Origin of the sequence: Aeromonas sp. L_1B5_3 (genome assembly GCF_963866575.1) — a bacterium.
Taxonomy (GTDB): Bacteria; Pseudomonadota; Gammaproteobacteria; order Enterobacterales; family Aeromonadaceae; genus Aeromonas; species Aeromonas jandaei.
Genome location: NZ_CAWMDN010000003.1, coordinates 1 through 57,671, shown reverse-complemented (window position 1 = coordinate 57,671; position 57,671 = coordinate 1). Strand labels below are relative to the sequence as shown.

The following is a 57,671-nucleotide window of genomic DNA, read 5'->3' as shown; positions in this document are numbered from 1 at the left end:
ACCGTCTTCGGTGATAACGGCGGTTTGAAGAAGGTGTGGCACGCGGGTCGCAAGATCAAAGGGGTGCCTTGGGATATCCCGGTAGTCGGTTTTGGCGGCAGTACCGTCAACATCCTGCGTCTGTGGGAATCCCGAGCCTCCGAGTTTTTTGACTGGGACGTGTTCAACGCCGGTGGTTACATTGACTCCCAGGCAGAGAAAGCACAGGCCGAAACCATCTCCAAGGTGCTCTATCCGAACGATGAGACCGATGCCGGTAAAGAGCTGCGTCTGATCCAGCAGTACTTTTTCTGCGCCTGCTCCATCAAGGAAATCATGCGCCGCTATAAGCGGGTGCATGAGAGCGACTTCAGCAATTTCGCGGCCCAGATCGCTATCCAGCTCAACGATACTCACCCCACTATCGCCATTCCCGAACTGATGCGAGTGCTGGTGGATGAAGAGGGGTTGGACTGGGCGGCCGCTTGGGAGATCAGCTATCAGGTATTCTCCTACACCAACCACACCCTGCTGCCGGAAGCGCTGGAGAAGTGGTCGGTCAGCCTGTTCGAGAAGGTGTTGCCACGCCATCTCGAGATCATTTATGAGATCAACGCCCGTTTCCTGAACGAGCTGGTCGAACCCAAGTGGCCCAGTAACGATGCCATCAAAGCCAAACTCTCCATCATCGAAGAGGGGAGTGTACGCAAGGTGCGCATGGGCAACCTCTGCGTCATCGGCTCTTCCAAAGTGAACGGCGTTGCGGAGATCCACTCCAAGCTGGTCAAGGAAGATCTCTTCCCCGAGTATGCCGAGCTGTGGCCGGAGAAAATGTGCAACGTGACCAACGGGGTGACGCCGCGTCGCTGGCTGCTGGCGTGCAACCCGGAACTGGCTGCACTCTATAACGAGGTGGTGGGCAAGGAGTGGCCGCTGCAGCTGGACAAGCTGCGTGGTGTCGTGAAGTTTGCCGACGACAAAGCGTTCCAGAAGCAGTTTATGACCATCAAGCGTCACAACAAAGAGAAGCTGGTCAAGGTCATCAAGGCGGAAACCGGTATCGATGTGAGCGCCGAGGCGATCTTCGACGTCCAGATCAAGCGTCTGCACGAGTACAAGCGTCAGCAGCTGAACCTTATCCACATCATGGCGCTCTACCGTCGTTTGCTGGCCAACCCGGACTATGACATGCATCCGCGCGTGTTCATTTTCGGCTCCAAAGCGGCGCCCGGTTACAAGCTGGCCAAAGATATCATCTATGCTATCAACAAGTTGGCGGATCGGGTCAACAATGACGCCCGTATTCAGGGCAAGCTGAAAGTGGTGTTCATGCCGAACTACCGCGTGAGTCTGGCCGAGAAGCTGATCCCGGCAGCTGACGTCTCCGAGCAGATCTCCACTGCAGGCTATGAAGCGTCCGGTACCGGCAACATGAAGATGGCCCTCAACGGTGCCATCACCATCGGTACGCTGGACGGCGCCAACATCGAGATCGCGGAAGAGGCCGGTGCTGAAAACTGCGCCATCTTCGGTCTGAACGTGGATGAGGTGAAGGCCCTGAAAGGCCGCGGTTACAACCCGTATGACTTCTACTATGCGAACTCAGAGCTGAAGGCTGTGCTGGATTGGTTTGATACCGACTACTTCACTCCGGGGCGTCCGGGTGAGCTGGCCTCCATCAAGCGCTCCTTGCTGGAAGGGGGTGATCCTTACCTGACACTGGCGGACTTCCAGTCCTACTCCGATGCGCACAAGCTGATCGATACCTGGTATCGCGATCCGGCGCTGTGGGCGAAGAAGGCCATCATCAACTCGGCCACCATGGGCAAGTTCAACTCCGACCGCTCTATTCAGGACTATGTAGAGCGGATCTGGAACCTGAAACGCTGCTCCGTCAACTAACGGTTCACGGCAATAAAAAACCCCCGCAATGCGGGGGTTTTGTTTATCCGGGGGTTAGTGGATATCAGAGGATATCGCCGACAAAGAAGGCCAGCATAGCCAGCAGCACAGTGAAGACCAGATTCAATGACATACCGGCTTTCATCATCTCTTGCTGGCGGATATGGCCGCTGGCAAAGACGATGGCATTGGGCGGCGTTGCGACTGGCAGCATAAAGGCGCAAGAGGCACCGATAGCGATGAGAACCGCCATGACGACGGGAGAGACGCCCAGCGCTTCAGCCACACTGGCAAAGAGCGGGATCAGCAGCGCCGCGGTCGCGGTATTGGAGACCAGCTCGGTCAGGAAGACCACGAAAGCGGCGAGCAGCAGCAGGATCACGAAAATGTTGGCATGAGAGAGGACTGCCGACAGATGTTCCGCCAGAAAGGCGCTGGTACCGGTGGCCTTGAGGATGGCGCTCAGGGTCAGGCCGCCGCCAAACAGCATCAACACGCCCCAGTCGGTGTTCTTGTTCACGTCATCCCAGCTGGCGACGCGGCTCACTACGATGGCAACGATGGCCCCCATGGCGATCAGGGTATCGAGTTGAGGTATCCCGCCAAAGGCGTTGGAGATAGGTTGCGAACCGATCCACAGCACCACAGTGGTCAGGAAGATAGCAAGGGTAACTTTGCGCTCGCGGGTCCAGTTGATGGTGACATCCTGTAGTTCAACCTTGTGGTTGAGCTGCGGGCGAGTGACCAGATAGAGCAGGGCAATGCCGCAAGGCATCAGGATAAGGACGACCGGGATCCCGAACTTCATCCAGTCGGTGAAGCCGATCCCCATCTGGGCTGCTGCAATCGCGTTGGGTGGGCTGCCCACCAGGGTGCCGATACCGCCGATGCTGGCGCTATAGGCGATACCAAGCAGGACGAACACGAAGGTGGCACGATTTTTCTTGCTATCAAGGCGGGTCAGCATGCCGATCGCCAGTGGCAGCATCATAGCGGTGGTGGCGGTGTTGCTGATCCACATGGACATGGCGGCGGTAATGGTGAAGAGCAAAATGACGCCCCAGCCAAGGTGCCCGTTGGCCAGATGCATCACCTTGCCAGCCATCAGGGTGTCCAGTCCCTGTTTGGAGAGGGCGGCAGCCAGTGCGAAGCCACCGAAAAAGAGGAATAGGATCGGGTTGGCGAAGTCGGTGAGTGACTTGCTCATGTCAAAGACCCCGAGCACGGTTGCGAGCAAGGGCACCAGCAGTGCGGTGATGGTGACATGGAGAGCTTCAGTCAGCCAGAGGATGGCGATGAAGACCAGAATGCCCAGCCCCTTGTTGACCATGGGTTCAAACGGTAGCCAGGCGAGCATGGCGCAGAGCAGCAGGACATCCAGGATAACTATCCCTGATTTGACATCCAGCCAGCGAGATGAGGCTGAGGGTACAGCAGATGTGTGCATAATGTTCTCTCGGTTAATTTATGGTTGTTTTTGTGTTGCCGAGACTACATCTCTTCACCTGGATGAAACAGGCCTGTGTGCCGAAAATCAGTCACTACTCACAGAGTGATTGATTAATCGGCGCGAAATTAAACATGTGCGCAACATCCATCAAACGTTGACGAATTGCTCCAGCCACTGTTTGAACATGCTCTTGGGCAGTGAACCGTTGACTTGAGCCACCATCTTGCCCTGTTTGAAAACCATTAGCGTAGGGATACTGCGAATGGCGTAGCGTGCAGCGATGCTGGCTTGCTGCTCGGTATCTACTTTGACAAAGCGCATTTGTGGTTCCATTTCGTGAGCCACTTCGTGAAACACGGGGGCAAATTGTTGGCAAGGGCCGCACCAGCTGGCCCAGAAATCGACGACAACCGGAATGTCGGAGCTGATGAGAGTATCGAACTGGTTGTCACGACCGAGTGTTGGTGTCTGGCCAAAAAGCGCGGCTTTGCAGTGGCCGCACTTGGCTGAATGGTCGATATGGTCCAGAGGCAGGCGGTTTCTGGTAAAGCAGTGGCTACAATAAGTAGTGACAAATGACATAATTGGCTCCTGTAGATGTATTCTGATGGGGAGATTTGCTGCCCAATCAGCGCCGCGCCACGGTAACACAATGGCCGGCAGGAGTGGATCATGCTCCCGGGGTTCATTACCCTGCAGGATAATTCAGCGACCACAGTTGAGAGTCGAGACGGGATGAACAAAGGATCACGGAAAAACCGTGTGCTGCTTGGGCTGGTTGTGGCCTTGCTGCTCGCGTTTTCGGGATACTGCTGGCAGTTGCTCAGTCAGCAGCAGCAAGCTGAGGATATGAGTACCGCGGCAGAGGTTGTGCTGAACCGGATTAATTCGGACACCGTCTATCTGCTTGGACGGGAGCAGGCCAATGACACCAACGTCCAGCAGCGCCTCAGCCAGTTATCTGCAAATCTGGATAGCTTTGTGCGCATGGTTCGCAGTGATCCACTGCTTATCTCTTTTCCCCTTTCCCAGACTCTGTTGCAGGATATGGACTCCTATCTGATGGAGCTGGCCCAACTTCATGCCATGGAGATGGCGATAGAGTACATTCAGCAGCCATTCCAGCTGCAACTGCACAAGGTACTGGCACTGCCACAGGCAGACGACACCTTGCAGAGCAATCTCAAGGAGCTGGCACAGTTGGGGTCATTCCTGCAAAAAAGCTGGAGTAAAGAGGAGCAGGAGCAGCTGACCCTGCTGCAGCAACAATTGACAACCCGCTATCGCGATCAGCCAGACGTTATAGCTCTGGTTCAGTTGAGTGCGGATCTGAGCCGCCAGGTGGTTGCGTATCACACACTGCGTAACAGGCTGATCGACATGCATGTGGTTGATACTCTGGTGCGCTGGAAGCTCGATCGGCTTGAGTGTGCCGCCAAACTGATGAACCGCTTCTATCTGATGGTGCTCGGGGGGGCTTTGATTTGCTTTGGTCTGGTGGCCTATACGCTGTGGCGGAGAAATCAGAAGCTGAGTGAGCTTTCTCACCAGACCGGTCTGCTGGCGCAGGCCAAAAGCGATTTTCTGGCCAACATGAGCCACGAGATCCGCACGCCCATGAATGCCATCATCGGTTTCAGTTCGCTGGCCCTGCAAACCGAGCTGGATCAACAGCAAAGGGACTACCTTGGCAAGATCAAATCCTCTTCCGATACCTTGTTGCTGCTGATCAACGACATCCTCGATTTGACCAAGGTGGAATCAGGCAAACTGACGCTGGAAGAGATCGATTTCGATCTCAGCGAGCAGCTGGATTCGCTGGCGGGCATGTTTGCCGATCTGGCTGAACGCAAACATGTCGAGGTGATCATCTGCAAATCTTCCGATGTTCCGGTTTTCCTGCGTGGTGATCCCCTGCGTCTGGGGCAGGTGTTGGTCAATCTGGTCAATAACGCCATCAAGTTTACCGAACGTGGTGAGGTGGAAGTGTCGATTAGTTTGGCCAGCGCGCATCCCATGCGGATCCGCTTCAGTATCCGTGATACCGGTATCGGGATTGCGGAGGATAAGCAGGCTAATCTGTTTCAGGCGTTTACCCAGATTGATGCCAGCAATACCAGAAAATATGGCGGTTCCGGCCTTGGCCTAAATATCTCCCAGCGCCTGGTGGAACTGATGGGTGGGCGGATCTCGGTGCAGAGCAAACCCGGGGTCGGCTCGCTGTTCCAGTTTGATGTTCCCATGACTCAGGCTGTTTATGGCGTGGCTGGCCGTAAAGTGTTCTTCGAACATCAACCGCTGGTGCTGGTGATGGATGACAACGAGCTGGTGCTGGATCTGGCCAAAGATATCCTGACCCGCGCCGGTGTCAGAGTGCTTGCTGTCAATTCGCTTTCCCGTGCCCGTCAGGTGTTGCGGGAAGAGGGGCAGAGCCTGAAGCTGGCTATTCTCGACTGGCGGATGGGGCAGGAGGATGGGCTGGATCTGGCCCTCGAGATGTATCAGCACAGCCAGTGGCGCCGGATCCCCATTCTGATGATCAGTGCCTGGTCCAGAGATGGTCTGCACGGCAAGATGGAAAGCATCGGGCTGACCCATTTCCTGCCCAAGCCGATGACTGAAAACTCCCTGCTGGCCAAGGTGGATGAGCTGCTCAATGGCAGCTCTTATGAACACCACTTGCGACAGGCGGAAGCGCAAGGCGATCAGCAGCATTTCAAATCTCTGCTGCAGGGAACCCGGGTGTTGCTTGCCGAAGACAACCGGGTTAACCAGCAACTCATTATCGAATATCTGCGCCGGGTGGATGCTGTCGTGACCGTGGTCAACAATGGCCGCGAAGCTGTAGAGCGCGTTGCCGAGCAGCCGTTTGATGTCATCCTGATGGATCTGCAGATGCCGGTGCTCGATGGCCTCGATGCTACCCGCCAGATTCGCAAGATGGTCGACAAGCACGACGTCCCTATCATTGCGCTGACCGCCAGTGCCATGCCGGGCGACAAGGAGCGTTGTCTGGGGGTCGGGATGAATGGCTATGTCACCAAACCGGTCAGCAAGCTCGATCTTTACAACAACCTGCTGCAGTGGGTAAAACCACAAGAGCTGGAGCAGAGCGGTATGCTGGAGGTGAAACCGCCCGACATGATGGGGGTGCTAGACCTGCAGGATGCGCTCAAGCGGCTGGAACAGGACAAGGAGGCGCTGCAGATCCTCTTCAAGCTCTTCATGTCGGAGCACAAGGATGATCTATGGGAGATCCGCTCGGCCTTGCGCCGTCAGCAGCCGGATGTTGCCTGTAAATTGCTGCACACCCTCAAGGGGGTGTCGGCCAATATCTCCGCAGCCCGTTTGCAGGTGGTCGCCGGGGAGTTGGAGTGGCGGTTGCGGCAAAATGAGGTGCTGAGCGAAGCAGATCTTGAGCAACTGCAACAGGTATTCAGCCAGACCAGAGAGGAGGTATCCCACTTTCTTCTGACCGGTGAGCAGCATGAAAATACGTATAATCCCTATGCAACAGGTGATGATCGCCCCTCTCAGTGAATTAAATAGTAATTATTCTCATACCCCTTGGTTCGGGATATGATGACCCTTCGATTCAAATCGCCTCCAGCCGGAGGCGATTGTTTTCATTTCTGATGTCGACCCGTGAGAATGCTGTCTGCATCTGTGTGTTATGGCAGTTAAAAGGGCAAAGGTTGGTGGTGTGAGCGTATTTATACGATTGAGCTGGTTTTTCAGGGAGCAGTGGCGGCGGTATCTGATTGCCATCTCTCTGCTGATGGTGGTGGCCTTGTTGACCGTCATTCCGCCCAAAGTGGTCGGCTGGGTGGTGGACGGCATTACCAGGGGATCCCTCGATAGCGCAACGCTGACGGGCTATCTGGCCGGCCTGTTTGGCCTCGGTTTACTCATCTACATGCTGCGTTATGCCTGGCGAGTCATGCTGTTTGGCGCCTCGTACCGGCTAGCCTTTGTGCTGCGCAACCGTCTGTTCAGCCACTTCACCCGGATGAGCCCCGATTTCTACCAGCGCCACCGTACCGGCGATCTGATGGCCCACGCTACCAACGATATTCAGGCGGTGGAGATGACCGCCGGGGAAGGGGTCTTGACCCTGGTGGACTCCATCATGGTCGGGGTGCTGGTGCTCTCCATCATGTGCAGCCAGTACTCCTGGCAACTGACTCTGCTCTCCCTGTTGCCACTGCCGGTGATGGCTTTTTTCATGAACCGCTTTGGCAAGCAGATCTACAAGCAGTTCAAATCAGCGCAGGGGGCCTTTTCCAAACTCAACAACAAAACCCAGGAGGCGCTCTCCGGTGTGCGAGTGCTCAAGTCCTACGCCGTTGAATCCCTAGAAGATCAAGGTTTTGCCGAACTGACCCGGCAGGCCGGGGAACGCAACATGGCTGTGGCTCGCATCGATGCCAAGTTCGATCCCGTCATCTATCTCTGCATCGGTTGCTCCTATTTTCTGGCGGTAGCGGGTGGCAGTGCACTGGTACTCCGTGACGAGCTGACCCTGGGGGAGCTCACCAGCTTCACCATGTACCTCGGCCAGCTGATCTGGCCCATGTTCGCCATCGCCTGGCTGTTCAACATCATAGAGCGGGGCAGCGCCGCCTATTCGCGAATTGAAAGTCTGCTCGGCGAGCGCAGCGATATCGAAGAGCCGGCTCACCCGCTTGCGTTGGTCTCGCCCTTCCCGTTGCAAGCCCGCGATGTGGGGTACCAGCTTGAGCAGCGTACCCTGTTGCAGAGTGTGGATTTCACCCTGCAAGCTGGCGGTATGCTGGGGATTGTCGGGCGTACCGGTGCTGGTAAAAGTTCCCTGCTCAAACTGCTGATGCGGCTGGCCAATCCCACTGCGGGAGAGATCTGCATGGGGGATATTCCCATCTCGCAACTTGCGCTGGGTGAGCTGCGCAGCCAGTTTGCCTATGTGCCGCAGGAGCCATTTCTGTTTTCCACCACCATCGCTGCCAACATCGCCCTTGGTCGGCCTGATGCCAGCCGCGAGGAGGTCGAGCGGGTGGCGCGGATCGCCTGTGTCCATGACGACATCAGCCGTTTCCCCAAAGGCTACGAGACCGAAGTGGGGGAGAAGGGGGTGACCCTCTCTGGCGGCCAGAAGCAGCGGCTCGCCATCGCCCGTGCTCTGCTGCTGGAGGCGCCCATTCTGGTGCTCGATGATGCGCTCTCGGCAGTGGATGCCCACACCGAGCAGCAGATCCTGCACGCACTCAAGGCGCACAAGCGCACCCTCATTCTGGTCAGCCACCGGATGACGGCGGTGGAGCAGGCCGATGAAATTCTGGTACTGGAGCAGGGGGCAGTCAGTGAGCGTGGCCGCCACGGCGCCCTGATGGCTCACAACGGCTGGTATGCAGATATGGTGCGTTACCAGCGTCTCGAAGAAGCAGTGGAGGAGAGCCTGTGAACCCGACCATCAAACGGCTGCTCGCCTATTGTGCCCGTTATCCGCGCTGGCTGATCCAGGCTGGCCTCTGCTTGCTGTTGGCAACTGGTGCCGAAGTGGCTGGCCCCCTGCTCATCAAACTGTTCATCGATGACTATCTGACACCGCGCCAGCTGGTGTGGCCCGCCATTGCGGCCATTGCGGCCGGCTATCTCGGTTTGCAGGTGCTCTCTGCCGCGGGTTTCTACCTGCAATCCCTGCGCTTTAACCGCATCGCCCAGGCGGTAGTGCAAACCTTGCGCGAACAGGTATTTGCCACCGCGATCCGGTTGCCGGCCCGCTACTTTGACCAGCATCGCTCCGGCTCGCTGATTTCCCGTATCACCAACGACACCGAGGCGATCATGAACCTCTACGTGCAGGTGATTGGGCTGCTGGTGCAGAAGGTGGTGCTCTTGTGCGGCATTCTCATTTCCATGGCGCTGTTGGATCTGCGGCTGATGCTGGTGTGTGCCTGCCTGCTGCCGGCGGTGGGCGGAGTGATGTGGCTTTACCAGAAACTGAGCGTGCCCGTGGTACGGGCGACCCGCAGCCTGCTCTCCGACATCAACAGCCGTCTCAACGAGTCGCTACAGGGGATGCCGGTCATTCAGGCCATGGTGCAGGAGCGCCATTTTGCCAACGCCTTTGCCGAGGTGAACCAGCAGCACTGGGCGGCGCGCCTCAAGAGTCTCAAGATCAACGGCATCCTGCTGCGCCCGCTTATCGATCTCTTCTACATGATGGTGCTGATCGGCCTGCTGGCGCTGTTTGCCCACGAGGGGCTGAGTAGCGCGGGTGCCATTCAGGTGGGGGTGCTCTACGCCTTTATCAGCTATCTGGGGCGGATGATTGAGCCGCTTATCGAGATGACCAACCAGCTCAACCAGCTGCAGCAGGCGATGGTGGCGGGGGAGCGGGTCTTTGCCCTGCTCGATGAAACCCGCGAGAGCACCGACGGTGAGCTGCGCCCGCTGGAAGGAAGGGTCAGTTTCGAGCGGGTGGGATTCTCCTACGATGGCGAGCAGCAGGTGCTGTGCGACATAAGCTTTACCGCCACACCGGGCCAGATGCTGGCGCTGGTGGGCCACACCGGCAGTGGCAAGTCCACCATTATCAGCTTGCTGATGGGCTTCTATCCGCTGGATCAGGGGCAGATCCGCTTCGATGATCACCCGATGGCGAGACTGTCGCTCTCGGCGGTGCGCCGCAGCATCGGGCTGGTACAGCAAGATCCCTTTATCTTCGTCGGTACCCTGGCCGAGAACCTGCGGCTCGGTCGGGCCGGCATCGACGAGGCGCGGCTGTGGCAGGCGCTGACCGAGGTGCAGCTGGCCGAGTTTGTGCGCAGCCTGCCGGATGGCTTGAACACCCTGATGGAGGAGGGGGGCAAGAACCTCTCCGCCGGCCAGCGCCAGCTGCTCTCCTTTGCCCGCGCGCTGGTGGGAGATCCGCGCATCCTCATTCTGGACGAGGCGACCGCCAGCGTGGACTCCCAGACCGAGCTGGCCCTCTCTTCGGCGCTGGCTGCGGCGCGCCGCGGTCGCACCACCATCGCCATCGCCCACCGCCTCTCGACCATCGTCGATGCGGACGAGATCCTGCTGCTCTCTCGCGGTCAGGTGAACGAGCGGGGCAGCCATGGCGAGCTGATGGCCCTCGGCGGCCATTATGCCCAGCTGTTCGATATGCAGAGTCAGGGGGCCTGGCTCGAAGAGAAGCGGGCCTGATCGACCGGCAAATGCAAAAAGAGGGAACCGTTGTGGTTCCCTCTTTTTTTGGGCAATGAAATAGCGGCAAGCGTGATCCGCGTCCTTGTCCAATGATGGTCATGCTGGCAACATGTTGTTTACATCAACTCATCGGATCAGTTCGCATATGGATTTGCAACGTTTGAAGGCCAATCTGGCGCTGCGGCTCTTTGCCTGGCGTTACATTCCCGTCATCGGTTTTTGTGCCCCGATCATCGAAGAGATGAACGCCAAGGCGCTGCGCATTCGCATTCCTCTTGGCTGGCGTACCCGCAACCATCTGGGCAGCATGTATTTTGGCGCGCTGGCCACCGGCGCCGATCTGGTGGGCGGTCTGCTGGTGATGGAGAAGGGGCGACAGCGGCGCAAGAAGGTACACTTCGCCTTCAAGGATGTGCAGGGGGAGTTTTTGAAACGGCCCGAGGGGGATGTGCAGTTTGACTGCGCAGCGGGGGAGGAGATAGACGCCATGATCGATGAATCGCTCGCCACTGGGCAGCGCATCAATCGCCCCATCCAGGTGGTGGCCACCTGTCCCTCTCTAAACGGGGATGAGGCGATGGCGCGCTTCGTATTGACCCTCTCGATCAAGGCCAGCTGACGCGCTCAAGAGATACGCCCGTACAGGCAGCTCAAACGCTCCGCCAGCAGATCTGGCGGAGCGGTGGCAATCAGCCGTGACCGATCACTCGATCTCCGGGCTCATCCCCTCTTTGACCACGACCTTCATGCCGTTGAAGTTGACCACCTGCTCGGCCACGATCTTGCAGCGCTTGCGGGTCTCTACCTGACCGTCCACTTCGACCAGCCCTTCGGCGACGAGCGCCTTGGCCGCGCCGCCACAATCGGCCCAACCCTGATGCTTGATAAGGTCACACAAGGCAACGAAGGGGTGACCTTCGAGCAGAAACGTCTCCATGGGAATTCCTCTAACTGGATGAATGCCGGACGTGGCAGGGCGGCTATTTTAGGCAGTTCACCCCGGCAAGGAAAGGGAAGGGGGCCGATGGCCGTGAAAAATGGCCGGACACAAGCGGCCTTTTTGCGTGCCACCCCGCATTTGGCGGCTGGCTGGGACGCCTGATGACGCAGCGCGTCCCTCGCGCTGTCCCCTCGGTACCTCCCGGCTGTTAGCATGCTCCTTTTCCTGCTGATGCAACTGCAAGGAGCTTCCCATGACACTCTCCCGACTGCTGCTGGCCTGCGGCGCTCTCACGCTGTGCGGCGTAGCGCAAGCCAGTACGCCGGTACAGTTTTCCCTGCCCGGGGTCAATCTGCCCGCCTCCCATCAGGTGGAAGGGGCGCGCGCCTCTCTGCTTTACGGTCGTACCGATCAGGTGAAGGGGATCGATCTGCCGGTGTTTGCCCTCTCCGATGTGGATCGGTTCAGTGGCCTGCAGCTCGGGATCTTTCTCGGTGCCGGCCGGGTGCGCCACCAGTTTGGCGGGGTGGCCATCAATGCCGTCAACTGGCATGAGGGGCAGGATACCGGCGTCAATCTCGGGCTGGTCAACCTGACCAATAACGTACAGGGGCTCAACTGGGGGGCGGTCAATATCGCCAAAGGCAATGCGCTGGCCAACGTCGGGCTGGTCAACTATGCCGAGCGCACCACCTTCCAGATCGGTTTTATCAATGCCACCAAACACCTCGACGGCTTGCAGATCGGGTTGGCCAACTACGCCGCCAACGGCGTTTTCCCCATTTTGCCGCTGGCGAACTTCCAGAAATCGTTCTGAGTGGGCGGTTCGCTTTGCGTTAAGCCCGCAGGCTGATTACCCTGTGCCCCTTCTATCCGTGACACAGAGGTAACAGATGACGGCAGGGCTGATGAGTGCAATCGGAATTGGTTGGGATGTGCGGGGCTGGCAGGGCAGCGCCCAGGCGGTGGCCGTGGTGGGCTGGCAGGCCGACTCCAACCGTCTGCACTGGCTCGGGGTCTCGCCGTTGTTTCGCCTGAGTTCACGGGTTGCGCCGGATCTGGCCGCCTTGCTGCGTCCGGCCCTGCAGGACGGAGCCTTGCTTGCGCAGGTCGCGGCCTGCCCGCAACTGGCGCTCGGTATCGATGCGCCGCTCGCCTTTCCCCGCGCCTTGCGCGACCTGCTTAACGGCCGGCCGCTCTCCTGCGCCGTGCCCGAGCGGGAGATCGACAACCCCTACGCCTATCGCGACTGCGAGCGCTGGTTGTATCAGCAATATGGCAAGAAGCCGCTGTCGGCCACCTTCGACCGGCTCGGCAATAACGCCACCCTGGCGCTCTCCATGCTGCCCAATCTGGCTGATCTGCAACTGGTGCCGACCGTCGCCCCGCAGGCCAGTCGCGCCGTGCTGGAGGTCTATCCGGCGCTGGCCAAGGTCGCGGGCAAGGCATCCCCTGCCAGACCCGAGCTGGCGGCGCTGCTGCCTGCCGATGTGGTGCCGGATACGGATCGCTACGATGCGGCGCTGTGCGCCCTGATGGCGCTGCAATATGCCGCTGGCGGTCGGGTCGCCCGGCTGCCCGCCCTGTTGACTCCGCCAGCCGGGATGGCGCTGGATGAGGGGTGGGTCTACCACTTCGCCCGTCCATAGCGAGCAGAAAAAACGAACGCAAAGCAGTGCCGAATGGCATGGCTTCAGGCCAAAAGCCTGCGTTTAATCAGGAAAATGCCGGTTCGTGCCGTGACAGGGTGGCAATCCAATATCTTCATCCGATATATTGCCCCCTTTGCTGATCCTTTGTTGTGGTGATCCCGATGAAATCCGTTATCTCTATTCAGTCCCACGTGGTGTTCGGCTGTGCCGGCAACAGCGCCGCCGTTTTCCCCATGCGCCGTCTGGGTGTCGACGTGTGGCCTGTCAATACGGTGCAGTTTTCCAACCATACCCAGTACGCACAGGGCTGGCAGGGGATGGCGATGCCGGCGGGACACATCAGCGCGCTGGCCGAAGGGCTGGGCAATATCGGGGTGCTGGGCCAGTGTGATGCGGTACTGAGCGGCTACCTGGGTTCAGCCGAGCAGGGTGACGAGATCCTCAAGGTGGTCAACGCCGTCAAGGCGGCCAATCCCGATGCCATCTACTTCTGCGATCCTGTGATGGGCCATCCAGAGAAGGGGTGCATCGTCGCCCCCGGCGTCACCCGTTTTCTGACCGAGCAGGCACTGCCGGTGGCCGACATGATGGCCCCCAACCTGCTGGAGCTGGAGACCCTCTGCGATACCCATCTGGCGGATCTGGCGCAGACCCGCGCCGCCGCCCATCAGCTGCTGGCCCGTGGCGTCAAGCTGGTACTGGTCAAGCATCTGGGCCGCGCGGCGAAAGACCCGAGCCGCTTCGAGATGCTGCTGGCCACCCCGGATGGGGATTACCTGATTGCCCGCCCGCTCTATGACTTTGCTCGCCAGCCGGTCGGAGTCGGCGATCTTATCAGTGCCCTGATGCTGGCCAACCTGCTGACCGGGCACGATGCGGTGAGCGCCTTTGAGCGCACCAATGCGGCGGTGGACGCCGTGCTGCAAGAGACCTGGCGCCAGCAGGCCTACGAGCTGCAACTCATCGCCGCGCAAGAGGCCTTTGCCCTGCCAGAGGTTGACGTGCGGGCGGTGAAACTACCCTGAGTCAGCGCAGACGTTCGTCTATCCCGACAAGAGATGGATTGCAGATGAAAAAGGCTTGCCAATGGGCAAGCCTTTTTGCTGTTTGCCGCATTGGGTGCGGCAAATCAATCAGGCGCGGGGATGACGGAGGCGATAACGCTCTGCCATGGCATTGGCCGCTACCATGGCGGCGTAGACATCCTGTTCACTGACTGTCATCGGCATGTTACCCATGGTATCGAGGGGATCGCAGGCCAGCTGCGCCACCTTGTGCCACTCGCTTTCATCAAAGTGGGTGAGCCCAAGCTCTTGCAGCGTCATCGGCAGGCCTGCGCAGTCGATAATGCGCAATACCTCATCAAGTTCATGTTGCGGGGCGCGCTCAAGCACCAGCTGGGTCAGCAGGCCGAAGACCACCTTCTCGCCATGCTGGGCACGATGGAGCTCAGCGATCAGTGACATGCCATTGTTGACGGCATGGGCAGCGGCCAGCCCGCCGGCTTCTGCGCCGACCCCGCTGAGGTAGATGGTGGCTTCGATGACCTGCTCCAGCGCCGGAGTGGAGACATGGTGGCGTATCGCATCCATGGCCAGCTCGATGTTTTCCCCCAGCAGCTCATAACAGAGCTTTGCCAGACCCAACCCGGTACGTGAAGGACGCTTGCCAACCAGATTGAGCCCGTCGGCCCGATAGCAGGCGCGCGCTTCGAAATAGGTGGCCAGGGCATCGCCGACACCTGCGGAAAAGAAGCGGGGAGGGGCGGCAGCAATGAGGGCGGTGTCAGCCAGCACCACGTCCGGATTTTGCGGCAGGAACAGATAGCGCTCAAATTCGCCCGCCTGGTTGTAGATGACAGCCAATGCCGTACAGGGGGCATCTGTGGAGGCAATCGTCGGGAACAACACAACCGGACGACGCAGATAGAAGGCCACGGCCTTGGCGACATCCAGCGTCTTGCCGCCGCCGATCCCGACAATCACGTTCGCGCCATATTGCTCGGCAAGGTGGGTCAGACGCTGGATCTCCTGTTCGGTGCATTCGTAGCGAAACTTGTCGACCACTCCACTGAGGCCTGCCTGCAGGATCCCCGCCAGGGCCTCCTCTTGCACCCGCTCAAGAATGAACTCGTCGCTGATGAGCAGCGCATTGTCACCAAAATCTTTAACGTGCTCATGGAGTTGTGGGAGAAGGTGTTGGCCGATGATGAACTTTTTGGGGGAGGTGACAGTACGGGGCAAAGTAGGCATCCATTATTCCTCAAGGCAGTGAACAACATAGATTTGATTATCAAATGGGTCTCACACGATACGCCTGCTGAAGCAAGAGATGAACAAGAAATGGGGCTCGTATTATTCCTTAATTAATCAATTTATTGGTTTTGTTGTATTTTGGCGCGAGCGACGGCGGGGGGTGAGGGGGGCTGGGTCAATGGCTGTTCCGTTGCTGTCTGTCGCAAGCCTATTGCTGCAACAAAAAGTCACGCTGCCACAAGCAGGGCCGGTCAGTTCGGCCCTGCTGTTTTGATAAGAGAAGCGGGGGGAGTATTCAGAGCATCTTGTAGAAGATAACCGTCGCCGCCAGCTTGCCGTCGGCACCGAGGGCAAAATGGGGGATCTGGCCAGCCTCCTGATAGCCGAGTTGACGATAGAGGTGCGAGGCCACGTCACCGGCGTGAGTATCCAGCACCAGCAGCGAACGACCTGCGGCATGGGCGCCTTGCTCCATCGCCTGGATCAACGCACGGCCAATACCTTTGCCTCTCGCCGCTTGCAGTACCATCAGTTTTTCCACCTCGGCCCGGTGGCGGCCATTGGCCTTGCCACAGAGTGAGAGCTGCACGGCGCCCACAACGGCTTGCTGCTCAAGGGCAAGCCACAGTTTTCGGCCCCCTGATGCCAGCTCTGCCGCCACCTCTTGCCAGTATTTAGCCCCATCCTCAACACGGAGGGGCGGTACAAAACCGACCGAGGCACCGCTGTCGACACAATCCTGCAGCAGGGCGATGAGGGCGGGCAGCTGCTCCTCGATAGCGGGTACGTCAATAATCTCCATCCGACATCCTTTTCGTTGTGTGAGCGGCATCCTGTCTGCGGTTCAGCCACAGTGTGATCTGGCCGTGATGCAAGGAGGCTGCGGCCAGTTAGCGGATCAGCCCCTGCTCCTTGAGCCAGCCAAAGAGCAGGCGGGAGACGGGGGAGAGTTCGTCGAGATGGCTGCTGTCGAGCCAGCGCAGCTCGGCAATCTCGGCCGAGGCGACCGGGGTGCCGCTGGCTTGCCCGGTGTAGCAGCGCAGTCGTACCTCGACCCCGGCCGGTTTGCCATCGGCCTGGGCGCTGAACTCGCAGGCAAAGCGCAGGGTATCGGGTTGCAGGGTGACGGCCAGCTCCTCGTCAATCTCGCGGATCAGGGCCGCTTCGTCGCTCTCACCCGGCTCGCGCTTGCCGCCGGGAATATAGTAGATGGCTTTGCCGTGGGAGCGGGCGCAGAGCAGTTGCTGATCTTTAAAGGTGAGCCAGGCGAGTTTGTCGATCATCGGGTTGCATCCTCTGGGTGTGTGGTGGGTGTTGCCTGCATGTGCTGGCTGCACAGGGTGCGGTAGGAGTGCGGCTCCTCCATCTCGGAAGAGAGCCCCAGCCGCGTAGCCAACGCGAGCAGCTGCTGGCGAAATTCAGGCAGGCGTGCCTCGTCATCGGTCATGATGGCCAACTCGGCGAAGTCGCCAATCCCGGCCAGATGATCCAGGGTGACGTGAAACGGGCCAAGGAAGTAGATGCTGCGCTGTTTGGTGATCTCGAGGACCTGCCGGTAGTCCATGGTCAAAAGCATGCTGGCAGCCTTGTCGGCATCGCTGATATTGACCGCTTCACAGCGATCCGCCTCGGGCCCCTTGACGATCCAGAGCTGGATGCCGGAGGGCTCCATGGTGCGGATCGCCAGACTCTTGCCTGCGCGGGCAAGGGCATCGTCCGGGGTGTCGAAGTAGCGATCCCGCTCCAGATTGTCTTCCAGCATCACCTCTGGATTGATGGCGAGCAGCGCCTTGAGGAAGGCGGGGCGATCCGCCAGCCGATATTTGAACTCGACTTCGAAGCGGCCCTGAAAGTGTGCCTGTGACATCAAGAAGATCCCTCTGTGAGTCTGTTTGGCAGGCAGCCTAGCAAAGTTGGTGCGCAGGCCAAAGAGGAGAAAGGGCTAAAGAGAGAAAGAGATCGGAAGATGGCCGCAGGGGGCTTGGCGGGCAGCCTGCGGGGCAGAGAGGGGCCAAACTGATCACTATAAGTAGAATTTATGCCTTTTGGCTGAATGCCCTCATTTTTGTTTATATCAATTGGTGAGCTCGGTTCTCGGTTGTTGCACCCTGTTTTTTGCTTCTCCGGGGCGTTGGCCGATTGCTACAAGGCAGATTAGTTGCTGATGGCGACAAGATGACAGGCCAGGGTGGCGGACGAGGTGACAGAAATGGTGCAAGGCGTCGCCAGTCGGGGCCAAAAAAGCGGGCTGGCGCACACCGCCGCAGGGCCGGACTGGGCGAAGGCGGGGGCCTTGTGGTTTAATCTTGCCACTTTAGCGGTAGTGGGCGACGGGCCTGCTACCTTGCGTTGGCAAGATGCAGGTGAGCAAGATGCAAGTGACAGCAGAGAGCAAGTTTATCGGACTCGGGGTGGCGGGCAATTTCGCCGGTCATCTGGAGCAGGCGGGTGAAGCGTCGGATTTCGTGGCGGTCGTGGTGCGCGATACCACAGCGCCCAAGGCGCTGTTCCCCTTCTTCGTGCCGGGCCATCCGGGTCAGCTCGGGGTGTTCCCGCTGAGCAGTAACGCCATCTTCCTGCCGGAAGCGGCGGTCAGCGGTGACGAGAAGGTGCAGATTGAGCCGGAAGTGGCGCTCTGGTGCGAGCTGGAGTATGCCGACAAGCAGGTGGTGGCGATCCATCCCCGTGCCTTTGGCGCCTATAACGACTGCTCCATCCGTCGTCCCAACGCCAAGAAGATCAGCGAGAAGAAGAACTGGGGCGAAGAGAGCAAGGGGTTGGCGGCCAATCTGCTGCCGCTCTCCGGTTTTGCAGCCGGTTGCGAGCTCGATGACTATCGCATCGCCTGCTATCTGGAGCGCGATGGCGAGCTGCATGCCTACGGGGTAGACAGCGCCGCCATCGACTACAGCTACTTCCACGGCAAGCTGCTCGACTGGGCCATCGACAAGTTCAACCATCAACAGGATGAAGGGCCTGCGGAGCACATTCAGGGGCTGCTGGCGCAGGCGGGGCATCCTCCCCACGCGCTCATCAGCATCGGTGCCACCCGTTATACCCCGTTTGGCGAGACCCACTTCCTCAAGCCCGGCGATACCTCCTGCGTGGTGGTCTATCCGGGCAGCCGCTACAGCGAAGCGGAGATCCGCGAGGCGATCCGTACCCGCAGTTTTGGTGCCGATGTGTCGGTGCTGCTGCAAGCGGTGCAGGCACGCTAATTCAGACTGGCCCGCAGGGAGGCTACAGCTATCCTGCGGGCTGCAACAAAGAGTCATTGATGAAGATTGATACTGTAACGCGGGCCGATTATCCGGCCCTGATCGCGCTGTGGGAGGCCTCGGTGCGGGCGACCCACCACTTTCTGCCCGAGGCCGAGATCCTCGCGCTCAAGCCCCTTATTCTGGAGCACTACTTCGATGCGGTGACACTGCACTGTGCCCGGACGGAGGAGGGGCGCATTGCCGGTTTTTGCGGGCTATGCGATGGCAAGATAGAGATGCTGTTTGTGGCGCCGGCGGTGCGCGGCAGTGGCGTGGGTCGCCGACTGGTGGAACATGCCATCAGCCAGTGCGGCGCGACGCTGGTTGACGTCAACGAGCAGAATGAGCAGGCGGTGGGCTTCTACCAAAAGATGGGGTTCGCCGTGACGGGCCGCTCGCCGCTGGATGGTCAGGGTAAACCCTATCCCTTGCTCCATATGGCGTTGCCGCCGCGATAGTCGCTCAAGTGAAGTGAAAGTGATAACAAACGGGGGATGGCCTGCGCCATCCCCCGTTTTTGATCCTGGCGTTACTTGCTGGCGACCTTGCTGACCACCTTGATCAGCTGGTAGCGCAAGGAAGGGGCATCCGCTGGCACGTTGGTGAGCTGCTCCTTGCTCACGGTGAGCTGATACTGGTAGCCCGGCTCGAACTGGAAGCCTTCAATGTTTTGGTAGAACAGCGTCCAGGGTTGCTGCTCGTCGCTGCGCACCTGCATGCACTGCATCGGCCCGACCCCGACACAATCGACCAGCTGGCTGTTGATGTAGAGGGTCTCACCCTGTGGGGCCGTGGTGCCCTGACAGGCGGTGAGCAGCAGGGCGGCGCTGACAAGCAGAGGTTTCATGGTGGACTCCTTCGAATTGAAAGGGGCATTAGAGCGACAAATAAAAAGGCGGTCAATGACCGCCTTTGTAACAAACCATGTCGACTCAAGCGCTTAGCGCTCGTCGATCGGGACGAACTTGCGCAGCGGCTCACCGATGTAGAGCTGGCGCGGACGACCGATCTTGCCATCCGGATCTGAGTGGAACTCGTTCCAGTGGGCGATCCAGCCGATGGTGCGGGAGATGGCGAAGATCACGGTGAACATGTTCATCGGGATGCCGATCGCCTTCATGATGATGCCGGAGTAGAAGTCCACGTTCGGGTAGAGCTTCTTGTCGACGAAGTAGGGGTCGGAGAGTGCAATGCGCTCCAGCTCCATGGCGACGTCGAGCAGCGGATCCTTGATTTGCAGCTCCTTGAGCACCTCGTGGCAGGTCTCGCGCATCACCTGGGCACGGGGGTCGTAGTTCTTGTAGACCCGGTGACCGAAGCCCATCAGACGGAACGAGTCGTTCTTGTCCTTGGCGCGGGCGATGTATTCGGGGATGCGATCCACCGAGCCGATCTCCTCCAGCATGCGCAGGCAGGCCTCGTTGGCACCACCGTGAGCCGGACCCCACAGGGAGGCGATACCGGCGGCGATACAGGCAAACGGGTTGGCACCGGAGGAGCCAGCCAGACGAACGGTCGAGGTAGAGGCGTTCTGCTCGTGATCAGCGTGCAGGGTGAAGATGCGATCCATGGCGCGCTCGACCACCGGGTTGACCTTGTACTCTTCGGTCGGCACCGCAAACATCATGTGCAGGAAGTTGCCGGCGTAGGAGAGGGCGTTGCGCGGTTGCATGAACGGCTGGCCGATGGAGTACTTGAAGCACATGGCGGCCAGGGTTGGCATCTTGGAGAGCAGGCGGAAGGCGCAGATCTCGCGATGCTGTTCGTTATTGATATCGAGGGCGTCGTGATAGAAAGCGGAGAGGGCACCCACCACGCCACACATGATGGCCATGGGGTGGGAGTCACGACGGAAGCCGCGGAAGAAGAAGGCGATCTGCTCGTGCACCATGGTGTGACGGGTTACGGTGCGCTGGAATTCGGCGAACTGGGCCTTGGTCGGCGCCTCGCCGTAGAGCAGGATGTAGCAGACTTCGAGGTAGTTGGACTCTTTGGCCAACTGGGCGATGGGGTAACCACGGTGCAGCAAGACACCCTGATCCCCGTCGATATAGGTAATGGCGGACTTGCAAGAACCGGTCGCCATGAAGCCCGGGTCAAAGGTGAAATACCCTTGTGCACCCAGTTTTCTGACATCAATGACATCCGGTCCGACTGTTCCGGAGAGGATCGGCAATTCAACCGGATCTTTCCCGGGCAGGTGTAGGGTGGCTATCTTATCAGCCATAGCACGTCTCCTTTGCTCTTTATAATTTGGTTCCAGTCCTACTCTATTACGACTTTTATGACGCTGGCAAAGGTTGTTACCCATACCGAGGTGGCTGGAGCGCCTTATTTGAAACAGAGTTCCCTATCAATGTCAATTTTGCTGGATGGCCATTAATTAAATGTTAAATAAAATATGCGATCAGGTTTGCGGTTTTGTGTTTTCTTTGTAGCTATTTGATTGTCTTCGGTTAAGCCCGCCGATATACTGCGCCACGTGGGTCATGGCTGCGGGTGTTTGAAACGCTTTGGCAAAGCCTGATGTGAAACCGAAAACCGGATTTTTGGCTTTTTCAGAGTGTTTTGGTAACAAATAACCAACAATCACCATCCCGTGCCCTCAGAAACGAGTTAAAACAATAACTAACGTGCTCAATGGAGCTGAGTGGGCAAGCGTGAAAAAGAAACAGAGACCGGTCAACCTCGACCTACAGACGATCAGCTTTCCTGTCACTGCCATTGCATCCATCCTGCACCGTGTATCAGGGGTAATCACCTTTGTTGCACTGGGCATCTTGCTGTGGATGCTTGGTACTTCACTCGCCTCTCCCGAAGGGTTTGAAACTGTGGTTGCCATCATGGACAACTTCCTGGTCAAACTCGTGCTGTGGGGGATCCTGACTGCGCTGGCATACCACATTGTGGGTGGTCTGCGTCATCTGGTCATGGATATGGGCTATTGGGAAGAGCTGGAATCCGGCAATCAGAGCGCCCGTGTGGCCTTCGTGATCACCGCGGTTCTGGCAGTATTGGCGGGAGTGCTTGTATGGTAACCAATTCTGCAACCTTCGGGCGCAGCGGCGTACACGATTACATCCTGATCCGCGCCACCGCCCTCATCATGAGCTGCTATGTCCTATATCTGGTCGGTTTTGTCGCGTTCAACGACATCACCTACGAGGTGTGGACCGGCTTTTTCGCCAACACCTTCACCAAGGTCTTCACCCTGTTGGCTCTGCTGTGCGTACTGATCCATGCCTGGATCGGTCTGTGGCAGGTGCTGACCGACTATATCAAGCCAGTGGGATTGCGCGGTGCGCTGCAGTTCGCGCTGGTCGTGGTGCTGTTTGTCTATCTGATGACGGGTTTCGTCGTGCTGTGGGGTGTGTAAGGTGACTATTCCAACTCGTGAATTTGATGCGGTCGTGATTGGTGCTGGTGGTGCCGGCATGCGCGCCGCGCTGCAGATTGCCCAGTCCGGCAAGAGCTGCGCTCTGTTGTCCAAGGTCTTCCCGACCCGTTCTCACACTGTCTCCGCCCAGGGCGGCATCACGGTTGCGCTGGGCAATGCCCACGACGACAACTGGCAGTGGCACATGTATGACACCGTAAAAGGCTCCGATTACATCGGTGATCAGGAAGCCATCGAGTACATGTGCAAGACCGGCCCCGAAGCCATCTATGAGCTGGAGAACATGGGATTGCCCTTCTCCCGTTTCGACAACGGCACTGTCTACCAGCGTCCGTTTGGCGGTCAGTCCAAGAATTTCGGTGGCGAGCAGGCTGCCCGTACTGCGGCTGCGGCCGACCGTACCGGCCACGCCCTGCTGCACACCCTCTATCAGCAGAACGTCAAGAACAAGACCACCGTCTTCTCCGAGTGGTATGCGCTGGATCTGGTGAAGAACCAGGATGGCCACGTGGTGGGTTGTACCGCCATCGACATGGAGAGCGGCGAAGTCGTCTACTTCAAGGCCAAGGCCACCGTGCTGGCCACTGGCGGCGCCGGTCGCATCTACCAGTCCACCACCAACGCCCACATCAACACCGGTGACGGTGTCGGCATGGCGCTGCGTGCCGGGGTCGGCGTGCAGGACATGGAGATGTGGCAGTTCCACCCGACCGGCATCGCCGGGGCAGGGGTGCTGGTGACCGAAGGTTGCCGCGGTGAAGGCGGCTATCTGCTCAATAAAGATGGCGAGCGCTTCATGGAGCGTTATGCCCCCAACGCCAAGGATCTGGCCGGTCGCGACGTGGTGGCCCGCTCCATCATGATCGAAATCCGCGAAGGGCGTGGCTGCGACGGTCCCTGGGGCCCGCACATCAAGCTCAAGCTGGATCACCTCGGCAAAGAGGTGCTGGAATCCCGTCTGCCGGGCATCTGCGAGCTCTCTCGCACCTTCGCCCACGTGGACCCGGTCAAAGAGCCGATCCCGATTATCCCAACCTGCCACTACATGATGGGCGGCGTGCCGACCAACGTGAATGGCCAGTGCCTGACCCAGGACAAGAACGGCAACGATGTGCCGGTGGTCGGTCTGTTTGCGGTGGGGGAAATTGCCTGTGTCTCCGTACACGGTGCCAACCGTCTGGGCGGCAACTCCCTGCTGGACCTGGTGGTGTTCGGCCGCGCGGCCGGCATGCATCTGGTCAACACCCTGGGCGAGATGGATCACGGCCGCGATGCCTCCGAGTCGGATCTGGATGCTGCACTGGCCCGCTTCAACCGCTGGGAAAATACCCGCAACGGCGAAGACCCGGTGCAGATCCGCAAAGACCTGCAGCGCTGCATGCAGAACAACTTCTCCGTATTCCGCGAAGGTGCGGCGATGGCAGAAGGGTTGGCCGAGCTCAAGGTTATCCGCGAGCGCCTCAAGTCAGCCCGTCTGGATGACACCTCCAAAGAGTTCAACACCCAGCGCATCGAGTGTCTGGAGCTGGACAACCTGATGGAGACGGCGTTTGCCACGGCGGTTGCCGCCAACTTCCGTACCGAGAGTCGCGGTGCTCACTGCCGCTTCGACTTCCCGGATCGCGACGATGAGAACTGGCTGTGCCACAGCCTCTATCATCCGGACACCGAGTCCATGACCCGTCGCGCTGTCAACATGTCACCCAAGACCCGTGAGGCGTTCCCGCCCAAGGTCCGGACTTACTGATTGCGGAGCCAGCCCTATGAACGTCACTTTCTCTGTCTACAGATACAATCCGGATGTTGATAACGTCCCCCATATGAAGGAATATCGTCTTGATATTCCTGAAGGTTCCGACATGATGGTGCTCGATGCACTGATCCAGTTGAAAGAGCTGGATCCCACACTCGCCTTCCGCCGCTCCTGCCGCGAAGGGGTTTGTGGATCTGACGGCATCAACATGAATGGCAAGAACGGTCTTGCCTGCATCACCCCGCTTTCCGATCTGCTGAAGAAGGGCAATAACGTGGTTATCCGCCCCTTGCCCGGCCTGCCGGTGATCCGGGATCTGGTGATCGACATGACCCAGTTCTACACCCAGTGGGAGAAGGTCAAACCCTTCCTCATCAATGAAGACAAATTGCCGCCCGTGCGTGAGCACCTGCAATCCCCCGAAGAGCGCGCCAAGCTGGATGGCCTGTACGAGTGCATTCTCTGTGCCTGCTGCTCCACTTCGTGCCCCTCCTTCTGGTGGAACCCCGACAAGTTCATCGGTCCGGCCGGGTTGCTTGCCGCCTACCGCTGGCTGGCTGACAGCCGCGACACCGCGACCACCGAGCGACTGGGTAATCTGGATGACGCCTTCAGCGTGTTCCGTTGCCACGGCATCATGAACTGCGTGAACGTCTGTCCGAAAGGCTTGAACCCGACCAAGGCGATTGGCCAGATCAAGTCGATGTTGCTCAATCGGGTTGTTTAGTATTCGGGCCGGCCAAGGTCGGCCCTGCTTCCGGACAGCCATCCCACCCGTGGCAGGATGGCTGTTTGAACCCTACAAGCTGCGTAGCAGTAACAAGAAGTACAAGGGATAGAAATGCATAACGGCGTGATGAAGGCCTGGTTGGAGTCATCTCACCTGGCTGGTGCGAATGCAAGCTACATTGAGGATTTGTACGAATCCTTCCTGGAAAATCCTGACTCCGTATCCGATGAGTGGCGCAGCCTGTTTAGCGAGCTGCCCCAGGTCAATGGCCATGCGGTTGAACAACCCCACTCCCAGGTCCGCGATTATTTCCGTCGTCTGGCCAAGGATCCCTCCCGTTACAGCGCGCCTGTCTCCGATCCGCAAGTGGATGCCAAGCAGGTGCGGGTACTGCAACTGATCAACGCGTTCCGTTTCCGTGGTCACCAGAATGCCAATCTGGACCCGCTCGGTCTGTGGCAGCGCGATACCGTCGCCGAACTGGATCCGGCATTCCACAACCTGCAGGGCGCAGACATGGAGGCCACCTTCAATGTGGGCTCCTACGCCATCGGTCGCGAGACCATGGTGCTCTCCGATCTCTACGCCTCGCTGAAGAAGACCTACTGCGGCTCCATCGGCGCTGACTACATGCACCTCACCTCGACCGAGGAGAAGCGCTGGCTGCAACAGCGTCTTGAATCCATTGAAGGGAAGGGGAGCTACACCCTCGAAGAGAAGACCCGCTTCCTCGACAACCTGACCGCCGCCGAAGGGCTGGAAAAATATCTGGGTGCCAAGTTCCCGGGGGCCAAGCGCTTCTCGCTGGAAGGTGGCGACGCCATGATCCCCATGCTGAAAGAGCTGATCCGTCGCGCCGGTGAGCAGGGCTGCAAAGAGGCCGTTATCGGCATGGCCCACCGCGGTCGCCTCAACGTGCTGATCAACGTGCTGGGCAAACGTGCGCAGGACCTGTTCGACGAGTTTGCCGGTAAACACGGCGAATCCTGGGGCACGGGCGACGTGAAGTACCACATGGGCTTCTCCTCCGACTTCGCCACCCCGGGCGGCAACGTCCATCTGGCGCTGGCGTTCAACCCGTCTCACCTCGAGATCGTCAACCCTGTAGTCATCGGTTCGGTGCGTGCGCGGATGGATCGTCGCGGTGACAAGGATGGTTCCAGCGTGCTGCCCATCACCATCCACGGTGACTCGGCCATGGCCGGTCAGGGCGTGGTGGCCGAGACCTTCAACATGTCTCTGACCCGCGCTTACGGCGTGGGCGGGACGGTGCGCATCGTCATCAACAACCAGGTCGGTTTCACCACCTCCTATCACCGTGACCTGCGCTCCACCGAATATTGCACCGACATCGCCAAGGCGGTGCAGGCGCCGGTGCTGCACGTCAACGGTGACGACCCGGAAGCCGTGGTGCTGGTGACCCAGATTGCGCTGGATTATCGCAACACCTTCAAGCGCGACGTGGTGATCGAGCTGGTTTGCTACCGTCGTCACGGCCACAACGAGGCCGACGAGCCTAACGCGACCCAGCCCTTGATGTACCAGAAGATCAAGCAGCACCCGACCCCGCGCAAGATCTACGCCGATCAGCTGGTGGCCGAGGGGAGCATTGCCCAGGAGCAGGCGACGACGCTGGTCAACGAGTATCGCGAAGCGCTGGATCGCGGCGAGCGGGTGAGCAAGGAGTGGCGGCCGATGGAGCTGCACTCCGTCGACTGGACGCCTTATCTTGGCCACGACTGGAACATGGCCTATGACAGCACAGTGCCGATGGATCACCTCAAAGCCCTCGGCGAGCGGGTGAGCCAGTATCCGGCAACCCACGTGCTGCAGCGTCAGGTCGAGAAGATTTACGAAGACCGCCGTCTGATGGCTGCCGGTGAGAAGCTGGTGGATTGGGGCTTTGCCGAGACCCTGGCCTACGCCACCCTGGTGGACAAGGGTTCCCGCATCCGCTTTACCGGTGAAGACTCCGGCCGTGGCACCTTCTTCCACCGCCACGCCGTGCTGCACAACCAGACCGATGCCAGCACCTACACCCCGCTGTGCAACCTGCACGACGAGCAGGGTCCGTTCGAGATTTACGACTCGGTACTGACCGAGAACGCGGTACTGGCCTTTGAATATGGCTACGCCAGCGCCGAGCCGGCCGGCCTCACCATCTGGGAAGCCCAGTTCGGTGACTTCGCCAACTGCGCTCAGGTGGTGGTCGACCAGTTCCTCTCCTCCGGCGAGCAGAAGTGGGGCCGGATGTGCGGCCTGACCATGCTGCTGCCGCACGGTTACGAGGGGCAGGGGCCGGAGCACTCCTCCGCCCGTCTGGAGCGTTATCTGCAGATGTGCGCCCAGCACAACATGCAGGTGTGCGTGCCCTCAACCCCGGCTCAGGTATTCCACATGCTGCGTCGTCAGGTCGTGCGCCCGATGCGCCGTCCGCTTATCGTGATGACGCCCAAATCCCTGCTGCGCCATCCGCTGGCGGTCAGCAAGCTCGAAGATCTGGCGGAAGGCACCTTCCAGAACGCCATTGGCGAAATCGACGCGCTGGATCCGAAAGCGGTCAAGCGGGTGGTCTTCTGCTCCGGCAAGGTCTATTACGACCTGCTCGAAGCCCGTCGCAAGGCGGAGCAGAAGGATGTGGCGATCGTGCGTATCGAACAGCTCTACCCCTTCCCGGAAGAGGAAGTGCGCGCCATTCTGGCCGATTACAGCCACGTCACCGATTTTGTCTGGTGTCAGGAAGAGCCGCAAAACCAGGGAGCCTGGTACTGCACCCGTCACAACTACGATGACGTGCTGCCGACCGGAGCCACTCTGCGTTATGCCGGTCGTCCGGCGTCCGCCTCACCGGCGGTTGGTTACATGTCCGTCCACGCCAAGCAGCAGAAAGCCTTGGTGGAAGATGCCCTTACTCTGGCCTAAGCCCTGAACAAGAAGTAACAAGGAACTGATTAGATGACTATCGAGATCAAGGTACCGGACCTGCCGGAATCAGTGGCGGATGCCACCATTGCCACCTGGCACAAGAAGCCGGGTGATCTGGTTGCCCGTGATGAAGTGCTGGTCGACATCGAAACCGACAAGGTGGTGCTGGAAGTGCCGGCACCGCAAGCTGGCGTGCTGGGCGACATCCTGCAGGCAGAGGGGGCAACCGTCCTCTCCCGCCAGCTGATCGCCACCATCAAGGCGGCTGCCGTAGCCGGTGAAGAGACCAAGGAGAAGCCGGCTGAAGCGGTTGCCGATGATGGCGCCGATGGCCTGAGCCCCTCCGTGCGTCGTCTCATTGGCGAGCACGACATCGACGTGGCCAAGCTGACCGGCACCGGCAAGGGCGGTCGCATCACCAAGGATGATGTGGAAGCCTACATCAAGGCGCTGAGCAAGCCTGCCGCAGCCGCTCCGGTGGCTGCTGCGCCGGTCGCGCCGGTTGCCGCACTGGCCGGTCGCAGCGAGAAGCGGGTGCCGATGACCCGTCTGCGCAAGCGCATCGCCGAGCGTCTGCTGGAAGCGAAAAACACCACCGCCATGCTGACCACCTTCAACGAGGTCAACATGAAGCCCATCATGGATCTGCGCAAGCAGTACGGCGAGATCTTCGAGAAGAAGCACGGCATCAAGCTCGGCTTCATGTCCTTCTACGTGAAGGCGGTAGTGGAGTCCCTCAAGCGCTATCCGGAAGTGAACGCCGGGCTGGATGGTGACGACATCGTCTACCACAACTACTTCGACGTCAGCATCGCCGTCTCCACCCCCCGTGGTCTGGTGACCCCGGTACTGCGCGATTGCGACAACATGAGCCTGGCGGACATCGAGAAGGCCATCAAGGATCTGGCCGGCAAGGGCCGCGACGGCAAACTGACCGTGGATGAGCTGACTGGCGGCAACTTTACCATCACCAACGGTGGTGTGTTCGGCTCCCTGATGTCCACCCCGATCATCAACCCGCCCCAGAGCGCCATTCTGGGCATGCACAAGATCCAGGATCGCCCGATGGCCGTTGACGGCAAGGTCGAGATCCTGCCGATGATGTACCTAGCCCTCTCCTACGATCACCGTCTCATCGACGGGCGCGAATCGGTAGGCTTCCTGGTCTCCGTCAAGGAGCTGCTGGAAGATCCGACCCGCCTGCTGCTGGACGTCTGAGCAACCAACTGAAAGATAACGAGGGGCCCCCGAGGCCCCCACTCACAGGGGATTGAGAAACACGAGCCCCGGACGGAAATACCTACAACACGGATAGAGCATCTATGAATCTGCATGAATATCAGGCAAAACAGCTGTTTGCCGAGTATGGCCTGCCGGTCTCCGAAGGTTATGCCTGTGCTACCCCGCAGGAAGCGGCCGAAGCGGCCGACAAGATTGGCGGCAATACCTGGGTCGTCAAATGCCAGGTACACGCCGGTGGCCGCGGTAAAGCGGGCGGCGTGAAAGTGGCCAAGAGCAAGGATGAGATCCGTGCTTTTGCCCAAAACTGGCTGGGCAAGAATCTGGTGACCTACCAGACTGACGCCAACGGCCAGCCGGTCACCAAGATCCTGGTTGAATCCTGCACCGACATCGCCAAAGAGCTCTACCTGGGCGCCGTGGTTGATCGTGGCTCCCGTCGCGTGGTCTTCATGGCCTCTACCGAAGGTGGCGTGGACATCGAGAAGATTGCCCACGAAACCCCTCATCTGATCCACAAGGCCACCTTGGACCCGCTGGTTGGCCCGCAGCCCTATCAGGCCCGCGAGCTGGCCTTCAAGCTGGGTCTGGTCGGCGATCAGATCAAACAGTTCACCAAGATCTTCATGGGTCTGGGCCAGATGTTCCTCGACTGCGACTTCGCGCTGCTGGAGATCAACCCGCTGGTGATCACCGCGCAGGGCAACCTGCACTGCCTGGATGGCAAGATCAACATCGACGCCAACGCCCTCTATCGTCAGCCCAAGCTGCGCGAGATGCACGACCCGTCACAGGATGACCCCCGCGAAGCGCACGCTGCCCAGTGGGAGCTCAACTATGTGGCCCTCGATGGCAACATCGGCTGCATGGTCAACGGCGCGGGTCTGGCCATGGGCACCATGGACATCGTCAACCTGCACGGCGGCAAGCCGGCCAACTTCCTTGACGTTGGCGGCGGCGCCACCAAGGAGCGGGTGACCGAGGCGTTCAAGATCATCCTCTCCGACAGCAACGTCAAAGCGGTGCTGGTCAACATCTTTGGCGGCATCGTGCGCTGCGACATGATCGCGGAAGGCATTATCGGTGCGGTCAAGGAAGTGGGGGTCAAGGTGCCCGTCGTGGTCCGTCTGGAAGGCAACAACGCCGAGCTGGGTGGTATCAAGCTGGCCGAGAGCGGCCTCAACATCATTGCGGCCAAGAGTCTGACCGATGCCGCGCAGCAAGTCGTCAAAGCAGCGGAGGCCAACTGATGAGCGTACTGATCAACAAGGACACCCGAGTCATCTGCCAGGGCTTTACCGGCGGTCAGGGTACTTTCCACTCCGAGCAGGCGCTCTCCTACGGCACCCAGCTGGTCGGCGGCGTCTCCCCGGGCAAGGGCGGCACCACCCATCTGGGCCTGCCGGTGTTCAACACCGTCCGTGACGCCGTCGAAGCGACCGGCGCCACCGCCACCGTCATCTATGTGCCGGCACCGTTCTGCAAGGACGCGATCCTGGAAGCGATCGACGCGGGCATCAAGCTCATCGTCACCATCACCGAAGGCATCCCGACGCTGGATATGCTGGATGTGAAAGTGAAGCTGCAAGAGACCGGCGTGCGGATGATCGGCCCCAACTGCCCGGGTGTGATCACCCCGGGTGAGTGCAAGATCGGCATCATGCCGGGCCACATTCACAAGCCGGGCAAGGTAGGCATCGTCTCCCGCTCCGGCACCCTGACCTACGAAGCGGTCAAGCAGACCACTGACGAAGGCTTTGGCCAGTCCACCTGCGTCGGTATCGGTGGCGACCCCATCCCGGGCTCCAACTTTATCGACATTCTGGAGATGTTCCAGAACGACCCGCAGACCGAAGCGATCGTGATGATCGGCGAGATCGGCGGCAACGCCGAGGAAGACGCGGCCGCCTATATCAAGGCCCACGTCACCAAGCCGGTGGTCTCCTATATCGCCGGTGTCACCGCGCCTCCCGGCAAGCGGATGGGACACGCTGGCGCCATCATCTCCGGTGGCAAGGGTACTGCCGCCGAGAAGTTTGCCGCGCTGGAAGATGCTGGCGTGAAAACCGTCCGCTCTCTGGCCGATATCGGCAAGGCCCTGCGCGAAGTGACCGGCTGGTAATTCTGCTTAGCCCGTTATCTCTAATAAAAAGCCGCCCGATGGGCGGCTTTTTTATCAAAGTGGTAATTTTTATACCAACTTACGAGTGTATATTACCATTGAAGTTATTTTGTCAAAAACATGAAGCCATAGTTACCTATAATTCCAGCGGCGATACTTGCAACATATGAAAATATGATAATTATCATAGTGTTTTTACTCTTCTTATCTATAGAGTCTTTTAACTTAATTGCTTTGCTGGAAAGTAATACATGTGATTGTCGTGCGCTACGAGTGAAAGCTAAAAACAAGGCAGTGATTATTGGTGCAAAAAACAAACAGGCCAGCCACCAAAGAGTCTTTGATCTTTTTGAAGCTTCAATCTGAGAGACTGCATCAAATATAGTGTCTAGTTTTTTATTTATGACTGAAATGTCAGTGTTTTCAATCTTAATAAGAGATTGGTATTCTTGTTGTAGGATATGTAGTGCATCATTTCCAGAATTTATTTCGTTATAGATAGGATAAAATGTCATTAGTCCAAATATAGCTAATGCCATAATTAGTCGGGATAATTCAACTATCGTATCTCTCAAACGGCGAGATTCAGTGACCTCTTTAATACAGGTGGAAATGATATTTTCTATATCATCACCCCATGTTCTTTCTGTATGGTCAATCTGAATATTAATAAGAGAATCTTTAGTGCTAAAAAGGAAAAGATCCGTGTATTTCTCGACGAATAGAGATTTTTCTGATGGTTTTTTATTGTAAACTAAGGCAGTGAACGAAATCTGCTGTTTTTCTGGGTGAGGTCGGTTAGGAAATTGAACAAGATATTCCCAGACAATCTTAACACCGTTTGAAATTTCTGGTTTTGTTTCATTATAAGCGCGAAATGAGTCAACTGTTGTGATAGTTCTTTTTACTCCATTGTCGAAGTAAACAACAGCAGTAAAATTTATTAAATGTGAGTTTGCTTGTTGTGAAATACGTTGATCTATCATCTCATGTAAATTTATAAGCCATGAATGGTCTATTTCAAATGTAACATCGTAAGTTCTTTCAAGAGATTGTTTTTGACCTAGCAGATCACTTATAAAGCCACCTAAGTCTCTTTTGCTGACGGGTATTGATAATACGGTGCTTGATTCATCGTCATAAGTATTAGAAGTAATGCTAGTATTCACGACTATATATTCCTTGTTATTTTTAGAACGATCTGTATTTTTTGAATTTATAAAATGTTACACAGCCATTATTAGCTATCCCCAATATTAGTGGGTGAGTATTAGCATAAATAAACATCGATGACCGAGGTCATGGTTTTCAACTGAGGCATATTAACTGAGCTCTTTGGCGTATGAAACTGTTGAAAACAAAAAAATCAAAAAACAAAATAAGTTATTGATATAAATCATTTTTTCTAGTGAATGGTAGGAGTTTTTATCTCGTATGTTGGGCTAAAAAGGTAGGTTGGTGCTGAACGAAGTGAAGCCCAACGTTTACCGTGAAATATGCCCGTAAATCTGTTTTACGGCTCAGCCACATCCTTGTTTATTCCGCTCTGGTTGGCGTAATCATGCTCGCCTGTTGGGCTTCGCTACGCTCTGCGCCAACCTACGAATTACGCTATCGCCCTGAGTGGCAACCCGTGGGGCCGAATAGCGAAGCCTGTTCGGACGAGCGGGGGGCTTCGTATGCCACAGCTTTCGCTTGCGGCCAGAATCGAGTAACCCAAGATTGTTACGTTGTTGCAACCAAGTTGGCTGATGGTGTTGCGCTGGTGAATCAATCTTGCCGCCGCTTGGGGCAACCCGCTGGCCATGCTGGTTGCCAATGCCCCTCCGATTTGAGGCAAAGGGCCAAGCCGAACTCAGGTTAGCTCCAGCTTATCGACCCTTGCACCGCGCACCTTGCCATCAGGGCTTGCTATCACTCCCCGAACTAAAAATGCCGACCCAAAGGTCGGCATTTTGCTTTTAAGAGGCACTGGTCTGGCTGCATACGCTCAGATCGCCGCTGACCAGATGCTCACGCTCGCCATTGTGCTTGAGCCTATTGGCTAAAGACCGTCTGCCCGCGAAAGACGGTGCGGGTGACTTTGGTGTCGGCGATCTGCTCCGGTTTGCCGGCGGCGACCAGCTGGTAGAGATCCCGATCCAGCACGATAAAGTCGGCCGATTTGCCCGCTTCGATGGAGCCGCTGATAGCCTGCTGGCGCACCGCACGGGCGCCGTTGATGGTGTAGGCATCCAGCATCTGGTCGAGGGTGATGCGCTGGCTCGCCCGAAAGTCATCGCCGCTCTGGGGCGCATGGTTGACCCCGGCGGCCATATTGGCGAAGGGGCGCGGATCGCGGCTGTCGACCGGCGCATCGCTGCCGGCCACCAGAATGGCCCCCGCCTTGCGCGAGCTGGCTACCGGATAGAGCGCCTGCTTGAGATACCCCTTGGGATCGTACATCGACTCGTGCAGGGATTGCCCCTTGCGGGTCGGCTGGATAAAGGGGGTGACCAGCATGTCATATTCGGGCTGGGGGTTGGTCCAGGCGTAGGTGAAGGTGAGGTAGAGGCCAAGCTGGCCGAGCCGCTGCTGATCGTCCGGATGCACCACCTGCAGATGGGCGAGGGTGTGGGGAATGCCGTGATCGCCGTTGCTGGCGCGGGCCGCTTCCAGCGCATCGAGGGCCATGCGGGTAGTGCGATCGCCGATGCTGTGCATATGGATGCTAAAGCCCGCCTTGTCGAGCGCTCCCACGTAGCGGTTCAGATCGGCGGCGCGGTAGTTGACCAGCCCCTTGCTGCCGGCATCCTCGCTGTTGGCGGTGATGGTGACCTGTTCGCCACCCTGATCCGTGGCGAGGTGGGGGGTCTGGTAGTTGGTCAGCATGCCGGCGTTGGGCAGGAAGGGGGGCGTGCTGAAAGGATCCCCCTCCAGTACCCCGTCGAGGAAGATCTTGACCGCATCGGCCTTGATCAGCGGGTCACCCGCAAACTGGTCGCGCACCCGGTTGGCCTTGGCCAGATGGCCGCCGATATCGAGCTTGCCGCTGTAGTCATCCTCGTGAAAACAGGTGGCGGCGGTGACCCGCATATTGAGCAACCCCTTCTCTTCCATCTCCCGCAGGCGATCGCGGATAAAGTCGGTGGCGCAGGCATCCTGAATGCTGGTGATGCCGCGCGAGGCCATCAGGGTCGAGACGGCGGGCAGGATCTGGCGATACTGGTTCGCCGCCTGTTCGTCGTGGGCGCTGAGCAGGCCGCTGTCGGGGGAGGGGATGGCGCTGCGGGCCCCTTCGCGAATGACGCCACTATCGAGATCCACATAGGGTTTGAAGGGGGCAAAGAGGCCGCCCGGCGCCAGGGTGGCGGCGGTGAAGCCAATCTGTTTGCCGCTTTTATCGGTCGCCAGCGCCAGTGCCCGCGAGTTGTAGGCGCTGGCGTGGCCATCGACCCCGGCCAGTACCACCGGATTGTCGGGAGCGGCAGCATTGAGGGCCGCCAGCACGGTTTTATAGGCGGCGGTGGGGGCGTTGCCCTCGTAGGGAGACCACTGGTTGATCACCAGCCAGTCGCCAGCCTTGGGGGCGTAGCGGGGCAGGCAGCTCTTCACCTTGGTCGCCAGCTCGCCGAGATCGACCGGCTTGCCGTCGAGATCGCACATATCGAGCGCCACCGTGCCCAGCAGGTGGATATGGTTGTCGTGCAACCCCGGCAGCACCATCTTGCCCTGCAAGTCGACCACCTGGGTGTCGGGAGTGGTGAGCGCCTCGGCCCCCTGCCGGTTGCCCACATAGAGGAACTGGCCGCCGCTCACCACCATGGCCTCTGCCACCTGGCGCTGACCATCCTGAGTGTGGATCTTGCCGTTGAGATAAAGAGTGCGTGCGGCGGTGGGCGGCTGCCCCTGCTGGCAACCCGCCAGCGTGACGGCCAGCAGCGGGGCGAGCAGCAAAAAAGTGCGGGAACGGGCGTGATGTGGTGCCTTGCAATCCATGCAGTGATCTCCTTGAGGGTCGGGTTTTGTGCAGTGTTTACTGCACATTTCACGATCTCTTTATGGCTGCTTGGTCAAAAAATGCCAGCAATTGCTGCAAATATTTAACGTTTTGTTTACCATGTCACATCAATCGGCGGCGAGCGGGGCGCAGTGCCCGCTTTGCTGAGGTACCAAGATCTACCGCCAGAGCGCCTTGCCGATGGGCCAACAACAGGGAGGAGTGATGTCAGAGGAGTCAGTGACCGAGGGGCCGTTACCCCAAGTGTTTGCCATGCGCCGCCAACCCAAGCAGCAGCGCAGTCAGGCGGTGGCCAGCCGTATCGAGGAGGCGACCCTGAGCCTGTTGCAGGAGCAGGGCTTTGCGGCCCTTAACACCAATGCCATCGCCGATCGGGCAGGGGTGGGGATCAAGTCGCTCTACCACCTCTATCCCAACAAGGAGGCGATCATCGGCCGCCTCGCCATGGGGTGGCTGGCGGCGGTCTGCGAGGCGCAGGAGCAGATCCGCATTCAGGCGACCAGCTGGCCGCAGGCGCTGGTGCTGCTCGACGAGGCACTGGAGGCGCTGGAGCGCCGCTTTGTCGGCTATGGCGCCCTCTGGCATGCGATGGATCTCATCCCCGAGCTGCATGCGCTGGAGCAGCAGCACGAGCGGGGCCAGATTGACTTCTGGTCATCCATGTTGCGTGACTTTGGCTGCCGCTGGCCGGAGGCGGAGCTCACGACGCTGGTGCGCTACTTCTATCGCTCCGCCGATGTCACCAAGCAGTGCACCCGGAGTGATGGGGATCTCGGCCAGCAGATGTGGCTGCTGCACCGCCACTGGAGCGAGCAGCTGATCGCCGCCGCCATTGCCGAGCCCGACCCCGAGCGGGTGTGGCAGGCAAGGCCGGCGCTGCTGCTGGGTACGGAAGTACCGGCGGCCGACAAGTGGCGGCGATAAACCGCGCCCAAGCGTAGCGGGCTGGCACTCTTTGCCCTGATCGGCGGGGCTTTTCGGCGTGGTTCTCTCTGGCGCGATATCCCTGCAAGGCGGCGCCGTGTCAGCCTGATTGTTGCGCAAGTGAGATGATGTTTATTGATAGTGTTTCGTTGGTGAAACAGTGCTGTTGGCAGCAGGTTGGGCACCGTGTGTGCCGCGCCTTGTCTATGCCGTCCGATGCCCTCCGATCCGGGTGATGCGGCGCGGAGCTGATCGCAGGTTTTTGCCGTGCGGGATCTGATGGCCTATGGCGCCAATAGCAAAGCGCCGACCCTGGGGTCGGCGCTTTGCTTGATGCAGTCAGATGGGGCAGAAGCGTGCGGAATTGGTATTACCGCGCTTACTTGTCTGCCTTGCCAGCGGCATCGGCAAGTTTGGCCAGCTGTTTGTCATACCAGGCTACCGGGCGGTTCTCATCTTCCGCCCGCTCCTTGCGCCGGATGGCGTTGCGCACCGCCATGGCGCCCAGCCAGCGAAAGGGTTCGGGCGGAAAATAGCCGCGCGGGCCGCTGACCAGCGCGCAGTCGCGCCACGGCTTGTCCGCTTCCCGCACCTCATCGCGCACCAAGGCCGCCAGGATCTGGCCACCGATCCAGCTCTGCGCCACCCCGTTGCCAGAGTAGCCGAGGCCATAGACGATATTGGGCTGCCCTCGCCAATGGCCGAAGAAGGGGAGGCCATCCACCGAGCGGTCGGAGGCACCGCACCAGCTGGCGGCGATGGGCACCTCTTTGAGCGCCGGAAAGAAGCGGCGCAGGGTGCGGGTGAGAGGGGCAAGATAACGACTGGGGGCATCGAACTCGGCCAGATGGCGGTTGGCAAAGGCGAAGGTGTTGCCCCCCTTGCCCAGCATCAGCCGCCCTTGCGGGGTGGAGCGGTAGTAATGGACAAAGGTGCGGCCATCCACCACGGAGCGGCCGTGCGCAAGCTGCTGGGCGGCCAGTGCATCCGGCGCGGGGTCGGTTATCACCATATCGGAGGAGACCAGCACGATACTGCGGCGAAACTCGCGAAAGTGCTTCACCATGGCGCTGTTGAGGGCCAGCACCACCTTGCGGGCACGTACCTCACCTTGCGGCGTTTGCACCCGCGCAGGCTGGCCCGCCTCAAGGCGCTGCATGGGAGAGTGCTCATAGACCTCGACCCCCAATTCCCGCGCTACCCGCAGCAGGCCACGTACCAAGAGCGCCGGTTGCACCGAACCAGCGTGGGGGCTGTAGAGTCCCTCCAGATGAACGTGGGAGCCGCTCTGGCTCGCCAGTTCACCCTCTTCAATCGCCTGCCACTGGTTAAGGTCGGCGCGCTGTAGCTCCCGCAATACCGGCTCCATCAGGCCGCGCTGCGCCTCGCTGGTGGCGGTGTAGCAGGTGCCCTCGACCCTCAGCTGTGCCTCTATGTTGTGCGTTTCGCAGAAGCGGGCGATCTCGTGTACCGCCTGCTCGGATCTTTGCACCAGCCAGGCGGCCTGATCTTCGCCAAAGAGGCGCTTTAAGGTCAGGTATTTGGCCGACCAGGTGAGCAAACAGCCGCCGTTGCGCCCGGAGGCGCCGCTGCCGCACAGGTCTTTTTCCAGCACCATGATGCGCAAGTGTGGCTCGGCCTGTTTAAGGGCGATGGCGCTCCACAGCCCGGTAAAGCCGCCGCCGACGATGCAGACATCGGCCTCGTGGTGGCCGACCAGGGGGATGGGGTGCGCGGGTTGTTCGGCGGCGAGCGCTTCGGCCAGCCAGAAGGGGAGAGTGGACATGATGACTCCTCGATAAGATTATTGGTGGCGCCAGCGCTGGGTGCGATCCAGCAGGGCGCGGCTCAAAAAGAGCTGGAGCAGCTTGACGGTGGCAGCGGCCAGCAGGATCAGGGTGGCCATGGCGGCGGCTGCGGCGGTATCGCCGGAATCCTCCATGTTCAGCACGGCGATGGAGGCGAGCACGCTGTCGCTCGAATAGAGGAAGATCACCGCCGAGGTGGTGGTCATGGCGTTGACGAACAGATAGATGAAGATCTCCAGCAGCGCTGGCAGGGAGGCGGGCAGGGTGACCCGCAAGAACGCCTTCCAGAGCGGAATGCGCAATGAGATGGCCACCAGTTCCAGCTCCTTGGGCAACTGCTTGAGGCTGGTCAGCGCTGTCATATGGCCCACGGTGTAGTAGTGGATGACGCAGGAGAGCACCATCAGTGGCAGGGTGCCGTAGAGGCCGCCAAAGAGCGGATTGCCGTTGAAAAAGAAGATGTAACCCAGCCCCAGCACCATGCCGGGCACCGCCAGCGACAGCATGGCAAGCAGATGCAGCAGCTGGCGCAGCGGCGCGAAGTGGCGCCCCTTCTCCTGCGCCCAGGCCAGCACCATCACCAGCACGGTGCCGATCAGCGCGGTATAGAGGCCCAGTTGCAAGGTGTTGGTAAAGGGCTGCCAGCCATAGACGCTGTTGCTGTCAAAGGCGTAGTGATCCAGCGTCAGAGCGAGGTTGTAGGGCCAGAACTGCACCAAGGATCCGTAAACCGCCATCCCCACCAGCGCCAGAAACAGCAGGGCCCAGAGGGTACACCAGCCGAGCGCCAGCAGATCTCGCAGCCGATGGGGCTTGGGGCTATAGGGCACCGCCTTGGTGCTGCTCTGCTCCTGCATCTTGCTGCGCACTCTGTGCTCCAGGGCAAAGCTCAAGAGCGCCGGCAGCAGCAGGGTGACGCTGGCAACGGCGCCCAGCGAGAAGTTCTGCATCCCGATCACCTGCCGGTAGATATCGGTGGCCAGCACGCTGTACTGGCCGCCAATCACCTTGGCCACCCCGAAGTCGCAGATGGTGAGGGTGAAGACGGCGATGGCGGCGCTGAGCAGGCCATAACGGGCGGTGGGCAGGGTGACGGTGACAAAGGTGCGCCAGCCGCTGCTGCCCAGCACCCGGGAGGCTTCATAGAGGCGGGCATCGCTCTGACCGAGCGCCGTGATAAGGATCATCAAAGCGTGGGGGAAGCACCAGAAGCCCAGACCAATGACGATGCCGATGGGGCCGTAGATGCTCTCGCCGCCGAGCAGCCCCTTGGCTATCCCCTGATTGCCAAACCAGTAGACCAGACTGATGGCGGGTAACAGGGAGGGCATCAACAGCGGAATAAGGCCAATGAGGCGAAACAGGGGCTTGCCCGGCATGCAGGTGCGGGTGAGGGCATAGGCGTAGCCAAAGGCGATGGTTACCACGAGCGCGGTGATCAGCACCCCGAGCCAGAGGGTATTGCCGATGGTGCGCCCCAGATGAGGGGAGTCGAAGTAGGCGCTGAAGTTGGCAAGGCCCACCCAGAGGCCGTTCTCATCCTGCAGGCTCTTTTGCAGCATGGTGAGCAGCGGCAACAGCAAACCGCCGGTGAGCAGGGCGATGCCGAGCACCAGCAGGAACAGTTGCAGCAGCTGATCCCGGCTCCAGCCGCGACAGAGCCGCTGCCAGCGGGATTCTGGCCGGACTGTCGCTGGTGGCAACAGGGAGGAGGTCGCAAGGGGGGCTGTCATGGGCGCTCTCCTTCAAACAGCTGCATCGCTCCGGCGGGCCAGTGCAGCGAGCAGCGCATGCCGCTGCGCCAGCCACCCTGTTCGTAGTGGGGCAGCTCGTGGGTCGGGCGCTCCACCAGGATCTGCTGCGGGCCCAGATAGGTGTCGGCGGTGCAGATAAGGCGCTGGGCGGCGCCGAGAAACTCCACCTGATCGATGGTTGCTTCAATGCCATGTTGCCCAAGATACGGCTCGCTCGGCGCACTCAGGGTGATCGCCTCGGGGCGGATCGCCACCTGCAATTTGCTGCCGGCTGCGGCCCGGTTGGCAAGTGTCAGCGGCTGCTCGTTAAGGCGCACCTGAGTGGGGCTCAGCACCAGGGTGTCGAGGAAGTTCATGGTGCCGACAAAGCTTGCCACGAAACGGCTGGCAGGCTGGTGGTAGATCTCCTGAGGGGTGCCTACCTGTACAATGCGGCCGCCCTCCATCACCACGATGCGATCGGCCATGGTCAGCGCCTCTTCCTGATCGTGGGTCACCATGATGGTGGTAATGCCAAGGCGCTGCTGCAGGGCGCGGATCTCGCTGCGAAGATGGGTGCGCACCAGTGCATCCAGCGCGCTGAGCGGTTCGTCCAGCAACAACAGACCGGGGGAGAGGGCGAGCGCCCGGGCCAGCGCTACGCGTTGCTGCTGGCCGCCGGAGATCTGGCTCGGGTATTTGTGGGACTGGGCAGTGAGATCCACCAGCCCCAGCCAGTGATCGACCCGCTCCTTGATGAGATCCCGCGCCAGCCCCTGATTCTCAAGGCCGAAGGCGATGTTCTGGGCCACCGTCAAGTTGGGGAAGAGGGCATAGGACTGAAACACGATGCCAAAATCGCGCTCCTGGGGCGGCAGGCGGGAGATATTGCGCCCCCCTTGCCAGATCTCGCCGCTGTCCGGCAGATCCAGCCCGGCGATGGCTCTGAGCAGGGTAGTTTTGCCGCAGCCGGAGGGGCCGAGAAAGCAGATAAACTCCCCCGGCTCAATGGTCAGAGAGATCTCTTTAAGGGCCTGAAAAGCACCGAACTGCTTGTTGAGATGTTGAATGTCCAGATAGGGCTGGGTCATGGTTCGACTCGCTACTGATTTGGTATATACCAGTTTGCGGGTGAAGTGTGACGGTCAGGTGATCGGGGGATGACAGCTTGATGACAGTCAAATGAGATCGGGTCGCCAACAAGTGGCTGGGCTCTGTGTGGATGGGCGAAGCGTCGCTAATTGAAGGCAATACAAACTCGGAAAGTTAAAACCAAAAAGCGAAGGCCAACAGCTGTTGGCCTTCGACTGGCAGTTTATTGGCAGCGGTGTGTCTGGCGTGAACAAATCGCCGCCCTTCACGCTTACTGTTTGGCTTCGGTCTTGCCGTCGAAGCTGGCGCTCCACTGGGCCAGGATGGCGTTACGCTCGCGGGCTGCCCAGCTAAAGTCGTTGTCGATCATCTGGCCTTTGATATCCGCCGGATAGCCCGCTCTCGGTTGGGCTACATCGGGGATGGCGACCACGGCGAACGACTTGTTGTAGAGGGCGTTGGCCTGTTCGGTGGCGGCAAAGTCGAGCAGCTGTTTGGCGGCTTCCAGCTTGGGGGTGCCCTTGATGATGGCGGCAGCTTCCATATCCCAGCCCGACCCCTCTTTCGGGAACACCACCTTGATGGGGGCACCCTTGGCCTTGAGGCTGGTGGCCGGGAAGTCGAAGGAGATACCGATCACCGTCTCGCCGCTGGCGGCCAGCTTGCAGGGGGCGGAGCCCGAGTGGGTGTAACGGTCGATGTTCTGGTGCAGGCCGTTCATAAATTGCCAGCCCTGCTTCTCGCCCATGGTCTGCAGCCAGCCAGCGACGCTCAGGTAACCGGTGCCGGAGGAGCTGGGGTTGGGCATGATCACCTTGCCCTTGTAGATTGGTTTGGTGAGGTCGGCCCAGCTGGTGGGCGCCGGGATCCCCTGTTTTTCTGCCTCTACCTTGTTGAAGCAGATGGCACTGAAGAAGGCGTCCAGACCGATCCAGTGCGGCTCGGCCTTGCTGTCGCGAAAGCGGCTGTCGAGCTTATCCAGTCCTTTCGGTGCATAGGCATTGAGCATCTGCTGCTGATCGAGCTGCATCAGGCTGGTGGCGGCCAGTCCCCATACCACATCCGCTTTGGGCTGGGCTTTTTCTGCCAGCAAGCGGGCGGTGACCACGCCGGTGGAGTCACGCACCCACTTGATGTTGATGTCCGGATGCTGGCGTTCGAACGCGGTTTTCAGCTCGTTGAGCTGCTCCGGTTCGAAGGCGGTGTAGACGGTGAGATCGGTCGCGGCCAGTGCCGGGGCGGTCATGGCAGCCAGCACGGCGGCGGCCAGCAGATGGGTTCCCTGTTTCATCCTCTTCTCCAGTTAAATTGGTTTGGTATAAACCAGATTGGTCGAGAGAGGCTAGGGGATCTTTATGACGTGACCGTGACAGCCCCGTGACGTTTTGCCGTTCCTGATTTATCCGTGACTAATCCTGGGTATCCACCTCGATCTCCAGACTGTCGTGGCGCCAGTACTCCAGATCGAAGTCGAGCACCCGGCCGTGCTGATCGAAGTTGAGCCGCTCGAGGCGCAGGGCGGGCAGGCCGGCGGTGGCCCCCAGCGCCTTGGCTACCTCGTCCGGCAGGGCGGTGGGGAAGAAGCGCACCTGCATGCGGGCGTAGTGGAGATCGTAATGGGCCTGGTAGATCTCGGTCAGACTGCCGTTGAGATCCAGCTCCAGCAGGCCGGGCACCCGCTCTGGCAGGCAGTGGTTCTCGCAGTAGCAGATGGCGCGCCCGTTGGCGTAGCGCAGTCGCTTGAGCAAAAAGAGGCTGTCAAACGGCTTGAGCTGCAGTTGCGCCATCAACGCGGGCGGCACCGCCTGACGGCTTTTCTCCAGCAGTTCGGTGCGCGGCTCACCCCCTTGCTCCCGCACTATCTGGTGAAAGTTGGAGGTGCGTCTGGGGTTCAAGCGAAAGCGCGGCGGGGTGACGAACCAGCCGCGGCGATCTTCCCGATAGATAAGGCCGTTCGCCTCCAGCTGCACCAGTGCCTCGCGGATGGTGACTCTTGTGGTGCCATAGAGTTCCCCCAGCAGCCGCTCGGAGGGAAGCTTGTCGTTGGGGGCCAGCCCCCCCGCCAGGATCTGGTTGGCGAGGGCATCCTTGATCTGCAGGTATTGTGGTTTGCTCATGAAAATCCCTGGTTTTGCAATAAGTTGTGCAATGAGTTGGACAATGGGCTGGGCACAGGGCAGGTCATCAGCCCGGTCGTTACACGGCAACATCAATATGCGTTGGTAGATACCAGAATCGCCCCTGTTGTTCAGGCTTCCTAGATTATCGCGATCCCGGCGCTGAAAATGAATTTTTTGTTGCACGTAGCGCCACCCCTTTGACCTTGGCGGGGCAGTTACCCACAATGCGCTCATTCTGGTATATACCAAATGGAGTGAAGTCATGACCCATATTCCTGCGGCCCCTGCCGCCGTCGATTACCTGCTGCTGACCCCGGGCCCCCTCTCGACCACCGCCACGGTGCGCGCCGCCATGCTGCAAGACAGCTGTACCTGGGATGCGGACTACAACCAGGGCGTGGTGGAGCCCATCCGCCGCGAGCTGGTGCGCCTCGCCACCGGCCCTGAGTATGAAAGTGACTACAGCGCCGTCTTGCTGCAGGGGAGTGGCAGCTATGTGGTGGAGAGCGTACTGGGCTCGGCGATAGGCGTCGATGAGTGTCTACTGATCATCAACAACGGCGCCTACGGTGCCCGCATGGGGGAGATGGCCCGCTGCCTTGGCCTGCGTCACCATGAGCTGGACTGCGGCGAGACCACCCGCCCGGAGCCCGCCACCATCGAGGCGATGCTGGCGCGCCACCCCGAGATCACTCATCTGGCCATGGTGCACTGCGAGACCACCACCGGCATGCTCAATCCGCTCGATGATGTAGCTGAGCTCTGCCAGCGCCGCGGCATTCGCCTGATCGTCGATGCCATGAGCAGCTTTGGCGGTATCCCCATCGACATGGGACGCCTTGGCATCGAGTTTCTTATCAGCTCGGCCAATAAGTGCATTCAGGGGGTACCGGGCTTTGGCTTCGTCATCGCCCGCCGCGTGGCGCTCACGGCCTGCGCCGGTCGTGCCCGCTCGGTCTCCCTCGACCTGCATGCCCAGTGGCAGACCATGGAGCAGCAGGGGGGCAAGTGGCGCTTTACCTCGCCCACCCATACCGTGCTTGCCTTTGCCCAGGCCCTGCGCGAGCTGGACGAAGAGGGGGGCATTGAAGCCCGCCATCAGCGCTACAGCGAGAATCAGCGCACGCTGGTGGCGGGGATGGCTGCCCTCGGCTTTGCGCCGCTGCTGCCCGAGCAGTGGCAGTCTCCCATCATCACCGCCTTCTACTCTCCGGCTCACCCTGACTACCGCTTCGCCGACTTCTACCAGCGGCTCAAGGCACAGGGCTTTGTTATCTATCCGGGCAAGGTCTCGCAAGCCGATTGCTTCCGTATCGGCAATATCGGTGACGTGACCCCGGAGCGGGTGCGCGAGCTGCTCGCCGCCATGGCTAGCGCCTGTTACTGGCAAGGGGACGCGCAATGACCAGCATGCTGGCTCAGGGTCGTGATCTGTGTGGCCGCGATTTGCATGAACATAAGCTGCACGGCAGCGGCCGCGCCGACAGCGAAGGGGATATCAACCTCGGCGAGGGGCGGGCGCGTTGGTGGGCTGACCAGAGCGAAGCGGTGCAGGCGGGATTGGCGGAAGATAGCCGCTACTTCCTCCATCAGGCCCTCTCTACCCCCTGTCTCGATCTGCTTGAGCGCGCGCAGGGGAGCTGGTTGACCAGCGTATCGGGCAAACGCTATCTCGATTTTCACGGCAACAGCGTCCATCAACTGGGCCACGGTCACCCCAGGGGGGTGGCCGCGGTGCAGCAGCAACTCGCCGATCTGCCGTTCGCGCCCCGCCGCTACACCCATCAGGTTGCCATCGACTGCGCCCGCACCCTGGCTGAACTGGCTCCCGGCGATCTCAACCGGGTGCTGTTCGCCCCCGGCGGCAGCGAGGTGGTGGGGATTGCCCTGAAGCTCGCCCGTTTCATCACTGGCAACAGCAAGGTGGTGTCCCTGTGGGATGCCTTTCACGGCGCCTCCCTCGATGCCATCTCGGTCGGCGGCGAGGCCTGTTTTCGCGCCGGTATGGGCCCGCTGATGGCCGGGGTGGAGCGCATCCCGCCGCCCACCCGTTATCGCGGCGTCTGGTATCGCGGGGAGGGGGATGACCTGCACTACGCCGATTATCTGGAGTACGTCATCAAGAAGGAGGGAGGGATCGGCGCCTTTATCGCCGAACCTATCCGCAACACCGATGTGCAGGTGCCCTCGAAGGCCTACTGGCAGCGGGTGCGGGAGATCTGCGATCGCCACAAGGTGCTGTTGATCGTCGACGAGATCCCCAATGCCCTGGGTCGCACCGGCCACTGCTTCAGCTTTGAAGAGTTCGGCATCGAGCCCGACATCATCTGTCTGGGCAAGGGGTTGGGGGGCGGTGTGGTGCCGTTTGCCGCGCTCATCACCCGGGACCGTTTCAATCAGGCCGCAGCTATTTCGCTCGGTCACTACACCCACGAGAAGAGCCCTATCGGCTGCGCGGCGGCGCTCGCGACCATCGCTACCATCCGCGAAGAGGGGTTGCTGGCAAAAGCGCAGGAGGATGGCGGTTTTATGGCGGCCGAGCTCGGCAAGTTGGCTAAGCGTCACCCGCTGATCGGGCAGGTGCGCGGTATCGGTATGCTCTGGGCGCTCGATCTGGTGGTCGATCATCAGAGTCGCACCCGCAATAGCCAGGCCGCCGAGCGGCTGCTCTACCGCTGTCTGGAGCTGGGGCTCAGCTTCAAGGTCTCCCAAGGGAACGTCATCCAGCTCTCGCCACCGCTCAATATCGCCCGCGCCGATCTGGTGCGCGCTATCACCATTCTCGATCGCGCCTTCGGCGAGATCGCACTTTCACCGAAACAGGAACACCACCATGACTGACTTGCAGACTGCCATCCACCCGACCACCGACGTAGAGGCGCTGATCCTCGACTGGGCCGGTACCGTCGTCGATTTCGGCTCCTTCGCCCCCACCTCCATCTTCGTAGAGGCCTTCGCCCGCGCCTATGACTTCACCGTGACCCTGGACGAAGCGCGCCAGCCCATGGGGCTGGGCAAGTGGGATCATATCGCCGTGCTGGGCCGTCTGCCCTCGGTGGATGCGCGCTGGCAGGCCCGCTTTGGCCACCCCATGAGCCATGCCGAGGTGGACCACATTTATCACACCTTTATGCCGCTGCAGATTGCCGCGGTGACCCGCTTTGCAGACTCGATCCCCGGTGTGCTGCCGGTGCTGGACGCGCTGCGGGGTCAGGGGCTGCGTATCGGCTCCTGCTCCGGTTACCCCCGTCCGGTGATGGAGGCGTTGGTACCTGCTGCGGCCGATCACGGCTATCGCCCGGATCACTGGGTCGCCACCGACGATCTCAAGGCAGGCGGTCGCCCCGGCCCCTGGATGGCGCTGGCCAACGTGATTGAGCTGGGAGTAAGCGCGGTGCATCGCTGCATCAAGGTGGATGACGCCGTGCCGGGTATCAGCGAAGGGCTTAACGCGGGCATGTGGACGGTGGGATTGTCGGTTTCCGGCAACGAGTTTGGCGCCACTTGGGACGAGTTTGCCGCCATGAGCGAGGCGGAGATCGCCGCCCGGCGCGCACCGGCCGAGGCCAAACTGAGGGCGGCGGGGGCGCACTACGTGATTGATACCCTTGCCGACATCGCCCCGGTTATCGCCAATATCAACCGCCGTCTGGCCGCTGGCGAGCGGCCTTAAGCGCACGTCGAGATATACCTGCCAAGGCGAACCAATAACAAAACACCCCCGTATGGGGGTGTTTACATTGATTGACATTGCGCAGGGCTTGGCAGGAAGAAGGCGCTAACGTCCTGAGAAGAAGCAACGGATCTGTCGGGCTAGCCCCCCATCATCCGCGCAGTCTGAATTGCCTCGATCAGCGCGGTCCGGTTGATGCGGAGTCGCTCTTCATCGAGCAGTTGCTGCCACAGCGCAATGGCTTGGCTGTAGCGACCATGCAGGAAGTGATCGGAGGCAAGCAGCATCAGGGCGCTCACTTCCCCCGCGTCCTGCTTGAGGGCGCTCTCCAGCAGGCGGGTTGCCTCGGGAGTCAGCTGCTGGCCCGCCTGATAGTAGAGCACGGTGGCCTGAGCTGCTTGAGTCGCCGCGCTGGCGCCACCCTCCAGCAGAGCGAGACGCTGATAGGCGAGCAGGGCGTTGTCGTACTCGTTCCGATAGAGATAGAGCTGGCCGAGCGCCGCCCAAGCGTCGAGATCGGTGGGGTTGGCTTGCAGACGTTGATGCAGGGCGCCCAGCTCCTTGTCCTGCAGATCCCGCGGGCTCAATCCCGCCAGCGGATCGGGGCGCGACTGATAAGCCTGCCACGCCTGATAGCGGCCGCTGCTGAGATAGACAGCTGCAACGGCTACGAATGCCATGATGCCAAGCAGCAACAGGGCCCGCCCGTGCCGGTTATTGCGGCCACGATTGTTATCCTGGCTGGCCAGTTGCGCGCGCAGGGCCAGCTCAGCCGCCGGGATGGTGTTGGCCAGGCGGGAGGCGCTCAGCTCCCTGTAGAGTGGCTGGTCTGGGGAGAGGCCCGCTTGTTCTCCACGCATGATCAACAGATTAAGTTCGCTGCGCGGGTCGGCCGCGGGTTGAGGGGGAGCCTCAACGATGGCCTTAACGACAGGGATGGGTTGCGCCATTGTGCGCGTGAGGCGGCGAAACAGGGTCAACAGCGCCAGCCCCAACAGCAGCAGGGGACCGCCCCATAGCAGCGCTGTGCTGGCCTTGAAGGGGGGATCGTAGCGCACGAAATCGCCGAAGCGCTCCGTCATGCGGGCGATCACCTGCTCATCAGACTGCCCCTCGTCCACCCAGCGGTATACCTCGAGCCGCAGATCCCGGGCGATGGGGGAGTTGGACTCCACCAGGTTCTGGTTCTGGCACTGGGGGCAGCGCAGGGCGCGGGCCAGCTCTTGCGCCCGATTTTGCAGCTTGGGATGGCGAAATTCATAGGTGTCGACCCCGCTGGCAAGGGCCCCGAGGCTCAATGCCAGCAAGAGTGGCGCTATCAGGGCGTGGCCGAGAAGGCTCATGGCTTGCTCTCCTGCACTTGTCTCTCCAGTTCGGGCTGGCCGGCGATGTTGCTGCGGGCCTTTGCAAGCAGGGGGGCAAACTGGCGTTGCCAGATCTCCCGGGTGAGCAGGCCGGTATGGCGGGTCAGCAGGGTGCCATCGCTGTCAAAGAGATAGGTCTCCGGTGTGCCGTAGACGCCGAGCTCAAGGGCCAGTTTGCCGTCGGGGTCGGCCAGCACGGCGCGATAGGGGTTGCCCGCCCGAGCGAGCCAAGCACGAGCGGTGTCCCCCTTGTCCCTGTAGTTGAGGCCGTAGAGGGGTTCTGTGCCAGCGAGCTCGCTGAGCAGCGGATGCTCGGCGCGGCAGTTGGCGCACCAGCTGGCCCAGACGTTAAGGACAAAGGGCTCCCCCTTGAGGCTGGCGGTCTGGATCGGACTCCCGTCCAGCAGATTGTCGCTCTGCCACGCAGGCAGGGTACGTCCGAGCGTTGCTTCATCCTGACTGTAGGGATTGTTGCCAAGGCCGAGCCAGAGCAGGACGCCAAGTCCCAGAGTGAGCACGAGCGGCACGAACAGGCGCAGACGGGCATTCATAAGGACTCCTGCTCAAGCCGAGGGCAGGGGGCGGTAGCTGGCGCAGGATGGCTAGCCAACAGCGGTCGGCGGGCGAGCAGACGCAGGGTGCCGCCTGCCATCATCAACAGGCCGCCGAGCCAGATCCAGCGCACCAGCGGCTTGTAGTGCAGCCGCATGGCATAGGCGCCGGGCCCCATTTTCTCACCCAGCACCACGTAGAGATCGCCGAGCATTCCCCACGCGATGCCCGGTTCGTTCATGTTCATGGTGCGCACGCTGTAGTGGCGCCGCTCCGGCGTCAGCCGTGCCACCTCTTTACCGCTCTTATGCACGCTAAGCGTGATCCGCTCGGCGGTATAGTTGGGGCCGATGATCGGCTCGCTCCCCTCATAGCGAAACTCGAAGGCGCCGAGCCGATAGGGCTGGCCTGCGGCGAGTACGGCGCCCCCCTCCTGACTGTGGTGACTCACCTGCGCGATGCCTAGGGCACACACCGCTACCCCGAGATGGGCCAGCAGGCTACCGAACCGATTGAGGGTGAGCTCGCGCAGCGACGTCGGTTGCAAGAGCGGGAGCAGCAGGCTGGCTATCAGCCAGAGGCTCACCATATTGGCGAGAAGGCCAATCCAGCTACCGGAAACCGATCCCTGTTCCAGATAGGCAAGACTAATGAGCCCGCCGCCAAGCAGGCCAAACAGCGGCGGCAACAGAGCGTTAAGTCGGGAATGTGCCGCAAGCAGCTGCCAGCGCAGGCGCGGCAGCTGGGTCATCAGCCCCATCAGGCAGAGGGCCAGCGGCACGAAGATGATATTGAAATAGGGGGCGCCCACCGAGAGCGAGCCCAGATGGAGCGACTGGAACACCATGGGGTAGAAGGTGCCGAGCAGCACGCTGGCGCAGGCCACGCAGAGCAGCAGGATAGCGGCGCCGAGCAGCCCCTCTTTTGACAGCAAGCCGAAGCGGGCATAGGGGGCGCGAATGTCTGCGCGCAGGGCAAACAGGGTGAGGGCGCAGGTCAATAGCAAACCGAGCAGCAACAAGAGGGTGAGGCCGCGGCTGGGGTCCACCGCAAAGGCGTGCACCGAGGTGAGCACCCCGGAGCGCACCACGAAGGTGCCGAGCAGGCTCAAGGCGAAGGTGAAGATGGAGAGCAACAGCACGGCGTGGCCGTAGGCGCCGCGCTTCTCGCAGACAATCAGAGCGTGCAGCAGGGCAGTGCCCAGCAGCCAGGGCAAGAGGGAGGCGTTTTCTACCGGATCCCAGAACCACCAGCCGCCCCAGCCGAGCTCGTTATAGGCCCACCAGGAGCCCAGCACGATACCGGCGGTGAGAAACACCCAGGAGCCGAGCGCCCAGGGGCGGCTCCAGTGAGCCACGGCGCCATCCAGTCGACCCGAGTGCAGTGCAGCCATGGCGAAAGCGAAGTTGACTGCAAAGCCGACGTAACCGAGATAGAGCAGGGGCGGGTGGATGATGAGGCCGATATCCTGCAGCATGGGGTTGAGGTCGCGCCCCTCCAGTGGTCCCGGGAACTGGCGGTCAAACGGGCTGGAGAAGATCAGGGTATAGAGGCCGAACAGCCCGACGATCAGCCCCATGATGGCCAATACCCGGGTGCGGATCAGCGGATCGACCCGTTTTGAACAAATCGCCACCAGCGCGCCCCACAGCCCCAGCGCAAAGACGAAGAACAGCATGGAGCCCTCGTGGCCACCCCACACGGCCGCCAACTTGAAGCCCAGCGGCAGGGCGCTGTTGGCATGCTGGGCCACATAGACCAGAGTGAAGTCATCCTGGCCAAAACAGCTGGCGAGCAGCAGCAGGGCGGCCCCGAGCAGGATGGCATTGATCAGCGCCAGCGGCTTGGCGCAGCGCAGCAGGGCAGGGGAGGCGAGCCGCAATCCCAGCCAGGGCAGCAGCCCTTGCAGCAGGGCGAGCCCGGTCGCCAGCAACAGTGAGAGATAGCCGAGCTCCGCCAGCACATGACCTCCAGTCAATTATTCGTCTATGTTATGCCGCAGCGTCTGCACCGTACCGGCGCTGGGGGATAACATCCACATTCCTGGCAATAAGCAATCGCAACAAATAAGCGCCAGTCACCCGAGGGTGGCTGGCGCTGGTGATCATACCGTTATACGACTGTCATTTGACCGGCATAAAGCACGAAGTAGCGCAGCAGCAGGATCCCCACCAGGGTCAGGCTGCAGACCAGCACCAGATGGCCGTTGCGCTCCCGCAGGGGCGCCGGGGTCAGCAGAGCCAGCAGCTGGGGCAGCAGCATGCCGATGCCCACCACCCCTATCCAGAACACCTGAGCCCAGAAGCCGCTGCCGATGGCGGCCCACATGGCCACCTCTTTCTGGCCGCCACCGAAGTAGAGGCCGGTAAAGAAGCAGACCAGCAGCAACACCTCCACCGCCAGCACCGGCCGCTCGAAGCGATGCACGAAGCTCACCCCCTGGCTGTGGTGGTTCTCCTTGAAGAGCGTCACCGCCAGCAAGATGGTGGAAGCGATGCCGGAGCTGATGCCCGAGACCAGAAACAGCACAGGCAGCACCGGGTTGTTCAGGAGCGGATAGGTCTTGAGCGCCGACAGCAGAAAGCCGGTGTAGGCCCCCAGCAGCACGGCAAGTAGCAGCAACAGCGGTACCAGCAGCCGCTCGATGCGGGCGAGCCAGCCAATCAGCCCATCCACAAATGCGAACTTCTCTTGCAGCAGGTGACGACGCAAGGTCTCGATCTCGGCCCGAAACACCACCGCCAGCCAGGCGAACAGCACCGCCATATAGAGCTGAAACAGCATGACCCCCATCGACATCACGGAGTCGAACTGGTAGTGGAACATCAGCTTCCAGAAGGTCCAGGGGCGGGCCAGATGGAAGATAAGGATCAGCAGCCCCAATATCACGCTCGCTGGCGCCAGAATGGCGGTTGCCTTGATGATGCCGCTCTCGCTGCCGGCCCCCTTGCGGCGCAGCAGCACCGAGAGGGTGGTGGCCCCGGCGGAGATGCCGAGCAGAAAGAGATAGATGGCGATGGGCCAGTCCCAGACAAGGGAAGGGAAGTGAAATGCGTCATACAACATGATCCATTCCTCCCTCTGTTACTGCGGTAGATGGCGATCGGACAAATTCCCAGACAAGGGAAGGGAAGTGAAATGCCGCTTGCATGGTCATGACGTTATCTCCCCTTTGGGCACGCGGTACATCTTGGGTGAGGTGCCGAGTGCCTGCTTGTAGCGATAGGTGGTCTCCTTCACCAGCCGTTGGGCGATGGGGCTGTCCGGATCATCCAGATTACCGAACACCAGCGCCTTGGTGGGGCAGGATTCCACGCAGGCCGGCTCCTTGCCCGCCGCCAGGTTGGTCTTGCGGCAAAAGTCGCATTTGTCCGCCACTCGGGTGACCGGGTTGATAAAGCGCACCTGATAGGGGCAGGCGGCGAGGCAATACATGCAGCCGACGCAGAGATCCGCGTCGACATCGACGATGCCATCCTCCTTGCGAATATGGGAGGCGCCGGTCGGGCAGACATGCACGCAGGGGGCGTTGTCGCAGTGCTGGCAGGACTTGCGAAAGAAGCGGTACTTGGCGTCGGGAAATTCACCGACCGGGCCTGAGCGGATGATCTCGAGGCGCGAGACCCCTTCCGGCACCTTGTTGACCTCCCGGCAGGCGTCCATGCAGGCGGTGCAGCCGATGCAGGCCGTCTCGTCGTGGATCATGCCATAGCGGATCCCGTCGATGGTCTGGCTGTGGGCGAGGGGGGTAGCAAGGGAACGAGTCGGCCCCGTCATCATGATAAGGGCCCCCGCGCCCATGCCCGCCATAAAGTCACGGCGAGAGCAGCTCATGATGCCTCCTTGCCGGTAGCCGGTTTGGACTGCTCCTGCCGGGCCTTGCTGGCCTCATGTTGCTTGCTGTGGCAGTCGACGCAGAGCTTGATGCGGGATTTTTCCGGGATCGCCACCATGGGCTCCTTGACCGGATGCAGCTGGTGGCAGCTGGTGCAGGTGAGCTTGGTGGCGTGCACGTCGTGGGCCCAAAGCGCCTCGCGCAGTGGTTTGGGCTCGTGGCAGCTCATGCATACCCCGTTCTGCTCGCTGATGGGATAAAGCTTGATGCTCTCTTTATCCTTCAGGCTGTGGCTGAAGCGCATCACATCCTTGACCCCTTCCCGGTGCTGGGGGGAGGGCTGGCCGTGGCAGTTGGTGCAGGTGACAGGCGCCAGGTTGTTAGGATTGGTCGCCTGACCATGCTTGCCGTGCATCCCCTCGCTCTGCTCCTTGTGACAGTCGGTACAGGCCTTGTCGGGATTGCGTAAAAATTCCACCTCATGTGTAGCTGGAACAAGGGCTGCAACCGGATCGGCCGCCTGACCCTGCAGGCTGGTGAACAGCATGGCTGCCATCAGCATCAGTCGTAAAAAATCCATCGTTAAATCACCCATAGGAAGCCTCCATCCGCTGCGGGCCTGGTCTGGCCGGGCCCGCAGGCGCCGTTACTGTGCCAGCCGTCCGGCCGCTTTGGCCTCGGCATCCCAGGCGGGGACCGTGGTCTTGAGGAATTGGGCCTTGTCGCTGTTGAACTGCTTCATATCCATGCCAAGGGCCGCTTGCGCTTTCTCCTTGCTGGAGATGTCGGGGATGGCGATTTCGTGGCTGATCCCCTTGCTGGCCAACAGGCGCGCCAGCTTGGTGCGGGCGTCAGCGGCTTTATCCAGCGCGCTGCCAAGTACCTTGAGGGCCACTTCGGGGGCGTGCATCTGCACCCCGTGGGATGCGATGGCGTAGTCCCAGCGCCACTGGGCGTGACGGATGTCCTGCAGAATATCCTTCATCTCTGCCTCGGTGGCGCCGGCATCCCAGGCCGCCTTGGCTTCAAAGTGGGCGTGAACCAGCTGCTTCTCGACCTTCAGCTTGGTCTCGATCACCGCCTCTTTGCGCTGTTTGACAATCCCTTGCAGTATCTTCTTGCTCTGGGTGTGGCAGTTGCGGCAGGTCTGCTCGAAGCGATCGAAGGGGTTGCCCACCTTGTGATCCGTGTAGACCTTGCCCTGCTCGTTCTGCACCTTGGGCATGTGGCAATCGACGCAGGCGACGTTGTTCTGGCCGTGAATGCCGGCACGCCAAGTTTCGTACTCGGGGTGCTGGGCTTTGAGCATAGGGGTTTTGGAGAGGGCATGAGTCCAGTCTGCAAAGCCGATTTCATCGTAATAGGCCTCCATCTGCTCCACAGTGGTGCCCTTGTCCCAGGGGAATTTGACCGCCTTGGTGGGGCCGCTGAAGTAATACTCCACGTGGCACTGGCCGCACACCTGGGACTGCTGATCGAAGCGCCCCTGCTCCTTGAACGGCTTGCCGATGGCGGTCATGGCCCGATCGGCATAGGGACGGGAGAGGTGCAGGGCCGGTTTACCCTCCTTGAACTCCTTCGAGGCGGTGTCGTGGCAGTCGGCGCAGCCAATGGTGTTGACTACTTCCGGCCCACCCTTGGCCCACATCCCTTTGAAGTAGCCATCTTCACCCTTCTCGTCGATGACGCGGGCCACATCCGGGCCTTTGCAGCTCCAGCAGGCCATGGGTAGGGGGCCATCTTCGGCGGTCTTCGGGGCGCCGGTTCGCAGGGTTTCGCGCACATCGGTCAGCGCATAGAAGTGACCGCGCGGCTTGTTGTAATCCTTGGAAAAGGGGTAGCCGGCCCAGAGCACCACCATCTGCGGATCTTCCGCCAGGGCGTCGGTTCGCTCCTTGCTCTCGCTGGTACCTTTCCAGCTGGTGAACTGATCGGCGTGATCTTTGGCGAACAGCTCGCTGCGCGCCTCGATCTTGCCCTTGGGTTGTGCCTCGTCGGCCGCCTGTGCCCAGTCGCTGGTGCCAAGGCAGGTTGTAAGCAGCAGGGCGGCAAGCCCCAGTCTGCTCTGTCTGTTGTGTGAACTCACCATCATCACTCCCAATCATTGTCCGTGTCTGGCCTGACCGGCTCCCTTTTGTGATGCGGAGATCGACACCCCGAGCGGGGTGGCAGGCCTGTTGTTATTACCGGTGAATAAACCGGATTTATGCATTTTCAGAGAGCGACGTTATCAAACTGGTAAACAAAATGATGAATTATCGGGAGGGGAGTTGCGCCAGATCAATTGGCAGCACGAGCAAAACACAGAAATGAGATCTGGGTAGAATTTTACGAAAAGTCAGGCTGTTGTGACGGTCTTGCCAAGAAAAATCAGCGGATTTTACGAAGCTGGGTAAAGGGCGTTGTGGAGGTCAGCTCACTCCTTGGCCCTATGGCCATCTCTTCTTCGTCGCTCGGCAAGAGAAATGGCTATGCGCGGCCTTAAATTTTTATTCACTTTATTATCGATAAGCGCTGCTGTTTGGCTGCACTTATTTGCACTGCTCGTTTGCCACTGGGGCTCGCTTGAAATCCGGATTAACCAGGGATTACGAAGCAAGTCTGCCAAAAGGACTATTTTTTTTCTTGAATAGGCGCATCAGCAAAGGGCTGCAGCAATATTGCGTCACAGGCTGTCGCACAAAAGGCGATGCCTGCATGACATTTATTGTACGAAATACCTTGTTTGCGGTCTCTTTTGTCGAAAATTGAGAAAAGACCCTTCAACTTGGTTGCGGTAAGATGGCTAATCCAGTCAGGTGTGCTGTTGATAATGTCGTTAATCAGGTTGTGCCGGAGGTTGTATGGCTGAGTTGCAAATTGAAAAGTCCACGGTGGTGACCCGCATAGAGGGCTCCGTGTTTGTCATCAGTGCAGATGGAGCTGTCGTACGAGCAACCGTGGGGATGGCGCTCCATCCCGGTGATCGGCTGCAAGCCGCGCAGGGGGGGCAGTTTGCACTGGCTGATGCCGATTCGCAGCCAACCGGACAACAACCTGAACCGGCCAATCCTGTTCCGGCCGATGGCAGTGAGGCGCAGCCTGATCAGGAGCTCGCTTCCCTGCAGGAGGCCATTCGCCAGGGGGTTGACCCGACCAAACTCTTTGCCGAGACCGCCGCAGGCAATGCGGCGCCGGCAGCCGGCAATATTGGTGGCGTTGCGGGCTCCAGCTCCGGCGGCTTTGTGGTGGTTGATCGCACCAATGACGCCACCCTGGCCGAGGCTGGTTTCGATACGGATCACAATGCACCTGTCGCCAACGACGAGCTGCGTTTTGCCGAAGTACGCGACTTCTTTGCCGCCATCACCATCACCGAGCCGCAGACCAGCGACAACATCATCAACGCTGACGAGGCGGCTGGCGTTATCATCCGCGGTACCGTGCTAGATGTAGAGGTCGGTCAGCCGGTCACCGTGACCCTGATTGACCAGGCAGGCAACCGACTCACCGTCACCACAGTGGTGCTGCCCGGTCTGGTCTGGGAGGCCATTTTTGGCGACGTCACCGGCAAGCTGGTGGATGGCCCCCTCACCATTCAGGCCGATACCCAGGATGCTGCCGGTAACCGTGCCAGCGATCTGGGCCAGACCCTGCTCGATACCATCACCACCATTACCCTGGATCTTGCCGATGAGAGCGACACCGGTGCCAGCCAGAGCGATGATCTGACCCGCGACAATACCCCGCTGCTGCAGGGCAAGGGGGAGCCCGGTGCCACAGTCACCCTCTCCCTTGGTGGCAGCGTGCTCACCGTACTTACCGTTGACGGCAATGGCAACTGGCAATATCAGCTGCCCGATACGCTGGCAGACGGAGCTTATGATTTTCGGGTCGACTCGGTGGATATCGCCGGCAACCGAGCCAGCGATACCCTCACTATTGAGGTTGATACCCAGGCCGCCATTGATATCGATGATCTCTATGCTGTGGAACTCTTTGGCAGCGACAATGCCACCCTGAGTGGTACCACCGCCAATGTCGAGGCGGGACAGAAGGTGACCATCACCCTGCTAGGCAGCGATGGGCAGATCCTGCTTACCACCTCTGCAGTGGTCGGTGCGGATGGCCGTTGGCAGGTATCAGGTCTTGATCTCTCCGGTATCACGCAATCTTTCGAAGTGCGTGCCAGCGTCACCGATCTGGCGGGTAATTCTGCCTTGGACGGTGCGCCGCTGATCGGCAAGAGCGAGACCTTGACCCTCTCTGAAGCCGGACTGGCCAATGGCCCAGTCACTGCGACCGGCAGCCTCAATACCGGCGCCGGGATTGATGGCAACCTGCAGGTCACCTTCGCCGCTGACCAGAGCGGCCTTGAAGGGCTGAAGCTTACCAGTCATGGAGTGGCACTCGATTACGTCTGGGGCGGCCAGACCCTGACCGCCACTGCCGGTGGGGTCACTGTCTTTACCCTGACCCTCAACAATAACGGCAGCTATCGCATCGTCTGGAACCAGAGCCTGGATCACCCCGAGAGCAAGGGGCAGACCCTGCTTAACACTCAGGAAACCTTGAGTCTGCCGTTCAACCTCGAATACCGCGACAGCGATGGTGATCTGGTGAAAGCGCCGCTGGTGATCAATCTGGTGGACAGCACTCCACCGAGCTTCGAGATCCCGGCCATTACGCTGACCGAGGATGCCTTTACCAACAGCGCCGCCGTAGTCGGAGAGAGCAGCTTTGTGGTCAAGCACACCGCCGATCCTCTGCTGGTGGATTCGCTGGTGTTCAGCAATCAGAGTGGCACCCTGGCTACCCTCAACAGCTCGGGTCTTGCCAGCGATGGCCATCCGCTGACGTTTGAATTTACCGATGATCGCACCCTGCTGGGCTACTACCTTGACAGCAATGGTCAGCGGATTGAGGTATTGCGCGCCCAACTGCTGGCTGAACAGGAGGGGAGCGATGTGGGCGGTCGGGTGGTGATCACCCTTACCGGCCCGCTCGATCATCAGGGTAGTGACAGCCTCTCGCTGGGGTTGCAGGTGAGTGCCAAAGAGATCGATGGCGATGTCACCAGTGCCGACCTGACTCTGACCATCAAGGACGGCAGTGATCCTTCGCTTGGTCTCGACAAGGGCGTTTCGCTGCAAGAAGGGGGCAACCAGCACATCGATGGTCAACTGCCGGTCACGGTGGGCAGCGATCGTCTGGTCTCCCTCAACTTTGAGGCGAGCCAGCCGGCGTTGGCGGGGCTCACCAGCCAAGGGCATCCCACCAGTTATGAGGTGCAGGGCAACCAGCTGACCGTCAAGGATTGGCAGGGCAATACGATCCTCACCGTCGCCATCGGGCTGGATGGCAAATACAGCGTCTCCCTGACCGGCGTGTTTGACGAACCGGAAGCGACCAACAGCCTCAACCTGGGCCTGAAGGTACAGGGCACCGATTTTGACGGGGACAAGAGCAACCTCGGCACCCTCAATATCACCATTACCGATGGTGCCTTGCCGCAGGTCGATCCTGTCTCCCTGACGCTCACGGAAGATAGCAATTGGCAGCAGGAGCAGACCCTTAACGGTGATTTGACCATCACCGCGGGCAGCGATCCGCTGGCCAGCATCACCTTCGATGCCAACCAGCCGGGGCTGCAAGGGTTCACCTCGGGCAAGCAGGCCGTGACCATCACGGTGGCTGATCATCTTATCGAGGGGCGTACCCCCGATGGCACGCTGGTGTTTAAGCTGACCCTTGGCAACGATGGCAAATACAGTTTCACCCTCCATCAACCGCTGG

48 protein-coding genes (1 of these 48 running past the window's edge) are annotated in these 57,671 nt (G+C 60.1%); 24 read left to right on the top strand and 24 right to left on the bottom strand.

Annotation, left to right across the window (positions count from 1 at the left end; genetic code table 11):
• Window positions 1-1,881: the 3' portion of a glycogen/starch/alpha-glucan phosphorylase gene (locus tag AACR93_RS01285; RefSeq protein ID WP_043852127.1), read on the top strand. 594 nt of this gene lie to the left of the window's left edge; only the last 1,881 of its 2,475 coding nucleotides appear in the window; its start codon lies beyond the left edge, outside the window; its stop codon occupies window positions 1,879-1,881.
• A 64-nt stretch (window positions 1,882-1,945) separates the two neighbouring features.
• Here the strand turns inward: AACR93_RS01285 and AACR93_RS01280 are convergent, their stop codons facing one another.
• Window positions 1,946-3,328, bottom strand: coding sequence for an SLC13 family permease (locus tag AACR93_RS01280; RefSeq protein ID WP_043852126.1), 1,383 nt, complete (start codon window positions 3,326-3,328; stop codon window positions 1,946-1,948).
• Window positions 3,329-3,478: 150 nt separating this feature from the next.
• The gene (gene trxC / locus AACR93_RS01275; RefSeq protein WP_043852125.1) at window positions 3,479-3,913 is read right to left on the bottom strand and encodes a thioredoxin TrxC; all 435 of its coding nucleotides are present in this window, start codon (window positions 3,911-3,913) and stop codon (window positions 3,479-3,481) included.
• A 153-nt stretch (window positions 3,914-4,066) separates the two neighbouring features.
• On the opposite strand from trxC, the gene AACR93_RS01270 reads away from it, so the two are divergent.
• The 4 genes from AACR93_RS01270 (at window position 4,067) to AACR93_RS01255 (ending at window position 11,141) form a co-directional block, all read left to right on the top strand.
• On the top strand, window positions 4,067-6,871 hold the full coding sequence (locus AACR93_RS01270; RefSeq protein ID WP_043852124.1) for a hybrid sensor histidine kinase/response regulator: 2,805 nt from the start codon (window positions 4,067-4,069) through the stop codon (window positions 6,869-6,871).
• Window positions 6,872-7,034: 163 nt separating this feature from the next.
• Window positions 7,035-8,771 (top strand): ABC transporter transmembrane domain-containing protein, encoded by a 1,737-nt coding sequence (locus AACR93_RS01265; protein ID WP_043852123.1) that lies wholly within the window; start codon window positions 7,035-7,037, stop codon window positions 8,769-8,771.
• Complete coding sequence (locus tag AACR93_RS01260) at window positions 8,768-10,519, top strand: ABC transporter transmembrane domain-containing protein (protein WP_043852122.1); 1,752 nt, start codon at window positions 8,768-8,770, stop codon at window positions 10,517-10,519. The genes AACR93_RS01265 and AACR93_RS01260 overlap by 4 nt, the downstream gene beginning before the upstream one ends.
• Window positions 10,520-10,667: 148 nt before the next feature.
• Window positions 10,668-11,141, top strand: a complete 474-nt coding sequence (locus tag AACR93_RS01255) for a DUF4442 domain-containing protein (protein WP_041210317.1) — start codon at window positions 10,668-10,670, stop codon at window positions 11,139-11,141.
• Window positions 11,142-11,225: 84 nt separating this feature from the next.
• On the opposite strand, the gene ybcJ is transcribed toward AACR93_RS01255, so the two are convergent.
• Window positions 11,226-11,459: a ribosome-associated protein YbcJ gene (gene ybcJ / locus AACR93_RS01250; protein ID WP_033116144.1), complete on the bottom strand. Its 234-nt coding sequence runs from the start codon at window positions 11,457-11,459 to the stop codon at window positions 11,226-11,228.
• 256 nt (window positions 11,460-11,715) lie between these two features.
• On the opposite strand from ybcJ, the gene AACR93_RS01245 reads away from it, so the two are divergent.
• From AACR93_RS01245 to pdxY, 3 genes are all read left to right on the top strand, one after another.
• The gene (locus AACR93_RS01245) at window positions 11,716-12,279 is read left to right on the top strand and encodes a VC2662 family protein (protein WP_043852121.1); all 564 of its coding nucleotides are present in this window, start codon (window positions 11,716-11,718) and stop codon (window positions 12,277-12,279) included.
• 76 nt (window positions 12,280-12,355) lie between these two features.
• Window positions 12,356-13,111 carry a DUF429 domain-containing protein gene (locus AACR93_RS01240; protein WP_043852120.1) on the top strand — a complete coding sequence of 252 codons (756 nt, stop codon included), beginning with the start codon at window positions 12,356-12,358 and terminating at the stop codon, window positions 13,109-13,111.
• Between the two features lie 164 nt (window positions 13,112-13,275).
• Window positions 13,276-14,139, top strand: a complete 864-nt coding sequence (gene pdxY, locus AACR93_RS01235) for a pyridoxal kinase PdxY (RefSeq protein WP_043852119.1) — start codon at window positions 13,276-13,278, stop codon at window positions 14,137-14,139.
• A 108-nt stretch (window positions 14,140-14,247) separates the two neighbouring features.
• Here the strand turns inward: pdxY and AACR93_RS01230 are convergent, their stop codons facing one another.
• Entirely contained in the window at window positions 14,248-15,366 is a 1,119-nt protein-coding gene (locus AACR93_RS01230; RefSeq protein WP_043852118.1) for a glycerol dehydrogenase, read from the bottom strand.
• 79 nt (window positions 15,367-15,445) lie between these two features.
• Between AACR93_RS01230 and AACR93_RS01225 the strand changes: the two genes are divergently transcribed.
• A complete protein-coding gene (locus tag AACR93_RS01225) occupies window positions 15,446-15,643 on the top strand; it encodes a hypothetical protein (RefSeq protein ID WP_156153054.1) in 198 nt (65 codons plus the stop codon).
• Between the two features lie 21 nt (window positions 15,644-15,664).
• Here AACR93_RS01225 and AACR93_RS01220 read toward each other — a convergent pair whose 3' ends face one another.
• The 3 genes from AACR93_RS01220 to cyaB all read right to left on the bottom strand — a co-directional run bounded on the left by AACR93_RS01220 (window position 15,665) and on the right by cyaB (window position 17,236).
• Complete coding sequence (locus AACR93_RS01220; RefSeq protein ID WP_043852117.1) at window positions 15,665-16,171, bottom strand: GNAT family N-acetyltransferase; 507 nt, start codon at window positions 16,169-16,171, stop codon at window positions 15,665-15,667.
• A gap of 88 nt (window positions 16,172-16,259) precedes the next feature.
• Window positions 16,260-16,652, bottom strand: a complete 393-nt coding sequence (locus tag AACR93_RS01215; protein WP_042032071.1) for an NUDIX hydrolase — start codon at window positions 16,650-16,652, stop codon at window positions 16,260-16,262.
• Window positions 16,649-17,236 carry a class IV adenylate cyclase gene (gene cyaB, locus AACR93_RS01210; protein WP_043852116.1) on the bottom strand — a complete coding sequence of 196 codons (588 nt, stop codon included), beginning with the start codon at window positions 17,234-17,236 and terminating at the stop codon, window positions 16,649-16,651. The genes AACR93_RS01215 and cyaB overlap by 4 nt, the downstream gene beginning before the upstream one ends.
• A gap of 505 nt (window positions 17,237-17,741) precedes the next feature.
• Between cyaB and AACR93_RS01205 the strand changes: the two genes are divergently transcribed.
• Window positions 17,742-18,587 (top strand): DUF5718 family protein, encoded by an 846-nt coding sequence (locus AACR93_RS01205; protein WP_043852115.1) that lies wholly within the window; start codon window positions 17,742-17,744, stop codon window positions 18,585-18,587.
• Window positions 18,588-18,646: 59 nt separating this feature from the next.
• Entirely contained in the window at window positions 18,647-19,087 is a 441-nt protein-coding gene (locus tag AACR93_RS01200; RefSeq protein ID WP_043852114.1) for an acetyltransferase, read from the top strand.
• Window positions 19,088-19,158: 71 nt separating this feature from the next.
• On the opposite strand, the gene AACR93_RS01195 is transcribed toward AACR93_RS01200, so the two are convergent.
• The 3 genes from AACR93_RS01195 to AACR93_RS01185 form a co-directional block, all read right to left on the bottom strand.
• Complete coding sequence (locus AACR93_RS01195) at window positions 19,159-19,476, bottom strand: DUF4377 domain-containing protein (protein ID WP_043852113.1); 318 nt, start codon at window positions 19,474-19,476, stop codon at window positions 19,159-19,161.
• A gap of 93 nt (window positions 19,477-19,569) precedes the next feature.
• Window positions 19,570-20,856, bottom strand: a complete 1,287-nt coding sequence (locus AACR93_RS01190) for a citrate synthase (protein WP_033116137.1) — start codon at window positions 20,854-20,856, stop codon at window positions 19,570-19,572.
• A gap of 180 nt (window positions 20,857-21,036) precedes the next feature.
• Complete coding sequence (locus tag AACR93_RS01185) at window positions 21,037-21,225, bottom strand: hypothetical protein (protein ID WP_124242845.1); 189 nt, start codon at window positions 21,223-21,225, stop codon at window positions 21,037-21,039.
• Between the two features lie 64 nt (window positions 21,226-21,289).
• On the opposite strand from AACR93_RS01185, the gene sdhC reads away from it, so the two are divergent.
• The 8 genes from sdhC to sucD all read left to right on the top strand — a co-directional run bounded on the left by sdhC (window position 21,290) and on the right by sucD (window position 30,795).
• The gene (sdhC, locus tag AACR93_RS01180; RefSeq protein WP_041210307.1) at window positions 21,290-21,667 is read left to right on the top strand and encodes a succinate dehydrogenase cytochrome b556 subunit; all 378 of its coding nucleotides are present in this window, start codon (window positions 21,290-21,292) and stop codon (window positions 21,665-21,667) included.
• On the top strand, window positions 21,661-22,005 hold the full coding sequence (gene sdhD, locus AACR93_RS01175; protein ID WP_041210306.1) for a succinate dehydrogenase, hydrophobic membrane anchor protein: 345 nt from the start codon (window positions 21,661-21,663) through the stop codon (window positions 22,003-22,005). Before sdhC ends, sdhD begins: the two co-directional genes overlap by 7 nt.
• A gap of 1 nt (window position 22,006) precedes the next feature.
• Window positions 22,007-23,773, top strand: coding sequence for a succinate dehydrogenase flavoprotein subunit (sdhA, locus tag AACR93_RS01170; protein WP_041210305.1), 1,767 nt, complete (start codon window positions 22,007-22,009; stop codon window positions 23,771-23,773).
• A 16-nt stretch (window positions 23,774-23,789) separates the two neighbouring features.
• Window positions 23,790-24,506 carry a succinate dehydrogenase iron-sulfur subunit gene (locus AACR93_RS01165; protein WP_043852112.1) on the top strand — a complete coding sequence of 239 codons (717 nt, stop codon included), beginning with the start codon at window positions 23,790-23,792 and terminating at the stop codon, window positions 24,504-24,506.
• Between the two features lie 114 nt (window positions 24,507-24,620).
• A complete protein-coding gene (gene sucA, locus AACR93_RS01160) occupies window positions 24,621-27,431 on the top strand; it encodes a 2-oxoglutarate dehydrogenase E1 component (protein ID WP_033116132.1) in 2,811 nt (936 codons plus the stop codon).
• A 33-nt stretch (window positions 27,432-27,464) separates the two neighbouring features.
• Window positions 27,465-28,652, top strand: coding sequence for a 2-oxoglutarate dehydrogenase complex dihydrolipoyllysine-residue succinyltransferase (gene odhB / locus AACR93_RS01155; protein WP_033116131.1), 1,188 nt, complete (start codon window positions 27,465-27,467; stop codon window positions 28,650-28,652).
• A gap of 104 nt (window positions 28,653-28,756) precedes the next feature.
• Window positions 28,757-29,923 (top strand): ADP-forming succinate--CoA ligase subunit beta, encoded by a 1,167-nt coding sequence (sucC, locus tag AACR93_RS01150; protein WP_005346090.1) that lies wholly within the window; start codon window positions 28,757-28,759, stop codon window positions 29,921-29,923.
• Entirely contained in the window at window positions 29,923-30,795 is an 873-nt protein-coding gene (sucD, locus tag AACR93_RS01145; protein WP_005346088.1) for a succinate--CoA ligase subunit alpha, read from the top strand. The genes sucC and sucD overlap by 1 nt, the downstream gene beginning before the upstream one ends.
• Window positions 30,796-30,899: 104 nt before the next feature.
• On the opposite strand, the gene AACR93_RS01140 is transcribed toward sucD, so the two are convergent.
• Window positions 30,900-31,964 (bottom strand): hypothetical protein, encoded by a 1,065-nt coding sequence (locus AACR93_RS01140; RefSeq protein ID WP_156153053.1) that lies wholly within the window; start codon window positions 31,962-31,964, stop codon window positions 30,900-30,902.
• Window positions 31,965-32,832: 868 nt separating this feature from the next.
• On the bottom strand, window positions 32,833-34,773 hold the full coding sequence (locus tag AACR93_RS01135) for an amidohydrolase (RefSeq protein WP_043852111.1): 1,941 nt from the start codon (window positions 34,771-34,773) through the stop codon (window positions 32,833-32,835).
• 226 nt (window positions 34,774-34,999) lie between these two features.
• Between AACR93_RS01135 and AACR93_RS01130 the strand changes: the two genes are divergently transcribed.
• Window positions 35,000-35,719, top strand: a complete 720-nt coding sequence (locus tag AACR93_RS01130) for a TetR/AcrR family transcriptional regulator (RefSeq protein WP_231557002.1) — start codon at window positions 35,000-35,002, stop codon at window positions 35,717-35,719.
• Between the two features lie 379 nt (window positions 35,720-36,098).
• Here the strand turns inward: AACR93_RS01130 and AACR93_RS01125 are convergent, their stop codons facing one another.
• The 5 genes from AACR93_RS01125 to phnR all read right to left on the bottom strand — a co-directional run bounded on the left by AACR93_RS01125 (window position 36,099) and on the right by phnR (window position 42,469).
• Window positions 36,099-37,505, bottom strand: coding sequence for an FAD-dependent oxidoreductase (locus AACR93_RS01125; RefSeq protein ID WP_043852110.1), 1,407 nt, complete (start codon window positions 37,503-37,505; stop codon window positions 36,099-36,101).
• An 18-nt stretch (window positions 37,506-37,523) separates the two neighbouring features.
• On the bottom strand, window positions 37,524-39,260 hold the full coding sequence (locus tag AACR93_RS01120) for a putative 2-aminoethylphosphonate ABC transporter permease subunit (protein WP_043852109.1): 1,737 nt from the start codon (window positions 39,258-39,260) through the stop codon (window positions 37,524-37,526).
• Window positions 39,257-40,351, bottom strand: coding sequence for a putative 2-aminoethylphosphonate ABC transporter ATP-binding protein (locus AACR93_RS01115; protein WP_043852108.1), 1,095 nt, complete (start codon window positions 40,349-40,351; stop codon window positions 39,257-39,259). The genes AACR93_RS01120 and AACR93_RS01115 overlap by 4 nt, the downstream gene beginning before the upstream one ends.
• A 272-nt stretch (window positions 40,352-40,623) precedes the next feature.
• Complete coding sequence (locus AACR93_RS01110) at window positions 40,624-41,643, bottom strand: putative 2-aminoethylphosphonate ABC transporter substrate-binding protein (protein ID WP_043852107.1); 1,020 nt, start codon at window positions 41,641-41,643, stop codon at window positions 40,624-40,626.
• Between the two features lie 118 nt (window positions 41,644-41,761).
• Window positions 41,762-42,469, bottom strand: a complete 708-nt coding sequence (gene phnR, locus AACR93_RS01105; protein WP_005300236.1) for a phosphonate utilization transcriptional regulator PhnR — start codon at window positions 42,467-42,469, stop codon at window positions 41,762-41,764.
• A gap of 265 nt (window positions 42,470-42,734) precedes the next feature.
• Between phnR and phnW the strand changes: the two genes are divergently transcribed.
• Genes phnW through phnX form a run of 3 tightly spaced genes read left to right on the top strand, consistent with a single transcriptional unit; the run spans window position 42,735 to window position 46,145 of the window.
• Window positions 42,735-43,877 carry a 2-aminoethylphosphonate--pyruvate transaminase gene (gene phnW, locus AACR93_RS01100; protein ID WP_043852106.1) on the top strand — a complete coding sequence of 381 codons (1,143 nt, stop codon included), beginning with the start codon at window positions 42,735-42,737 and terminating at the stop codon, window positions 43,875-43,877.
• A complete protein-coding gene (locus AACR93_RS01095; RefSeq protein ID WP_043852105.1) occupies window positions 43,874-45,313 on the top strand; it encodes an aspartate aminotransferase family protein in 1,440 nt (479 codons plus the stop codon). The genes phnW and AACR93_RS01095 overlap by 4 nt, the downstream gene beginning before the upstream one ends.
• Complete coding sequence (phnX, locus tag AACR93_RS01090) at window positions 45,306-46,145, top strand: phosphonoacetaldehyde hydrolase (RefSeq protein ID WP_043852104.1); 840 nt, start codon at window positions 45,306-45,308, stop codon at window positions 46,143-46,145. Before AACR93_RS01095 ends, phnX begins: the two co-directional genes overlap by 8 nt.
• A 140-nt stretch (window positions 46,146-46,285) precedes the next feature.
• Here phnX and nrfF read toward each other — a convergent pair whose 3' ends face one another.
• The 7 genes from nrfF to nrfA all read right to left on the bottom strand — a co-directional run bounded on the left by nrfF (window position 46,286) and on the right by nrfA (window position 53,988).
• A complete protein-coding gene (nrfF, locus tag AACR93_RS01085) occupies window positions 46,286-47,488 on the bottom strand; it encodes a heme lyase NrfEFG subunit NrfF (protein WP_043852103.1) in 1,203 nt (400 codons plus the stop codon).
• Window positions 47,485-48,060: a DsbE family thiol:disulfide interchange protein gene (locus AACR93_RS01080; protein WP_043852102.1), complete on the bottom strand. Its 576-nt coding sequence runs from the start codon at window positions 48,058-48,060 to the stop codon at window positions 47,485-47,487. Before AACR93_RS01080 ends, nrfF begins: the two co-directional genes overlap by 4 nt.
• Window positions 48,057-50,024: a heme lyase NrfEFG subunit NrfE gene (nrfE, locus tag AACR93_RS01075; protein ID WP_043852101.1), complete on the bottom strand. Its 1,968-nt coding sequence runs from the start codon at window positions 50,022-50,024 to the stop codon at window positions 48,057-48,059. Before nrfE ends, AACR93_RS01080 begins: the two co-directional genes overlap by 4 nt.
• A 149-nt stretch (window positions 50,025-50,173) precedes the next feature.
• Window positions 50,174-51,127: a cytochrome c nitrite reductase subunit NrfD gene (gene nrfD, locus AACR93_RS01070; protein ID WP_043852100.1), complete on the bottom strand. Its 954-nt coding sequence runs from the start codon at window positions 51,125-51,127 to the stop codon at window positions 50,174-50,176.
• A gap of 87 nt (window positions 51,128-51,214) precedes the next feature.
• Window positions 51,215-51,895 (bottom strand): cytochrome c nitrite reductase Fe-S protein, encoded by a 681-nt coding sequence (gene nrfC / locus AACR93_RS01065; protein ID WP_043852099.1) that lies wholly within the window; start codon window positions 51,893-51,895, stop codon window positions 51,215-51,217.
• Entirely contained in the window at window positions 51,892-52,491 is a 600-nt protein-coding gene (nrfB, locus tag AACR93_RS01060; RefSeq protein WP_043852098.1) for a cytochrome c nitrite reductase pentaheme subunit, read from the bottom strand. The genes nrfC and nrfB overlap by 4 nt, the downstream gene beginning before the upstream one ends.
• Window positions 52,492-52,542: 51 nt before the next feature.
• A complete protein-coding gene (nrfA, locus tag AACR93_RS01055; protein WP_043852097.1) occupies window positions 52,543-53,988 on the bottom strand; it encodes an ammonia-forming nitrite reductase cytochrome c552 subunit in 1,446 nt (481 codons plus the stop codon).
• 751 nt (window positions 53,989-54,739) lie between these two features.
• Between nrfA and AACR93_RS01050 the strand changes: the two genes are divergently transcribed.
• The coding region (locus AACR93_RS01050) for a retention module-containing protein (protein ID WP_043852096.1) at window positions 54,740-57,671 on the top strand (2,932 nt) is incomplete at its 3' end.

Bases quoted from the DNA above. Each gene is read 5' to 3' on its own strand.
- AACR93_RS01165 (WP_043852112.1), top strand. From the start codon at position 23,790: ATGAACGTCACTTTCTCTGTCTACAGATACAATCCGGATGTTGATAAC.
- AACR93_RS01215 (WP_042032071.1), bottom strand. From the start codon at position 16,652: ATGATCGACAAACTCGCCTGGCTCACCTTTAAAGATCAGCAACTGCTC.
- AACR93_RS01230 (WP_043852118.1), bottom strand. From the start codon at position 15,366: ATGCCTACTTTGCCCCGTACTGTCACCTCCCCCAAAAAGTTCATCATC.
- AACR93_RS01115 (WP_043852108.1), bottom strand. From the start codon at position 40,351: ATGACCCAGCCCTATCTGGACATTCAACATCTCAACAAGCAGTTCGGT.
- AACR93_RS01110 (WP_043852107.1), bottom strand. From the start codon at position 41,643: ATGAAACAGGGAACCCATCTGCTGGCCGCCGCCGTGCTGGCTGCCATG.
- trxC (WP_043852125.1), bottom strand. From the start codon at position 3,913: ATGTCATTTGTCACTACTTATTGTAGCCACTGCTTTACCAGAAACCGC.
- nrfD (WP_043852100.1), bottom strand. From the start codon at position 51,127: ATGTTGTATGACGCATTTCACTTCCCTTCCCTTGTCTGGGACTGGCCC.
- nrfF (WP_043852103.1), bottom strand. From the start codon at position 47,488: ATGAGCCTTCTCGGCCACGCCCTGATAGCGCCACTCTTGCTGGCATTG.
- AACR93_RS01185 (WP_124242845.1), bottom strand. From the start codon at position 21,225: ATGGTGATTGTTGGTTATTTGTTACCAAAACACTCTGAAAAAGCCAAA.
- pdxY (WP_043852119.1), top strand. From the start codon at position 13,276: ATGAAATCCGTTATCTCTATTCAGTCCCACGTGGTGTTCGGCTGTGCC.
- AACR93_RS01220 (WP_043852117.1), bottom strand. From the start codon at position 16,171: ATGGAGATTATTGACGTACCCGCTATCGAGGAGCAGCTGCCCGCCCTC.
- nrfA (WP_043852097.1), bottom strand. From the start codon at position 53,988: ATGATGGTGAGTTCACACAACAGACAGAGCAGACTGGGGCTTGCCGCC.
- AACR93_RS01080 (WP_043852102.1), bottom strand. From the start codon at position 48,060: ATGAATGCCCGTCTGCGCCTGTTCGTGCCGCTCGTGCTCACTCTGGGA.
- AACR93_RS01280 (WP_043852126.1), bottom strand. From the start codon at position 3,328: ATGCACACATCTGCTGTACCCTCAGCCTCATCTCGCTGGCTGGATGTC.
- phnW (WP_043852106.1), top strand. From the start codon at position 42,735: ATGACCCATATTCCTGCGGCCCCTGCCGCCGTCGATTACCTGCTGCTG.
- AACR93_RS01195 (WP_043852113.1), bottom strand. From the start codon at position 19,476: ATGAAACCTCTGCTTGTCAGCGCCGCCCTGCTGCTCACCGCCTGTCAG.
- cyaB (WP_043852116.1), bottom strand. From the start codon at position 17,236: ATGTCACAGGCACACTTTCAGGGCCGCTTCGAAGTCGAGTTCAAATAT.
- AACR93_RS01120 (WP_043852109.1), bottom strand. From the start codon at position 39,260: ATGACAGCCCCCCTTGCGACCTCCTCCCTGTTGCCACCAGCGACAGTC.
- AACR93_RS01240 (WP_043852120.1), top strand. From the start codon at position 12,356: ATGACGGCAGGGCTGATGAGTGCAATCGGAATTGGTTGGGATGTGCGG.
- AACR93_RS01225 (WP_156153054.1), top strand. From the start codon at position 15,446: ATGAACAAGAAATGGGGCTCGTATTATTCCTTAATTAATCAATTTATT.
- phnR (WP_005300236.1), bottom strand. From the start codon at position 42,469: ATGAGCAAACCACAATACCTGCAGATCAAGGATGCCCTCGCCAACCAG.
- AACR93_RS01130 (WP_231557002.1), top strand. From the start codon at position 35,000: ATGTCAGAGGAGTCAGTGACCGAGGGGCCGTTACCCCAAGTGTTTGCC.
- AACR93_RS01190 (WP_033116137.1), bottom strand. From the start codon at position 20,856: ATGGCTGATAAGATAGCCACCCTACACCTGCCCGGGAAAGATCCGGTT.
- AACR93_RS01245 (WP_043852121.1), top strand. From the start codon at position 11,716: ATGACACTCTCCCGACTGCTGCTGGCCTGCGGCGCTCTCACGCTGTGC.
- sucC (WP_005346090.1), top strand. From the start codon at position 28,757: ATGAATCTGCATGAATATCAGGCAAAACAGCTGTTTGCCGAGTATGGC.
- AACR93_RS01205 (WP_043852115.1), top strand. From the start codon at position 17,742: ATGCAAGTGACAGCAGAGAGCAAGTTTATCGGACTCGGGGTGGCGGGC.
- AACR93_RS01255 (WP_041210317.1), top strand. From the start codon at position 10,668: ATGGATTTGCAACGTTTGAAGGCCAATCTGGCGCTGCGGCTCTTTGCC.
- AACR93_RS01125 (WP_043852110.1), bottom strand. From the start codon at position 37,505: ATGTCCACTCTCCCCTTCTGGCTGGCCGAAGCGCTCGCCGCCGAACAA.
- AACR93_RS01135 (WP_043852111.1), bottom strand. From the start codon at position 34,773: ATGGATTGCAAGGCACCACATCACGCCCGTTCCCGCACTTTTTTGCTG.
- sdhD (WP_041210306.1), top strand. From the start codon at position 21,661: ATGGTAACCAATTCTGCAACCTTCGGGCGCAGCGGCGTACACGATTAC.
- AACR93_RS01095 (WP_043852105.1), top strand. From the start codon at position 43,874: ATGACCAGCATGCTGGCTCAGGGTCGTGATCTGTGTGGCCGCGATTTG.
- AACR93_RS01270 (WP_043852124.1), top strand. From the start codon at position 4,067: ATGAACAAAGGATCACGGAAAAACCGTGTGCTGCTTGGGCTGGTTGTG.
- AACR93_RS01200 (WP_043852114.1), top strand. From the start codon at position 18,647: ATGAAGATTGATACTGTAACGCGGGCCGATTATCCGGCCCTGATCGCG.
- phnX (WP_043852104.1), top strand. From the start codon at position 45,306: ATGACTGACTTGCAGACTGCCATCCACCCGACCACCGACGTAGAGGCG.
- odhB (WP_033116131.1), top strand. From the start codon at position 27,465: ATGACTATCGAGATCAAGGTACCGGACCTGCCGGAATCAGTGGCGGAT.
- nrfB (WP_043852098.1), bottom strand. From the start codon at position 52,491: ATGGGTGATTTAACGATGGATTTTTTACGACTGATGCTGATGGCAGCC.
- ybcJ (WP_033116144.1), bottom strand. From the start codon at position 11,459: ATGGAGACGTTTCTGCTCGAAGGTCACCCCTTCGTTGCCTTGTGTGAC.
- sucA (WP_033116132.1), top strand. From the start codon at position 24,621: ATGCATAACGGCGTGATGAAGGCCTGGTTGGAGTCATCTCACCTGGCT.
- nrfC (WP_043852099.1), bottom strand. From the start codon at position 51,895: ATGAGCTGCTCTCGCCGTGACTTTATGGCGGGCATGGGCGCGGGGGCC.
- sucD (WP_005346088.1), top strand. From the start codon at position 29,923: ATGAGCGTACTGATCAACAAGGACACCCGAGTCATCTGCCAGGGCTTT.